Origin of the sequence: Streptomyces sp. 184 (assembly GCF_045781775.1) — a bacterium.
In the GTDB taxonomy this organism is placed as follows: Bacteria; Actinomycetota; Actinomycetes; order Streptomycetales; family Streptomycetaceae; genus Streptomyces.
Genome location: NZ_CP123230.1, coordinates 4,704,693 through 4,761,867, shown reverse-complemented (window position 1 = coordinate 4,761,867; position 57,175 = coordinate 4,704,693). Strand labels below are relative to the sequence as shown.

Sequence of the window (57,175 nt, the reverse complement as noted above, 5' to 3'; positions counted from 1 at the left end):
CCTGCGCCGCCGCGCCGAGGGCCACCAACTCCTGCGCCCGCGGCACCTGCACCGCGCGCCCCGACAGCCGCCGCACCGTCTCGCGCCAGGCCGACCCCTGCGACCCGCCGCCGATGAGCAGCAGCGGCGCGTCCGGGTCGGCGTCGGGCCCGGAGACCTCCGCCAGCGCCGTCAGCAGCGCGTGCACCGCGCCGTCGTACGCGGCCTGAAGCACCTGCCCCGGGGTGGTGTCGTGGCGCAGCCCGTGGATCAGGCCGGTGGCGTGCGGCAGGTCGGGGGTGCGCTCACCGTCGAGGAAGGGCAGCACGACGGCCGTGCCCCCGGGCCTTACCTCCTCGCGGTAGCGGCCGAGGAGCGCGGCGATCCGGTCCACGGCCTGCGTGCAGTTGAGGGTGCAGGCCAGCGGCAGCCAGTCGCCGCGCGCGTCGGCGAAGCCGGCGACGGTGCCGGTGGGGTCGGCGGGGCGGTGCCCGGAGACGGTGTAGACGGTGCCGGAGGTGCCGAGGCTGAGCACCGGCTGCCCGGGTGCGATGCCCAGGCCGAGGGCCGCGGCCATGTTGTCGCCGGTGCCGGGGGCGACGAGCGCGCCGCGGGGTACGGGCAGGTCGTCGCCGCGTACGGTGCCGGCCGTCTCACCGGGCCGCAGCACGCGCGGCAGGCGCTCGGGCGAGAGGCCGACGTGCTCCAGCGTCGCGGTGTCGTACGCCTCCGTCGCGGCGTCCCACCAGCCGGTGCCGGAGGCGTCGCCGCGGTCGGTGACGGCCTCGCCGGTGAGCCGCTCGGTGAGGTAGTCGTGCGGCAGCCGGACGGCCGCCGTGGCGGCGGCGGAGTCCGGCTCCTGCTCGGCGAGCCAGGCCCACTTGGTGACCGTGAAGGAGGCGGCCGGCACGCTGCCGGTGCGCTCCGCCCAGCCCTTCGGCCCGCCCAGCTCGGCGAGCAGCCGGTCGCGCTGCGCCGCGGAGCGCACGTCGTTCCAGAGCAGTGCGGGGCGTACCGGACGCCCGCCGGCGTCCAGCGTCACCAGCCCGTGCTGCTGCGCGCCGACGGCGACCGCCGCCGCCTCGCGCGCCGGCTCGCCGCAGGCGGTGAGGGCGGCGCCGAGCGCCTCCCACCACTGCTCCGGATCGCTCTCCCGCCGGCCACCGGTGCTGACGGCGTGCGCGGCCTGGCCGTGCGCCACCACCTGACCGGTGTCGCTGTCCACGACCAGCGCCTTGGTGGATTGCGTCGAACTGTCGACGCCGATGACGAGTGGCCCCATGCTGTGTCCTCCGCGACTCGTGGGCCGGCTCTTCCCACCGACCCGGTCGGCATCCTATTTTGTAAAGCGGCCTTACGAAATAGATCCGCCGAAGGAGCCGCCATGTCGTACACGCCTACCCCCGAGGACAAGTTCAGCTTCGGCCTGTGGACCGTCGGCTGGCAGGGCCGCGACCCCTTCGGGGAGGCGACCCGCGCACCGCTCGACCCCGTCGAGAGCGTGCGCCGGCTGGCCGACCTGGGGGCGTACGGCGTCACCTTCCACGACGACGACCTCATCCCCTTCGGCGCCTCGGAGACCGAGCGGGAGTCGCACGTCAAGCGCTTCCGCCAGGCGCTCGACGCGACCGGCATGGCCGTCCCGATGGCGACCACCAACCTCTTCACCCACCCCGTCTTCAAGGACGGCGGCTTCACCGCCAACGACCGCGACGTGCGCCGCTACGCGCTGCGCAAGACCATCCGCAACATCGACCTGGCGGTGGAGCTGGGCGCGCGGATCTACGTCGCCTGGGGCGGGCGTGAGGGCGCGGAGTCCGGTGGCGCCAAGGACGTGCGCGCCGCGCTCGACCGGATGAAGGAGGCGTTCGACCTCCTCGGCGAGTACATCACCGGCCAGGGCTACGACCTGCGGTTCGCCATCGAACCCAAGCCCAACGAGCCGCGCGGCGACATCCTGCTGCCCACCGTCGGCCACGCGCTGGCCTTCATCGAGAGGCTGGAGCGCCCCGAGCTGTACGGCGTCAACCCCGAGGTCGGCCACGAGCAGATGGCCGGGCTCAACTACCCGCACGCCATCGCCCAGGCGATGTGGGCCGACAAGCTCTTCCACCTGGACCTCAACGGCCAGAACGGCATCAAGTACGACCAGGACCTGCGCTTCGGAGCGGGCGACCTGCGCGCCGCGTTCTGGCTGGTGGACCTGCTGGAGACCGGCGGCTACACCGGCCCGCGGCACTTCGACTTCAAGCCGCCGCGCACCGAGGACACCGAAGGGGTGTGGGCGTCGGCCGCGGGCTGCATGCGCAACTACCTGATCCTCAAGGAGCGCGCCGCGGCCTTCCGCGCCGACCCCGCGGTGCAGGAGGCGCTGCGCGCCTCACGGCTGGACCAGTTGGCGCAGCCCACCGCGGACGACTCCGGTCTCGCCGGGCTGCTCGCCGACCGCGGCGCGTACGAGGACTTCGACCCGGAGGCGGCGGCGCAGCGCGGCATGGCCTTCGAGCACCTGGACCAGTTGGCGATGGACCACCTGCTGGGCGTCTGAGGCGTAGGGGCCGGGCGCCAGGGGCGTACGGGGCCGGGCGCCCGAGTCTCCACCTGCCGGGCGCCCCGGCCTCACCCGCCGGGCGCCCGGGCCTCACCCGCCGGCCGCCCGAGTCCCACCTGCCGGGCATCCGATGCCCCACCCGCCGGGCGCCGGGGCCTCACCCGCCGGCCGCCCGAGGCGCCCGCGTCCCTGCGGAAGGACGGGCCGCGTCCCTCCCCGTCCGTCCTCGTACGTTCCCGTTCATCCCCTCACGCCCGCCCAAGGGTAGGCGGCCCCTCCGACAACGCCGGCCCACGCCCGTACGGCGCCGGTCGCAGCACCCGGGCGGCGCGCCCACCGCGTGCGGGACCCCGCAGGTCCCGTACGCGGCCACGCCGGCCCTCTGACCGGCGGCGGAGTGTCGCAACCCTGTCACGACCCCGGCGGAGCCATCCCTTCCGCCGCTCCTCCGGGTGAAGCTGGGGCCATGAGCTACCCGCCGCCCGCAGACACCCCGCCGCCGGACCACACACCCCCGGTCGGCAGCACCCAGCACTGGCCCGCGCCGCCCCCGCCGCCGCCCCCGGGCCGGAACAGGAACAAGCTGGTCCTGGTGGTGGCCGCGGCGGTCCTGGTGCTGGCCGGCGGTGTCGGCGTCACGTACGCGCTCGTCAGCGGCGGCGACGACGAGGATCCGCCGTGCGCCTGCACGCCGCCGCCGAGCAAGAGCCCGTCCGCCGGCCCCGACGACCCCAAGCTCCCCGAGGACATCCCGACCGAGCTGCTGCCCAGCGGCCTGGACCCCGAGGACCTGCCCAGCGGGCTCGACCCCGAGGACATTCCGACCGAGCTGCTGCCCAGCGGCCTCGACCTGGACGACCTGCCCAGCGGGCTCGACCCGGAGGACATCCCGACCGAGCTGCTGCCGGAGGGCGTCTCCTAGGCCGCCGCGCTCGGCGCCGGTGCGTCCCGCCGTAGGATCGATCACCATGACGACCCGGGCGGAGACCGTACGGCGTGCCGAGCGGCACGAGTTGACGTTTCGCGGGCGCCGCCGGCGCTTCCTGCTGCTCCGCCCCGAGCCCGGCACCGCCACCGGTCCCGCCCCGCTCGTCGTCGACCTGCACCCCAGCGCCCTCGGCCCCGCCGCCCAACTGCGCGGCAGCGGCCTCGGCGAGCTGACCGCCCGCGGGTACGCCGTGGCGGCGCCGCAGGGGGCGCTGCCGTACCTGGGCGGCTGGGCCTGGTCGCTGCCCGGCGTGCCGCTCGCGGGCGAGGACCGGATACGCGACGAGGCCGCCGACATCGACGACGTGGCCTTCCTCGGCGCGCTGCTCGACACCCTCGGCGGCATGCTCGGCCTCGACCCCGCCCGCCGCCACCTCGCCGGCTTCTCCGGCGGCGCCCGGCTGGCGAGCCACGCCGCCGTCGCCTTCGGCGACCGCCTCGCGTCGGTGGCCTGCGTCGGCGGCGTCCGCCGGCCGGGCGGCCCGGACGACACCGCGCCGCCGCTGCTCGCCGTGCACGGGCTGCGCGACGGCACCAACCCCTACCGTGGCGCCGCCGGCCCCCGCTGGGACGAGGCCGTGCCCGCCGCCGTCGCCCGCTGGGCCGCCGCCGCGGGCTGCGCGGCGGAGCCCGTACGGACCGAACCGGCGCCGGGCGTCACGGAGTTCCGGCACCGCGACGCCGCCGGGCGGGAGCCCGTGCGCCTGGTCACCGTCGCCCCCCTGGGCCACGCCTGGCCGGGCACCTCCGACCCGCTGCTCGGCGGTCACCTGAGCGGGACGGGCAGCGACGCGTACGACGCCTCGGCGGCCGTGCGCCGCTTCTTCGAGGAGTTCGGCGGCGGCCCGGCCGCCCCCTGAGCCGAGCGCCGGCCGCAGACGCGCCCCGAGCCAAGCGGCGGTCGCCCGGAGCCGAGCCCCGGACCCGCAGCACCCTGAGCCGAGCCGAGCCGCGGCCGCAGGCGCGCGCGTACGCCCTACAGCTCCCCGACCTCCGCCGCCGCCGGGTCCAGGACCCGTGCCAGGAACGTCCGCGTCCGCCGATGCTGCGGGTTGCCGATCACCTGCTCCGGCACCCCCTGCTCCACGATGGTGCCCTCGTCCATGAACACCACCCGGTCCGCCACCTCCCGGGCGAAGCTCATCTCGTGCGTGACCACCAGCATCGTCATGCCGTCGTCCGCGAGGTGCCGCATCACCGCCAGCACGTCGCCGACCAGCTCCGGGTCGAGCGCCGAGGTGGGCTCGTCGAAGAGCATCAGCTCCGGCTCCATCGACAGCGCCCGCGCGATCGCCACCCGCTGCTGCTGCCCGCCGGACAACTGCGCCGGGTACGCCTTCTCCTTGTCCGTGAGCCCCACCCGCACCAGGTTGGCCCGCGCGACCTTCTCCGCCTCCGAGCGGCTGCGCCCGAGCACCCGCCGCTGGGCGATCGTCAGGTTGTCCAGCGCCGTCAGGTGCGGGAAGAGGTTGAAGGACTGGAAGACCATGCCGATCCGGCGGCGCACCCGGTCGATGTCGACGTCGGGGTGGGTGACCTCCGCGCCGGCCACGGAGATCCGCCCCGCGCTCGGCTCCTCCAGCATGTTCACGCAGCGCAGCAGCGTCGACTTGCCGGAGCCCGAGGGGCCGATGACGCAGACCACCTCGCCGCGCGCGACGGTCAGGTCGATGCCGGAGAGCACCTCCAGGTCGCCGAAGGACTTGTGGAGCCCCTCGATGCCGATGGCGGGGGCTTCCGCGGCGTCCGAGGCGGCCTTGTCCGTCGTGGTCACTTGGCCTTCGCCGCCTTCGCCTCTAGCCGCCGGACGAGGTGTCCGAGGGGGATGGTGATGATGAGGTAGCACAGCCCCGCGACGAGGATCGGCGTCAGGCTCAGGTTGTCGTTGAGCGCGTCGCGCCCGAACTTCGTCAGCTCCTGCTCGTCCACCGCCAGCCCCAGCACGTAGACGAGGGACGAGTCCTTGGTGAGCAGGATCAGCTCGTTCGTCAGCGGCGGCAGCACGATCCGGAACGCCTGCGGGATCACGATCGTGACCATCGCCCGCATCTGCGACATGCCCAGCGACCTGGCCGCCTCCAACTGCCCCTTCGGCACCGCCTGGATGCCCGCGCGGATGGTCTCCGCCATGTACGCGGCACCGACCAGGCCGAGCGCGAGCATCGTGGTGAAGAGCAGGTTGATGTTCACCTGGAAGGCCAGCGGCACGCCGTAGCCGAGGGCGATGAACACCAGCAGCGCGGGCACGCCGCGGAAGAACTCGATGTACGCCGTCGCCAGCCACCGGTTCGGCGGCACCGACGACAGCTTCATCAGGGCCAGCAGCAGCCCGAGCGCCAGCCCGAAGACGAAGCCGAGCGCGGTGTACGTGACCGTGTTGACCAGCGCGGTGGTGATGACGTCGGGGAACTGGTCCTGCGCGACGTCGAGGTTGAAGAACGCGTCCTTGACCTCGCCCCAGTCGGCCAGCAGACCGACCGCGACGGCGGCGGCGACGAGTACCCCGTACTGCGCGCCGCGCGCCAGCTTCATCCGCTGCCGCCGCGTCAGGGACCTGCCGCCGCGCGTTTTGTCGGGCTCTTTCACTGGGGCGCCTCGCCGAACCACTTCTTGTAGATCTTGTCGTACGTGCCGTCGTCCTTCGCCTTGGCGAGAACGTCGTTGATCTTCTTCAGCAGTTCCTTGTTGTCCTTGCCGACGCCGATGCCGTACTGCTCGCCGGTGTCGAACTCGGTGGAGACCTCGAAGTCCGGGCGGTCCTTGACCCAGTCGTAGAGCACGCCGTTGTCGTTGATCGCGGCCGGGATCTGCCCGCCCTCCAGCGCCTGCAACTGGAGCCCGAGGTCCTCGTAGTCCTTGACCTCGACGCCCTCGGCGTTGTCCTGCGCGTACATCTGGCCCGTGGTGTCCATCTGCACGCCGAGCCGCTCGCCCTTCAGCGCCTCCAGCGAGTCGAAGCCGGAGCCCTTCTTCGTCGCCAGCGCCTGGGTGGCGTCGAAGTACGGGTCGGAGAAGGCGAACTTCTTCTCGCGCTCCGGCGTGATGGTCATGCCGGCGGCGGACAGGTCGCACTTGTTGGAGGCGAACACCGCGCCGGACTCGATGCCCTCGAAGGGCGTGTCGATGACCTCCTGCTCGACGTCCAGTTCCTTCGCGACGAGATCGATCAGCTCGATGTCGAAGCCGACGATGTCACCGCTCTTCTTGTCCTTGTACTCGAAGGGCTCGTACGGCAGTCCGGTGCAGTTGAGCAGCTTCCCGTCCTCGACGAGCGACACCTCGCCGCTCTGCCCGGACTTCTCGGTGCTGCTGCACCCGGCGAGGAGCACGGCCGCCGCGCCAATGGCTATGAGCGGCAGCGGGGGGCGGTACGACACGGTGCCTCCTGGGCAGGGCGGCGCTGGTTGTGCGCTGCTGGATTCCGCATCCTGCCACCGGTCTACGCGCGTGTCGCCGCCCCGGTCATTGCGAGCATGTAACGGAGGCGGGCACATGATCCGTAACGCCGTCTATGGGAGGGGTTGTTCGGGGGGCGGACCGGTGTAACGGCCGCTCGGACGCATGCGCAGGGGGCGCTCGGCGTACTCCTCAAGCGCGTGCGCGACCCAGCCGGCCGTGCGTGCCACCGCAAACACCGTTTCGCCGGCCTCCGGCGGCATACCGGCCGACACCGACAGCACGGCCAGCGCCAGGTCGACGTTCGGCCGTACGGACGCGTGCCGGGCGGTGATCTCGGCGACCTCCCTGGCGGCGGCCAGGGCCGCCGCGGCCCGCGGGATGCCGTCCAGCAGCGCGAACAGGGCCTCGGCGCGCGGGTCCTCGCCCGGATAGAGCCGGTGCCCCAGGCCCGGGACGCGGCGCCCTGCGCGCAGGTGGTCGGAGACCACCGCGGCGGCGCTCCCGCGCGCCAGCACCTCGGCGAGCATCCGGTGCGCGAGGCCGCTCGCGGCGCCGTGCAGCGGGCCGTCGAGGGCGCCGAGGCCGGTGGTGACCACGGCGTACGGGTGCGCGTGGGCGGAGGCGGCGACGCGGGTGGCGAGGGTGGACGCGGCCAGGTCGTGGTCGATGAGCAGGGTGAGCGCGGTGTCCAGGCAGCGTACGGAGTCGGCGTCGGCCGGCAGCGCCGTCAGCCGCGCCCACAGCCGGCGGGCCACGGGGGCGGACGGGCCGTGCGCGGGGCCGGCGAGGGGGAGCGCGGTGGCCATGGTGGCGACCAGGCCGCGGGCCGTGGCGCGGACGGCGTCGTCGGCGAGGTCGAAGCGCAGCGGGTCGGCCGCGGCGGCGGCGACCGCGGCGGCGCGCAGCCGGTCGACGGGGCCCGCGTGGGCGGGGAGTGCGGCGACGGCGGCGGTGGCGGCGGTCAGCAGCTCGGGCGGGGCGGTGAACCGGATGCCGGGGGTGAGCCGGCCGGTCCACAGCCAGTCGGCGACCTCCTCGTAGCCGTACGCCGCGGCCAGCGCGGCGGCGTCGACGCCGCGGAAGAAGTACCGGTCGCGCTCGATGAGCGTGATGCCCGTGCGGACCAGGGCGCCCGCCGGGCTCTCGCCGTCCTCCGCGGCGGCGGCGTGCGGACGGCGGTGGCGGCGGGCGAGCGCGTCGACCTCCCGGGCGTCGAACCGGCTGCCGCGGCCCCCGGGCGACTTGCGGCTGCTCAGCAGGCCCCGGCTGACGTAGGCGTAGACGGTCTCGGGCTTCACGCCCAGCCGCTCGGCGGCCTCGCGGGTGCTCAGCTCGTCCATCGGCTCCCACCGTTCACGTTGATCCAATCAAGATTGACACCCATTGAATCAAGGGTGGACAGTCGAATCAATATCGGAGAGAGGAAGACCGGCATGGCCACACCCCGGGCTGACGCCCCGGCCCCCGCCCCGCGGGGGCTCAGCGGCGTCGTCGTCACCGAGACCCGGCTGGGCGACGTACGCGGACGCGAGGGCTTCTACCACTACCGCCAGTACTCCGCGGTGGACCTCGCCCGCGAGCGCACTTTCGAGGACGTCTGGCACCTGATGTTCGAGGGCGAGCTGCCGGACACCGCGCAGCGCGCCGCGTTCACCGCGCGCACCGCCGCGCTGCGCCACCTGCCGGCCGACCTGCGCGACGCGCTGCCGGGCATCGCCCGCTCGTGCGTGCTCGCCGGCCCGCTCGCCGGGCTGCGCACCGCGCTCTCCCAGGCAGGCGCGGCGGCCGGCTTCCGGCCGCTGTACGACCTGACGCCGGCGCAGCGCCGCGAGAACGCGCTCGCCGCGTGCGCGATGGTGCCCACGCTGCTGACCGCGCTGCACCGCATCGGCCAGGGGCAGGAACCCGTAGAGCCGCGCGACGACCTGCCGTACGCCGCCAACTACCTGTACATGCTCACCGGCGAGGAGCCCGACCCCGCCCGCGCGCGGGCGATCGAGGCGTACCTGATCTCCACCGTCGACCACGGCTTCAACGCCTCCACCTTCACCGCCCGCACCATCGCCTCCACCGGGGCGGACCTGGCCGCGTGCCTGGTCGGCGCGGTGGGCGCGCTCTCCGGGCCGCTGCACGGCGGCGCGCCGAGCCGGGCGCTGGACGCGCTCGACGCCATCGGCACGCCGGACCGCATCGACCCGTGGATCCGCGAACGGGTGCTGGCGGGCGAGCGGATCATGGGCTTCGGGCACGCGGTCTACCGCACGGAGGATCCGCGCTCTCGGCTGCTGCGCGGGTACGCGGAGTCGTTCGGCGGGCCGCTGGCGGAGTTCGCGGTGCAGGTCGAGCGGCGGGTGGTGGAGATACTCGCGGAGCTGAAGCCGGGGCGGGAGCTGCACACGAACGTGGAGTTCTACGCGGGCGTGGTGATGGAGCAGTGCGGGCTGCCGCGGGAGATGTTCACGCCGACGTTCGCGGCGGCGCGGGTGGTGGGCTGGAGCGCGAACGTGCTGGAGCAGGCGGAGGACAGCAAGATCATCCGCCCCGCGGCCCGCTACGTGGGCCCGCCCCCGCCACAGCCGATCCCGTCGGCGGCCTGAGCAGGGCGGGCCCCGGGGCGGCCAACGCCCCGGGGCCCGTGCGCCTTGTGCAGATCGCCGCACGCCGCAGGCGGCGGTGTGGTCCGCCTGCGGCCCGTCGCGGGGGCACCCCGGGTCAGGTCTCCTCCAAGACCGTGGCCAGGGCCGCCGCCGGGTCCGGGGCCGGGGGGCCCGCCGGGGTCCAGGCGGTGCCCTCCTTGCGGTACGGCCACCAGCGGCCGTCGCGGCCGTAGCGGAGCTGGGCGCCCGTGCCCACCGCCGTCCAGCGGCTGCCCGCCGCGCGCAGGTCGGGGCGGGTGTCCGGGTCCCAGGCGGCGGCCAACTGGTCCTTCGCGCGGGCCAGGGCCGCCGGGTCCGGGGTCCAATCGTCCTCCAGCACCGCGAGGCCCGCGGCACCGCCGTGCCGCCAGGCCCGTACCGCACGCGCCATCCCGCCCCGGTCGCGCCCGCTGCCGCCGGCCAGCCGTACGGCGATACGCGCCCCCGCACCGTCCGGCGCGGCCGTCGCCGCCATCCGTACCGCGTCCTCCGGCTCCGTCAGCTCCCGCGGCAGCGGCGTCCGCGCGTGGCCCGGCGACAGCGCGTCGGCGAGCAGCCGGCGGGCCCGTACCGCCGTGTCCGCGACCAGGAACTCCAGTGCCGCCACGTCCACCCCCGGCGCCGGTTCCGTGCCGCCGGTGAGCACCGGGGGCGTGCCCGGCTCCGCGACCGGCTCCGGCGCGGGCGGCAGCGGCGGCAGCGACCCCGCCGCCGCGTACGCCTCGTCCGCCCGCACCCCGGCCGCCCCCGCGAGGCCCGCGTCCCCCGCCGTGCCCGCGTCCGCCGCGGAGCCCCGCGCCGCGCTCCGTTCCTGGAGGTCCGCCAGCAGCCTCGCCTCGCCCCGCCCCCGCATCAGCAGCAGCACGAACGGGTCCGCGTCCAGCAGCCGCGCCACCAGGTAACTCAGCGCCGCCGTGTGCTCGCAGTGGTCCCACTCCCCGCAGCCGCACTCCGGCTGGAGGTCCCCGATCCCCGGCAGCAGCGACACCCCGGCCGCCGCCGCGTCCTCGTCCAGCTCCGGCGGCATGTCCCGGTCCAGCAGGGCCGCGATGTGGCCGGCACGGTCGGCGATGGTGTCCAGCAGCCGCTCCCAGTCGGCGTCGTCGAGCTGCTGCACGAGCACGTCCGTGCGGTACGGCGTACGGTCCGCGCCCAGCACCCGCGCCGTGATCCGCCCCGGCCGCACCGCGACCGCGCCCACGGCGCCCGCACGGGCGTGCTTGCGCCCGCGCCGCAGCAGCGTTGCGTCCAGCACCGTGTCCTCCAGCGCCTTCTGCCAGGCCAGCCCCCACCAGGTGCGGGCGAACCCGCGGCCCTGGCTCGGCGGCAGCGCCTCGAAGGTCAGCTCCTCGGCTTCCGTCATCACTCGCCCCCTCGCGGCCCGGCCAGCCGGACCAGCTCCGCCAGTTGCCCGTCGGACAGTTCCGTGATCGCCGCCTCGCCGCCGCCGCCGAGGACGGAGTCCGCGAGGCCCTGCTTGTGCTGGAGCATCCGCGCGATGCGGTCCTCGATCGTGCCCTCGGCGATGAGCCGGTGCACCTGCACGGGCTGGGTCTGCCCGATGCGGTACGCGCGGTCGGTGGCCTGCGCCTCGACGGCGGGGTTCCACCAGCGGTCGTAGTGCACGACGTGGCCGGCGCGGGTGAGGTTGAGGCCGGTGCCGGCGGCCTTCAGCGAGAGCAGGAAGACCGGCGGGGCCTCGTCCGGGGGGCAGTCCTGGAAGCGCCGTACCATCTCCTCCCGCTCCGGCACCGGCGTGCCGCCGTGGAGCAGTTGGGCGGGGACGCCACGCGCCGCGAGATGCGTCTTGAGCAGGCGGGCCATCTGCACGTACTGCGTGAAGACCAGCACGCTCCCGCCCTCGGCGAGGATCACGTCCAGCAGCTCGTCAAGGAGTTCGAGCTTCCCCGAGCGGCCGGGGATGCGCGGGGCGTCCTCCTTCAGATACTGCGCCGGGTGGTTGCAGATCTGCTTCAGCGCGGTCATCAGCTTCAGGATCAGTCCGCGTCTGACCATGGCGTCCGCCTCGGCGATCTCCGCAAGCGTCTCGCGCACCACCGCCTCGTACAGCCCGGCCTGTTCGGCCGTCAGCGCCACCGCCCGGTCGGTCTCGGTCTTGCGCGGCAGCTCCGGCGCGATGCCCGGGTCGGACTTCTTGCGGCGCAGCAGGAAGGGGCGTACGAGCCGGGCCAGCCGCTCGGCGGCGTCGGCGTCCACCCCCGATTCGGCCGCGTCCGCGTAGCGCGTACGGAACCGGCGCAGCGGGCCGAGCAGGCCGGGGGTGGTCCAGTCGAGGATCGCCCACAGCTCGGAGAGGTTGTTCTCCACCGGCGTGCCGGTCAGCGCGACCCGCGCGCGGGACGGGATGGTGCGCAGCGCCTTCGCGGTCGCCGAGAAAGGGTTCTTGACGTGCTGCGCCTCGTCGGCGACGACGAGGGACCAGCCGGCCCCGGCCAGTTGCCCGGCGTCCAGCCGCATCGTCCCGTACGTCGTGAGCACGAACTCGCCGTCCGCGAGCGCCGCCAGCGACCGGCCGGCGCCGTGGAAGCGCCGCACCGGCGTGCCGGGGGCGAAGCGCTCGATCTCCCGCTGCCAGTTGCCCAGCAGCGAGGCCGGGCAGACCACGAGCGTGGGCCCGCCGGTCTCGTCGTGCTCCTGCCGGTCGAGGTGCAGGGAGATGAGCGTGATGGTCTTGCCCAGGCCCATGTCGTCGGCGAGGCAGCCGCCGAGGCCGAGCGAGGTCATGCGGCGCAGCCAGCCGAGCCCGCGCAACTGGTAGTCGCGCAGGGTGGCGGCGAGGGCCGCGGGCGGGACGGTCGGCTCGCTCTGCCGCTCCGGGTCGGCGATGCGCTCGCGCAGGGTGTCGAGCCAGCCGCTCGCGGCGACCTCGACGCGCCCGCCGGGCACGGCCGGGTCGTCGATCTCGCCGGTGAGCGCGGCGCCGAGGGCGTCGACGGGGGTCAGGTCGGCATTTTTGCGGTCCAGCGCACGGCGTACGGACTCGGGGTCGACCAGCACCCACCGGTCGCGCAGCCGCACGACCGGGCGGGCCGCCTCGGCGAGCCGGTCCAGCTCGGCGCGGGTCAGCTCCACGTCGCCGACCGCGTAGCGCCAGCCGAACGCGACGAGCGCGTCGGCGGACAGGTAGGAGGGGCCGGCGTGCCGCCCCTCCGGGTCGTCGGCGGGGCCGACGACGGCGCGGGCGGTGAGGTGGCGGGTCAGGTCGCGGGGCCAGTGGATCTCGACGCCGGCCGCGGCCAGGTCGCGGGCGCCGGGGCCGAGGAGCGCGGCGAGGTCGTCGTCGCCCAGGTCGACGGCGTCGGGGACGGCGGCCGACAGCAGCGGGGTGAGCGCGTCCCAGGCGTGGGCGGCGCGACGCAGGGTGAGCAGGGCCTGCATGCGGGCGCCGGGGCCGAAGTGGGCGGCGGTGCCGGCCCAGACGTCGGCGGCATCGGCCAGGAGGGTGGGATCGGCGGTGCCGTGCAGTTGGACGACGGCGCGGAAGGCGGGGCGGGCGCCGGTGGTGTCCATCTCGACGCGCAGCGAGACCCGTACGCCCGCGTCGTGCCCGGCGGCGACGTCGTCGGCCCAGGCGCGCTGCTCGGGGACGTGCCGCGGCTCGGGCGCGGCGAAGGCCCGGCCGCCGGCCGCGAGCACGGCGGCGGGGGAGCGGGGCAGGCCGTCGGCGACGGCGTCGAGGAAGGCGCGCAGCAGCCGCTCGGGGTCGGGCAGGAGCACGGGGCGGCCGTCGTCCGGGCCATCGGCGCGGGCGGTGTCCGGATCGTACGAGCCGGGGCGGCCCTCCGGCGCGTACGCACCGGCTCCCGCCGTTCCGTACGCGCCTCCCGCCGGCGGCAGGGGTGCCGCGTGCGCCTCCGGCGGCATCGACGCCGCCAGCTCCCGCAGGTGCCGCACGTCGTCCTCGGGCAGCGGCCCGCAGCGCCAGGCGTCGTACGCGCCCTCGCTCAGCCCCGGCAGCAGCTTGCCGCGGGCGGCGAGCCGCAGCGCCAGCAGCGCGGCGGCGCCCCAGAACACGGCCGCCGGGTGCACGCCGTGCGCGCCGGCGGCGTGCGCCGCCCGCGCGCGGGTGAGCACGGGCACCGCGTCCGCGGCGGGCAGCAGCAGCGCCGGCACCTCGCGGGTGCCGCCGGGGACGGCGATGGTCAGCTCGGCGCGGGTGCCGCGGGCGTGGCCGGGCGGGCCGGCGGCGGATTCGTCCTGGTCGGCGGCCGGGAGCCAGAAGGCCATCCGGCCCGTGCGGGCGGGGTCGGCGGGGAGGAAAAAGGCGGCGCAGCGGGCGAGCGGGGGAAGGGCGGTCACGTACGGACGCACTCCTCAAGTTTGACTACTGGGCGGTCGAGAGTACCCCAGGCTTCGCGAATCCGGACGCCTTGCCAGCGTGATCAACTTCACTTTTACGCTGGCGGCGGTGCACGGGGTGTATCTGGCACTACCTTGTGCCGGGTGGATTGCACCCGGGCGTTCCGGGTGCTGACGTCACCGCGCCGAGCTGTCCGGTCCCGTAGCGTCGAGGTCCTCGAACCGAGAGACCGGAGGCGCCATGCCGCAGGCCACTGCCACGCCGACCCCCAAGGGGTCGCCGCCCACCAGGAGTTCGGAGTTCACCCCCCTGCTGCGAGAGGTGAAGGCCGCCGGACTGCTGCGGCGGCGGCGCGGCTGGTACGGGCTCAGCATCGCGATCACCCTTTTGGCGCTGGCCGCCACGGGCGTCGCGATCCACGTGGTCGGCAACTCGTGGTGGACCCTGTTCCTCGCGGTGCCCGCAGCCGTCTTCACCACCCGGACGGCCTTCATCGGCCACGACTCCGGCCACGCGCAGATCGCCGGCACCCGGCGGAGCAACCGCGCCCTCGGGCTCTTCCACGGCAACCTGCTGATCGGCATGAGCTACCACTGGTGGACGGACAAGCACAACCGCCACCACGCCAACCCCAACCACGTCGACAAGGACCCGGACGTCGGCGTCGGCGCCCTGGTGTGGACCCAGCGCCAGGCCGCGCAGCGCGAGGGCTTCTCCCGCTGGCTCACCCGCCACCAGGCGGCCCTGTTCTTCCCGATGCTGCTCCTGGAGGGCATCGCGCTGAAGGTGTCGAGCTGGCAGGACCTGCGCCTCCAGGAGCCGCGCGAGCGCCGCCTCGAAGCCGTCCTCCTCAGCGCCCACGTGATCGGCTACGCGGCCCTGCTGCTGACCGCCATGTCACCCGGCAAGGCGGTCGTCTTCGCGCTGGTGCAGCACGCGGTCTTCGGCCTGCACCTGGGGATGTGCTTCGCGCCCAACCACAAGGGCATGGAGATGCCCGAGTCGGGCGACGACGACTGGGGCCACCTGCGCCGCCAGGTGCTCACCTCCCGCAACGTGCGCGGCGGCGCCGTCACCGACTGGCTCATGGGCGGGCTGAACTACCAGATCGAGCACCACCTCTTCCCCAACATGCCCCGGCCGAACCTGCGCCGCGTCCAGCCGCTGGTGCGCGCGCACTGCGCGTCGCTCGGGCTGCCGTACGCGCAGACCAGCGCGGTGGAGTCGTACCGGCTGGCGCTGGAGCACATGCACGAGGTCGGCGAGCCGCTGCGGACCCCGCCTGTCCCGTAACGGGCTCCCGTCCCGTAATGGGCCCCTCATCCACATGTATGACGCCCTCCGGCTCCGGTCATGGGATAAAGGAACCGGGGGAGCGGCGCGGCCGTTCCCCAGTCGAGGGCGGTGTGCCGCCGCTGTGGGAGGCAGGAAGATGTCGAATCGAGGGAAGGTCGCGGCCGGCGGGGTGGCGGTCGGCTTGCTGCTGTGGTGGTTGACCTCGTTCTGGATCGCCGTGCTGGTGATCGTCGGTGTGCCGGTGGCCGCTTACCTGGCCCTCGACCCCGGCCAGCGCCGCAGGCTCAAGAGGGTGTCACGCAAGGAGCTCGGCCGCTGACCGTGCGCCCCTCTCGCGGAGGCACGCGACCGCGAGGCATATGCCATAACAAATTTGCCAGAGTTGTGCCTCTTTAGGCTTGGCCTGATCGGCCGAGAGCATGACTCTGTCAAATTCAGTCAGGTTTGGCATGCGCCCCGGTCGTGCGCCCCCAACCGGACTAGCGTCCCTGAGACATGGGACACCTCGACCACGCAGCCTACGGGTGGCTGACACCCGTCCTCTCGTACGCGATGGCGTGCATCGGCGCCGCGCTCGGGCTGCGCTGCACGGTCCAGGCGCTGGCGGCCCCCACCGCCCGCTCCCGGCGCAACTGGCTGCTGACCGCCGCCTCCGCCATCGGGACCGGCATCTGGACGATGCACTTCATCGCCATGCTCGGCTTCAGCGTCAGCGGCACCGAGATCCGCTACGACATCCCCCGCACCGTCCTCAGCCTCGTGGTCGCCATGTCGGTCGCCGGTGCCGGGGCCTTCGCCGTCGGCCACGGCCGCGCCCGCGGCGCCGCCCTGCTGGCCGGCGGCCTCGCCACCGGCCTGGGCGTGGCCGCCATGCACTACATCGGGATGTCCGCCCTGCGCCTGCACGGCTCGGTCGGCTACGACCTCCCGGCCGCGGCGCTCTCCGTCCTCATCGCGGTGGCCACCGCCACCGCCGCGCTGTGGGCCGCGCTCAACATCCGCTCACCGCTTGCCGTGGGGCTCGCCTCCCTCGTCATGGGGGCGGCGGTCACGAGCATGCACTACACCGGGATGGCCGCCGTGTCCGTGACCGTCGCACCCTCGCCCGAGGCCCTGACCGGGGCCACCGCCACGCAGTTCGTCTTCCCGCTGGCCCTCGGCCTCGGCTCGTACCTCTTCCTCACCTCGGCGTTCGTCGCGCTCACCCCGACCGCCGCCGAACGCGCCGCCACCGTCTCCGCCCAGCGCCTGACCCGGGCGCCAGGCGCGGCCTAGGGCCGCCCCGCGCCCGCACACCGGCCGGACGGACCCCGCGGGAGTGGGCCGGCCCCCGCAAACCCGATATGAGGTGGCCATGCGAACCCCGGACAGCACCCCGCCGAGCGGCCCGTCCGGTACCCCGTCAGAGCGGCCCGCGGGGCGCCCGGACGGTGGTGCCGCGCCGCCGGTGCCCGCGCCGGCGCGCGGGCGGCGGGCGCACGCGGGGCCGCGCGCCGAGAAGGCCGGGCCGGGGCCGGGCGGCCGGGAGCGCGCGTACCTGCCGGACGGGGAGAGCACCGGGGGTTCCGCAGGATCGGAGGCTTCCGGGGGTTTAGAGGGGCCCGGTGCGCAGAAGACGCCGTCCGCGAACGGGCACCGCGGGCGGCGCCGGCGGCTCGGGCCCCGTACCGTACGCGCCCGGGTCATCTGCCTGCTGGCCGTGCCGGTCGTCTCGCTGATCGCGCTGTGGGGCTACGCGACCGTCGGCACCGCACAGGACGTCTCCCGGCTGCGCCAGCTCGAAGAGATCGAGACCCGGGTGCGCCAGCCGCTCGCCGCCGCCGTCGCGGCGCTCCAGGACGAACGGCGCGCCGCGGCGGGCTATCTCGCCGGACCCGGCGACGAGCGCCGCGGCGCCTACGGGGCGGCGACGATCCGCAGCGACCGGGCCGTCGACCGGCTGCGGCTCGAAGGCGGGCACACCGTCGCCGACGGCGCCGACCTGCCCGGGGACGTCGCCCGGCGGCTCCACGACTTCGTCACGGAGACGGAGTCGCTGGGCCGGCTGCGTGCCGAGGTGGAGGCGCGTACGACGGGCTGGTCCCGGACGTACACGCAGTACACCGCGGCCGTCGACCGCGCCTTCGGCGTCTCCGGCGCGCTGACCGGCATCCAGGACGCCGGAGCGGCGTCCGAGGCCCGCGTGGTCCTGGACCTCGCCCGGGCCGGCGAGATGCTCGCCCGCGAGGACGCGCTCCTGGCCGCCGGGCAGGTGCGCGGCTCGCTCAGCGCCGCCCACCACCGCGCCTTCGCCGCCGCCGGCTCCGCCCGCGCCGCGCTGGAGCAGGGCTCGGCCGCCGACCTCGGCGGCGACGAGGCCAAGGTGTGGCGGCGGGCCCGCGAGAGCGAGGCGTACCGCACCCTCGGGGCGCTGGAGGAGGCCGTGACCGCCGCGGACTCCGGCGCCGACGCCGTCGCCGCCGCCCCGGCCGGAAAGTGGGCGGGCCCGTACGCGGACGTGGCCGGCGCCTTCCGCGACGTCGGCCGGGAGCACGCCGCGGCCGGCCGCACCGACCCCGTCCCCGACGGGGTGCTCACCCCCTCGGGCGCCGCCGCGGTCCTCGGCCTGGCCGCCGTGGCCGCGTCCCTGCTCATCTCGGTGCGGATAGGCCGCGGCCTGATCGTCGAACTCGTCGGGCTGCGCAACTCCGCGCTCGAACTCGCCCGCCGCAAGCTGCCGTACGCGATGCGCAGGCTGCGCGCGGGGCAGGAGATCGACATCGCCGGCGAAGCGCCCCGGGGCGATCCCGGCGACGACGAGATGGCGCAGGTCGGCGACGCGCTGACCACGGTGCACCGGGCGGCGCTGCGCGCCGCCGTCGAGCGGGCCGAGCTGGCGAACGGCATCTCCGGGGTGTTCGTCAACCTCGCCCGGCGCAGCCAGGTCCTCGTCCACCGCCAACTCGCCCTGCTGGACAGCATGGAGCGGCGCGCCGAGGACCCCGAGGAACTGGACGACCTCTTCCGGCTCGACCACCTCACCACCCGCATGCGGCGGCACGCCGAGAGCCTGATCATCCTCTCCGGCGCGGCTCCCGGCCGCGCGTGGCGGATGCCGGTGCCTCTCCAGAGCGTGGTGCGGGCCGCGGTCTCCGAGGTGGAGGACTATGCGCGCGTGGAGGTGCGGGCACTGTCGGACGCGGCCGTGGTGGGCGCGGCCGTGGCCGACCTGACGCATCTGCTGGCGGAACTGGTGGAGAACGCCGCGCAGTTCTCGCCCCCGCACACCAAGGTGCGGGTCTACGGGGAGCAGGTCGGCAACGGCTTCGCCATCGAGGTCGAGGACCGCGGACTGGGCATGGGCAAGGAGGCGCTGGCCGCGGCGAACCGGCGGATCCGGCAGTCGGAGGCGCTGGACCTCTTCGACAGCGACCGGCTGGGGCTGTTCGTCGTCAGCCGGCTCGCGGCGCGGCACGGGATCCAGGTCAGCCTGCGGGAGTCGGCGTACGGGGGGACGACGGTGGTGGTGCTGCTGCCGACGGCGCTGCTTCAGGCGGCGGTCGAGGGGGGACCGGAGCCGGTGGCCGGGGGGTCGGACGGGTTGCCGTCGCGGCCGTTCCCGCCGGTGCCGGGCGGGTCCGGGGCGGCGGGACTGCCGGGGCTGCCGGGGTCACCCGCGATGCCGTCGCGGAACGGGGCGGGCGGGAGCGGCGGGGCGGGCGGCGCGGACGACGGCCGGCGTGTCGGGGACGACGGCTGGCGCGTCGTGGAGAACGGTGGGCCCGTCACGGAGAACGGGCTGCCGGAGCGGCGGGCCGGGCGGGCGCTGCCGGGGCCGCGGAGCGCGGGGCCGGCGCGCGGGGGGCCGGCCGTGGGTCCGGCGGACGACCGGCCGGTGCTGGCCTCGCGGGAGGACGCCGTCCTGCTGCGGGCCCGGCTGGGCGTGGGTCTGGCGGGTGCTACGGCGGACGGGGCGGCCGGCGGGGCGGCCGACGGCGTGCCCGGGGGCGGCGCGGGGGCGGCCCCGGGCACGGAGACGGCGGACGGGGCCGCCGCGGGCGGGGCCGCGGCGTTCGCCGGGCGCGCCGGGCAGGAGGCGGCTGCCGTCCAGTCGCCGGGGGACGTCACGGAGCTGCCCAGGCGCGTACGACAGGCCAGCATGGCGCCGCAGTTGCGCCTGGAGCCGGACCCGGACGGCTGCGGCACGGACGCCGGGGACGGCGCGGACGGCGCGGCTGGGACCGGCGAGGCGGATGCCGGAGCGGACGGGGAGCCCGGCGCCGCGGGTGCCCGCGCACCGCGGGAGCGCACGCCGGAAGAGGCGCGCGCACGCATGGCCGCCTACCGCAGCGGCTGGTTACGCGGCGGCGGCCTCCCCGCGGGCCGCCCGTACGACGGCGAACCGGACGGCGAGCGCCGGGAGTCGGACGAGACCGCGCACACCCCGAGGGAAGGAGATCGCCCATGATCGAGCCCGACACCGTGAAAACGTACAGATCCGGGGGACTCGACTGGCTGCTGGACGACCTGGTCCGGCGCGTCGCCGACGTGCGTCACGCCGTGGTGCTCTCCGGCGACGGCCTGGCGGTCGGCAACTCCAGAACCCTCTCCCGCGAGGACGCCGAGCACCTGGCGGCGGTCGCGTCCGGGTTCCACAGCCTCGCCAAGGGCGCCGGGCGGCACTTCCGCGCCGGCGGCGTGCGGCAGACGGTGGTCGAGATGGACGACGGCTTCCTCTTCGTCGCCGCGGCCGGGGACGGTTCCTGTCTTGCCGTACTCAGCGCCGCGACGGCGGACATGGGTCTCGTCGCGTACGAGATGGCCCGCCTGGTCACACGGGTGGGCGAGCATCTATACACCGCACCGAGAACGGCCGCAGCGAAGCCGCGGAATCCGGGCTGAGCACGGCGGTGACACGTTATGACTGAAGATATGAGTGGCACCCCTCCGCACCACGGCAGTCACTGGTATGACGCCGAGGCCGGTCCCCTGGTCCGCCCGTACGCGATGACCGGAGGCCGGACCCGGCCGGTGACCACCACCGTGCGGTTCGACCTCATCGCGCTGATCGACCTGGAGGAAGAGGCGTTCGAGGCCGCGGGGAAGGAGACCGAGACGTTCGGTCCCGAGCACCTGGCGCTCGTCGACCTCTGCCGGGTCGAGACCCAGTCCGTCGCCGAGCTGGCGGCGGAGACCGATCTGCCGGTAGGTGTGGTACGGGTGCTCCTCGGCGACCTGGTCGAACTCGGCTGCGTACGGGTCAGCAGGCCCGTACCGCCCGCGCAACTTCCAGACGAGAAGATCCTGAGAGAAGTGATCGATGGACTCCGCGCCCTCTGACCGCAGGGTCGACGACGCGCTGGCGCTGAAGATCCTCATCGCCGGTGGCTTCGGGGTGGGCAAGACCACCCTGGTCGGCTCCGTCAGCGAGATCCGTCCGCTGCGCACCGAGGAGCAGTTGAGCGAGGTCGGCACGGCCGTCGACGACACGGGCGGCGTGGACGAGAAGAACACGACCACCGTGGCGATGGACTTCGGCAGGATCACGATCCGCGCCGGGCTCGCGGTCTACCTGTTCGGCACGCCCGGTCAGGACCGCTTCTGGTTCCTCTGGGACGAGCTGGCCACCGGCGCGCTGGGCGCGGTCGTGCTGGCCGACACCCGCAGGCTTCAGGACTGCTTCCCGGCGGTGGACTACTTCGAGCACCGCAGCATCCCGTTCATCGTCGCGGTGAACTGCTTTCCCGAGTCGCGCAGTTACGGCGCCCACGAGGTCGCCCGCGCTCTGGACCTCGATCAGGGCACGCCCGTCGTGCTGTGCGACGCCCGCGACCGCGACTCCGGCAAGGAGGTGCTGATCAGGCTGGTCGAGTACGCCGGGCGGGTGCACACCGCCCGGCTGCTCGACACGGTCGGCACGGAGCCGGTGGGATGAGCTGTGCCCGGCGCGCCGGGCGGTGTCAGTCGGCGACGCGGGCTTCGGAGGCCACCTTGTCGATGCGGACGCGGACGAGGAGTTCGCCGGGGACGGCGTTGCGCGCGCCGTACTCCTCGGCGAGCTGCCCGCCCATGTAGCGGGTGGCGATGGTCGTAGCCCAGCGGCGCATCTCGTCCAGGTCCTCGCTGAGCCGGGCGCTGCCGGAGAGCAGGGCGAACGAGTACGGCGGGCGCTCGTCGTCGACGCAGAGGGCGGCGCGGCCGTCGCGCGTGAGGTTGCGGCCCTTGACGGTGTGCACGCCGGTGTTGAAGACGAAGTCGTCGCCGTCGAGCACGAACCAGATCGGGGCCACGTGGGGGCTGCCGTCGGCGCGGACGGTGGCCAGCTTGCCGGTGCGGGTGCCTGCGGAGACGAAGGTGCGCCACTCTTCGTCGGTCATCTTCTCGCCCATGGGAGCACGTTATCCACAGGGGGAGGCGGGGCGGGGAGCGACGCGCTACAGTCGTCACTGAGAGTAACCGCGAAGGGGCTTTTCGAGCGACGACGGGGGAAATGTCATGGCGGTACGGATTTATGCGGGTGCGGGTGCGGGTGCGGGTGCGGGTGCGCGGACGGTCGGCGGGGCGGGGGAGCGGGCGGAGCCGCTGCCGTTCGGCCGGGCGGCGGCGGAGCTGGGGCTGCTGCCGCGTGACCTGGAGCTGGCGGTGCAGCTCGGGCTGGTGCTGACGGAGCCGCCGCGGCGGGCCGGCGAGCGGCGCCGGGTGGCGCGCGCCGAGGTGGCGCGGCTGCGGGCGCAGGACGGCGCCGGGGGCGCCGGGGCAGGAGCGGAGCCGGCTGCGCTGCGTGAGCGGCTGCGGCTGGTCGGGACGGTGGCGGGCGCGGAGGAGCTGGGCATCTCGCCCGTCCGGTTCACGCGGCTGGCGCGGGCGGGGTGCTTCGCGCCCGCGCGGTTCTACGTGAACCGGTACCGGGTCGTGGTCTGGCTGTATCTCGCCGCGGAGGTGGCGGAGTTCGGGGAGCGGGAGCCGGGGCTGCTGCGCGGAGTGCTGCCGCCGGCGATGCGCGGGGAGCTGGCCGACGGCGCGGACGGCCGGGCCCGCGGCTGGCGGCAGCGGCGGGTGGAGCAGCTTCTCGCGGAGCGGGTGGATCCGTGGGAGCGGGCGGGCGCGTACGCGGCGGTGCTGAGCGACGCGGAGCTGGCGGAGGAGGTGCCCGACGCCGGGGAGCGGGCGTGCGTCGTCGAGCGGCGGGCGGAGCTGGTCGCCCCGGTGCGCGGGGGCAGCGAGGCGGCCCGCCGGGTGGCGGAGGGCGTGCTGCTGGCGGAGTCCGACGCGGAGGCGCTGGGCTTCCGGCTCGGCCTGGCGGTGGAGCTGAACGCGGCACGGGTCGAGCGGACGCTGCTGCCCGCGAGCCCGCTCCCGGCCCCCGCCGCGCCACCTGGCGGTGCACCCCCGGGAGGCGCGCCGCCGGCGCGCCCCGCGGGGTCGGCGCGACCACGGCGCGGCAGCCTCAACTGGCTGCGCGCCGGCCGCAGACGCCGCACGGGCCTGCCACGCTGACGCGGGGCGGCCCCGGGCGGGCTTGTGGGACTGCCTAGCTGAAGGAGGGCGCGGTCGGAGGCCGGCAGGTCGTCGGTGCGCGGCCGGGGCCTGCGGCGTCGGGGGCGCGGCGGCCGGCCGGCGGGGTGGCCGGCCGGCGGGGTGGCAGACCCGCCGACGCTGACCGCTGACCGCCGGCCCCTGGCCCGCCGACTGCGGACCGCTCGGCCGCTGACCCGCGGTGCGCCGACTGCCGTCTGCCGAGTGCCGTTCGTTGACCCGCTGCCCGCTGCCCGCTGCCCGCTGCCCGCTGCCCGCCGACCCGCTTGGCGGTGCGTGGGGCGGGTCAGCCCTTCGGCCCGCTCAGCGGGCCGACGTCGGTGACGCGCAGGATGGCGCGGCCCTCGGCGTCGGAGGCGGTCAGGTCCACTTCCGCGGAGATGCCCCAGTCGTGGTCGCCCTCCGGGTCGGCGAAGGTCTGGCGGACGCGCCACAGCGCGTGCTGCGGGTCCTCCTCGATCCGCAGCAGCCGCGGCCCGCGGGCGTCCGGCCCGGTGCCGATGTCCTCGTACTCCTCCCAGTACGCGTCCAGTGCCTCGCCCCAGCGCTCCGCGTCCCAGCCGGACTCCTCGTCCAGCGCGCCCAGCTCGTCCGCGTCGTCGAGCGCCGCCAGCTCCACCCGGCGGAAGAGCGCGTTGCGTACGAGGACCCGGAAGGCGCGCGCGTTGGCCGTCACCGGGCGCACCTGGTCGGCGTGCTCCATGGCCTCCTCGGCGGACTCCTCCGCCGGGTTGGCCAGTTGCTCCCACTCGTCCAGCAGGCTGGAGTCGACCTGGCGGACCATCTCGCCGAGCCAGGCGACGATGTCCTCGAAGTCCTCGGACTTCCGCTCGTCCGGCACGGTGTGGTCCAGCGCCTTGTAGGAGCTGGCGAGGTAGCGCAGCACGATGCCCTCGGTGCGGGCCAGTTCGTAGAAGGAGACGAACTCGCCGAAGGTCATGGCCCGTTCGTACATGTCACGGATGACCGACTTGGGGGAGAGGGGGTGGTCGCCGACCCACGGGTGGCTCTTGCGGTAGAGGCCGTAGGCGTGGGAGAGCAGCTCCTCCAGCGGCTTGGGGTAGCCGATGTCCATCAGCCGCTCCATCCGCTCCTCGTACTCGACGCGGTCCGCCTTCATCTCCGCGACCGCCTCGCCGCGCGCCTTGTTCTGCTGGGCGGCGAGGATCTGCCGGGGGTCGTCGAGGGTGGACTCCACCACGGAGACCATGTCGAGGGCGTAGGAGGGGGACTCGGGGTCGAGGAGGTCGAAGGCGGCGAGCGCGAAGGTCGACAGCGGCTGCTGGAGCGCGAAGTCCTGCTGGAGGTCGACGGTCAGGCGCACGATGCGGCCCTGCGGGTCCGGCTCGTCGAGCTGCTCGACCACGCCGCCGTCGAGGAGGGAGCGGTAGATCGCGATGGCGCGGCGGATGTGCCGGAGCTGCTTCCGGCGCGGCTCGTGGTTGTCCTCCAGCAGCCGGCGCATGGCGGTGAAGGCGTTGCCCGGGCGGGCGATGACCGACAGCAGCATGGCGTGGGTGACCCGGAAGCGGGAGGTGAGCGGTTCGGGGTCGGCGGCGATGAGCTTCTCGAAGGTGTTCTGCGACCAGTTGACGAAGCCCTCCGGCGGCTTCTTGCGCACCACCTTGCGGCGCTTCTTCGGATCGTCGCCGGCCTTGGCGAGCGCCTTCTCGTTCTCCACGACGTGCTCCGGCGCCTGCGCCACCACCAGCCCGGAGGTGTCGAAGCCGGCCCGCCCGGCGCGCCCGGCGATCTGGTGGAACTCGCGGGCCCGCAGGGTGCGCACCCGGCTGCCGTCGTACTTGGTGAGCGCGGTGAACAGCACCGTGCGGATGGGCACGTTGACGCCGACGCCGAGGGTGTCGGTGCCGCAGATGACCTTCAGCAGCCCGGCCTGCGCCAGCTTCTCCACCAGCCGCCGGTACTTGGGCAGCATGCCGGCGTGGTGGACGCCGATGCCGTGCCGGACGTAGCGGGAGAGCTGCTTGCCGAACCGGGTGGTGAAGCGGAAGTTCCCGATGAGGGCGGCGATCTCGTCCTTCTCGGCGCGGCTGCACATGTTGATGCTCATCAGCGCCTGCGCCCGCTCCACCGCCTGCGCCTGGGTGAAGTGCACGATGTACACCGGCGCCTGCCGGTTCTCCAGCAGCTCCGTCAGCGTCTCCGTCAGCGGGGTGGTGCGGTACTCGTACGACAGCGGGACGGGCCGGGTCGCCGAGCGGACCACCGCGGTGGACCGCCCGGTGCGCCGGGCCAGGTCCTCCTCGAAGCGGGCGACGTCGCCGAGCGTCGCGGACATCAGCACGAACTGCGCCTGCGGCAGCTCCAGCAGCGGGATCTGCCAGGCCCAGCCGCGGTCCGGCTCGGCGTAGAAGTGGAACTCGTCCATCACCACCTGGCCGATGTCGGCGTCCCGGCCGTCGCGCAGCGCGATGGACGCCAGCACCTCGGCGGTGCAGCAGATGACGGGCGCGTCGGCGTTGACGGAGGCGTCGCCGGTGAGCATGCCGACGTTCTCCGTGCCGAAGATCTTGCACAGGTCGAAGAACTTCTCCGACACCAGCGCCTTGATCGGCGCGGTGTAGAACGAGACCTCGTCCCGGGCCAGGGCGGCGAAGTGCGCACCGGCCGCGACCAGCGACTTCCCGGAGCCGGTGGGGGTGGAAAGGATCACGTTCGAGCCGGAGACGACCTCGATCAGAGCTTCTTCCTGCGCCGGGTAGAGGGAGATGCCCCGCTCCTCGGTCCAGGAGGAGAACGCCTCGAAGAGGTCGTCGGGGTCGGCGGTGGGCGGCATCTGATCGATAAGGGTCACCCGTCCATACTGCCTGCCGCCGTCGCCGAAGTGTGAACCCCCGGCATGTGTGAAGATCACCCACGCTAGGCTGTGCCGCCGACGGGCGGCGTGGGTGGGGCCAACGGCCGTTCACCGCAGGGGCGTACGAGGGACGGGGGGACGTTCATGATGGGTCCAGCGCACTCGCTTTCGGGGGCGGCGGCGTGGCTGGGGGTGGGCGCGGCGGCCACCGCGGCGGGCCACGAGATGCCCTGGCCCGTGCTCGTCGCCGGTGCCCTCATCTGCGCGGGCGCCGCCCTGGCGCCCGATCTGGACCACAAGTCCGCGACCATCTCCCGCGCCTTCGGCCCGCTGTCCCGCATGCTCTGCGGCGTCATCGACAAGCTCTCCGCCGCCGTCTACAGGGCGACGAAGAAGCGCGGCGACCCGCGCCGCTCCGGCGGCCACCGCACCCTGACGCACACCTGGCTGTGGGCGGTGCTGATCGGCGCCGGCTTCTCCGCGCTCGCGGTGCTCGGCGGCCGGTGGGCGGTCCTCGGCATCCTCTTCGTCCACATGGTGCTGGCCGTCGAGGGCCTGCTGTGGCGGGCCGCCCGGGTCTCCAGCGACGTGCTCGTATGGCTGCTCGGCGCCGCCAGCGCCTGGATCCTCGCCGGCATCCTCGACGAGCCGGGCAACGGCTCCGGCTGGCTGTTCACCGAGCCGGGCCAGGAGTACCTGTGGCTGGGCCTGCCGATCGTCCTCGGTTCCCTCGTGCACGACGTCGGCGACGCGCTGACCGTCTCCGGCTGCCCCATCCTGTGGCCGATCCCGGTGGGGCGGAAGCGCTGGTACCCGCTCGGGCCGCCGCGCTTCATGCGCTTCCGGGCCGGCAGTTGGATCGAGCTGAAGATACTGATGCCGGTCTTCATGCTGGCCGGCACCGCCGGCGGACTCACCGCGATGGGGGTCATCGGCTGAGCGCTGTCCGGCCGCCCGGGCGAACAAGCTGCGCGCTCTGCAAATGTGCGCGGCACGCAGTATTTCTGTGGCGTGGCGTCATGCCAAGCGGTCCGGAGTCTCCCGTCGGTCTCAGGGAGAAGGGGAAGGCGGCCACGAGGACGGCGCTGAGCGAAGTGGCTCTCGAACTCGTCGTCGAACGTGGTTTCGGGCAGGTGCGGGTGGAGGAGATCGCGGCGGAAACCGGGGTCTCTCCGCGTACCTCCAGCAACTACTTCTCCAGCAAGGAGGAGGCGGTCGTCTCCCTGCTCACCGCGCGGGTGCAGGCGTTCCGCGGGGAGATCGCCGCGCACGCGTCCGACGAGCCCCTGTGGGACGTCATCAGCGAGTCGGTCGTCGCCCTCGTGCCACCGGAGGACGGGCTGGACCGGTGGCGCCAGTGGGTGCTGCTCATCAGGAGCACCCCCTCCCTGGAGGCCGAATACCTCCGGGCCGACGCCGCGCTGGAGCGTGAGCTGGTCACGGAGATCGCCGCCCGCACCGGCACGGACCCGCGCAGTGACCTCTTTCCCCGGCTGGCCGCCTGCGCGGCCGTCGGGGCGGTCCGTGCCGCGCTCCAGTTCTGGCTGGCCGGCGACGGGAGCGCGTCGTACCGCTCGCTGATCCAGCGAGCGAGGACATACCCGATGGACGCCATCGCGGACGCCCACCGGTCGGTGGAGACGGGCCACAGCCGCGGCAAGCGCGTCGTACGGATAGCCGGCGCCTGATCGGCGCGGAGCCCCCGGCGCGCAGCGGGGCGCGCCGGCGGAGCCGTCAGCCGTGCCAGGACCGCCACAGCGCGGCGTACGCGCCGTCCGCCGCCACCAGTTCGTCGTGGCTGCCCAGCTCGCTGATGCGGCCTTCCTCGACCACCGCGATCACGTCCGCGTCGTGCGCGGTGTGCAGCCGGTGGGCGATGGCCACGACCGTGCGCCCGTCCAGCACCTTGGCCAGCGAGCGTTCCAGGTGCCGCGCCGCCCGCGGGTCGAGCAGCGACGTCGCCTCGTCCAGCACCAGCGTGTGCGGGTCGGCGAGCACCAGCCGGGCCAGCGCGATCTGCTGCGCCTGCGCCGGGGTGAGCGCCGCGCCGCCCGAACCGACCTCCGTGTCCAGGCCGTCGTCCAGCGCCTGCGCCCACTCGCCCGCGTCTACCGCGCCCAGCGCCGCCCACAGCTCCGCGTCGCCCGCCTCGGTGCGCGCGAGGCGCAGGTTGTCGCGCAGCGAGCCGACGAACACGTGGTGCTCCTGGTTGACCAGCGCCACGTGCTCGCGCACCCGCTCCGCCGGCATCCGCGCCAGCTCCGCGCCGCCGAGCCGGATCTCGCCGCGCCGCGGCGAGTAGATCCCGGCCAGCAGCCGCCCCAGCGTCGACTTCCCCGCGCCCGAGGGACCGACCAGCGCCAGCCGGCTGCCCGGCCGGACCCGCAGCGAGACGCCGTGCAGCACGTCGGCCCCCTCGCGGTAGCCGAAGCGGACCTCGTCGGCGTGTACGTCCCGGCCGCCCGGCCGCACGGCCGCGTCGCCGGGCTCCTCCTCGATGTCCCGTACGCCCACCAGCCGGGCCAGCGACACCTGGGCCACCTGGAGCTCGTCGTACCAGCGCAGGATCATGCCCACCGGCTCGGTGAGCATCTGCGCCAGCAGCGCGCCCGTGGTCAGCTCGCCGACGCTCATCCAGCCCTGGAAGACGAACGCGCCGCCGATCAGCAGCACCGAGCCGAGGACGACGATGTGGGTGGCGTTGAAGACGGGGAAGAACATGCAGCGCAGGTAGAGCGTGTAACGCTCCCACGCCACCCACTCCTTGACCCGCCGGTCCGACAGCGAGACACGGCGCGCGCCCAGCCGGTGCGCCTCCACCGTCCGCCCGGCGTCCACCGTCTCGGCGAGCGCCGCGGCCACGGCGGCGTACCCCGCGGCCTCCGAGCGGTACGCGCTCGGCGCCCGCTTGAAGTACCAGCGGCACCCCGCCAGCAGCACCGGCGCCGCCAGCACCACCGCCACGGCCAGCGGCGGCGCCATCACCACCATGCCGCCCAGCACGAGACCGACCCACACCACCGCGATCGTCAACTGCGGCACGGCCTCGCGCATCGCGTTGGCCAGCCGGTCGATGTCGGTGGTGATACGGGACAGCAGATCGCCGGTCCCGGCCCGCTCCAGCACGCCCGGGGGCAGGCCCACGGACCGTACGAGGAAGTCCTCGCGCAGGTCCGCGAGCATCCGCTCGCCGAGCATCGCGCCGCGCAGCCGCACCAGCCGGATGAAGACCGCCTGGAGCGCCAGCGCGACCGAGAACAGCACCACCGCGCGCGTCAGATGAAGGTCCCGGGCCCCCGCCGACAGGTCCTCGACCAGGCCGCCGAGGAGGTACGGGCCGGCCATCGAGGCGATGACGGCGACCGCGTTCACCGCGATCAGCAGCAGGAACGCGGTCCGGTGCCGGCGCAGCAGCTCGGCCACGTAGCCGCGCACGGTCGCCGGCGCGCCCACCGGCAGGGTGGTCGCGGTGCGCGGTGCGGCCGGGTCGTACTCCGGCGGTCGCACGCCGATCATGCGGTCTCCTCCATCATCTGCGGTACGCCGCCCTCGTCGCGTACGGCTCCGGCTCCGGCACTCCTGCCATCGCCGTCCCGTACGCCGCCGGCCGCCTGCTCGTCGTCCGTCTCCCGGGTGACCACGGCGCGGTACGCGACGTCGCCGTGCAGCAGCTCGCGGTGCGGGCCCTCGGCCAGCACCGCCCCGTCCTGCACGAACACCACCGTGTCCGCCCGGTCCAGCAGCAGCGGACTGGAGGTGAACACCACCGTCGTACGGCCCGCGCGGATCTCCCGCAGGCTCTCGGCGATACGCGCCTCGGTGTGCGAGTCGACCGCCGAGGTCGGCTCGTCGAGCACCAGCACCTCCGGGTCGGTCACCAGCGACCGGGCCAGCGCCAGGCGCTGGCGCTGGCCGCCGGAGAGCGACCGGCCGCGCTCGGTGATCGGGGCGCCCATCGGCGCCCCGTCGCCGTCCGGCAGCCCGGCCGCCGCCTGCGCCAGCGCGGTCAGCACGTCGCCGCACTGGGCGGCGGCGAGCGCCGCGGCGGGCTTCACCGACCCGGACGCCGGTACGTCCAGCAGGTCGGCCAGCGTCCCGGACAGCAGCATCGGATCCTTGTCCTGCACCAGCACCGCCGCCCGCGCCCCGGCCAGCGGCACGTCGTCCAGCTCCACGCCGCCCAGCCGCACCGACGGCAGCTCGCCCGGCTCCGCCGGGTGCCCGCCGAGCCGGTCGGCGAGCCGCCCCGCGGCGTCCGGGTCGCCGCAGACCACGGCGGTCAGCCGCCCGGCGCCGGCGCGCAGCCCGGTCGCGGGGTCGTGCAACTCCCCGGCGAGCGCGCCGTGGTCGGTGCCGGTGCCGCCGGTGGTGGTACGGGCCAGCCCGAGCACGCGGGCGGCGCGCTTGGCGGACGGCCGGGAGAAGGAGTACGCCATCGCCACCTCGGCGAAGTGGTGCATCGGGAAGAGCAGGAACGTCACGGCCCCGTAGACGGTGACCAGTTCGCCGACGGTGATGGTCCCGCTGCGCGCGAGACCCACCCCGTGCCCGACGACGATCACCAGCAGCACCCCCGGCAGCGCCACCTGCACGGCGTGGATCAGCGCCCACATCCGCGCGCTGCGCACCGCCGCGGTCCGCACCTCCTGCGACGCCTCCCGGTAGCGGTCCAGGAACAGCTCCTCGCCGCCGATGCCGCGCAGCACCCGCAGCCCCGCCACGGTGTCCGCGGCCAGCTCGGTCGCCCGGCCGGCCTTGGCCCGCTGGTCGTCGGCGCGGCGGTGGCGTACGGCAGCAGGGGCAGCGGCGCCAGCGCCAGGACCGGCAGCGCGAGCGCGACGACGACGCCCAGCTCCGGCGCGTAGACGACCAGGCCCGCGGCGACGGCGAGCGCGGTGACCAGCGCGGCGGTGAACCGCGAGAACGACTCGACGAACCAGCCGATCTTCTCCACGTCGCCCGTGCTCACCGCGACGACCTCGCCGGCCGCCACCCGCCGGGTCAGCACCGAGCCCAGCTCGGCGGCCTTGCGGGCCAGCAACTGCTGCACCCGCGAGGCGGCGGTGATCCAGTTGGTGACCGCCGCGCGGTGCAGCATGCTGTCGCCGAGCGCGATGAGCGCGCCGAAGACGATCAGCAGCGTGCCGGCGACCGCCAGCCGCCCGCCGTCGCGGTCCACGACCGCCTGCACGGCCATGCCCACGGGCAGCGGCATCGCGCCGATGGGCAGCATCCACACCAGACCCCACAGCAGCGCGGAGACCTGGCCGCCGAGCTGCATGCGGCCGAGCCAGACGAGGAAGTGGCGGCCGGAGCGGACGTCGGGTTCCCCGGGGTCCGTATGCGGCAGGTCGCGGAGCTGCATGGCATCCCAAAGGGTCGTCTCGGGTGTGGGTGAGCCGTGCAAGGCTGGCGGTTTACGGGCGGGTTTTCAACCGGTTTTCCCCCGCGGCGTGCCATTGCGGCCACGGCCCGCGGGGCCGCCCGGCACACCGCGAGGGGCGGCGTGTGACCATGGGTCCATGCGTGCGTACGGGACGAGCGGGCGGCTGCCGCGCCGGACGGCCGCCGCGGTGGTGGGACTGCTTCTGCTGGCCGGCTGCGGCGGTTCCGGCGGCGGCAGCGACGGCAGCGGCAGCGACGGCGGCGACAGGGGCGGTGCGGGCGCGGAGCCCGCCACCCCGCCGGGCCGTATCCCCGGCGTCGGCGCCCGGTTGAACGGGAAGGTGCCCGAGGACTCCCGCCAGGCCGTCGCCGTCTACGGCAAGGGCCCCGACTCCGCCGACGCCACCGTCGTGCTCTACGAGAAGCACGGCAAGAACTGGCAGCGCCGGGAGAGCTGGCCCGCGCACAACGGCAAGAAGGGCTGGACCCCCGACCACCGCGAGGGCGACAAGCGCAGCCCCGTCGGGGTGTTCACGCTCTCGGACGCCGGCGGCGTGCTCGCCGACCCGGGCGCGAAGCTGCCGTACCTCCAGAGCCCCGCCTTCGCCGCACCCCACTACTGGCCGAAGACGCACTGGAACGACTTCGACCTCGTCATCGCCATCGACTACAACCGCGTGAAGGGCACGTCGCCGCTCGACCCCACCCGCCCGCGCGGGCAGGACAAAGGCGGCTCGATCTGGTTCCACATGGACCACGGCAGCGGCACGTCCGGCTGCGTCAGCATCTCCAAGGCCGGGATGACGGAGCTGCTGCGCACGCTGGATCCGCGGAAGGACCCGGTCGCCGTGATGGGCGACCGGGCCTCCCTGGCCGGCTAGGGGCGCGGGCGCGCGGCGGCGCGCCGCGCCGGCCGGCCGGCGCTCACGCCTCGTCGGGCTTCTCCGAGTCCACGCCGGAGCGCTCGTCCTTCCACCCGCCGCGGGTGAAGTCCGGGATCTGCTGGGGCCGGCCGCCCGCCTTGATCGACTGGTGGCTGAGCGGCACGGGCGCGGTCCAGACGGCGGCGTCGTAGACGTCGAAGTCCGGGACCAGGCCCAGGCGCATGCACTGCATCAGCCGGAAGATCATGATGTAGTCCATGCCGCCGTGGCCGCCGGGCGGGTTGGAGTGCTCCTTCCACAGCCAGTGGTCGTACTCCGCGAACTCCCCGAAGTCGTGCCACTGGTCGTCCGTGTGCATCGGCTCCAGGTAGATGCGCGGCTCGTAGTCCTCGAAGACGCCCCTGGTGCCGCCCAGGGAGTTGATCCGGCTGTACGGGTGCGGGGTCGAGACGTCGTGCTCCAGCCGGATCACCCGGCCCCTGGCGGTCTGCACCATGCTGAAGGTGCGGTCGCTGCCGATGTACGTCTCCTTCCAGCTCGGGTCGCCGGCAGGCACGCGCTCCTCGCGGTACTCGGCCAGGCCCAGCGCCGGGGTGCCGAAGCTGGCGATGTGCGTGACGCGGTCACCGCGGTTGACGTCCATGTAGTTGGCCGCCGGGCCGAAGCCGTGGTTCGGGTAGAGGTCGCCGAGCAGGCGGGTGTGCCACAGCCGGCGCCAGGGGCCCTCGTAGTAGTCGGGGTCGAACATCAGCCCGCGCAGGTCGTGGTTGTACGCGCCGGCGGCGTGCAGCAGGTCGCCGAAGAGCCCGGCGTGCGCCATGCGCAGCACCCGCATCTCGTTGCGGCCGTACGCGCAGTTCTCCAACTGCATGCAGTGCCGGCGGGTGCGCTCGGAGAGGTCGACCAGCTCCCACAGCTCGTCCACGCGCATCGCGACGGGGCACTCGACGCCGACGTGCTTGCCGTTCTTCATGGCCGACTTGGCCATCTCGAAGTGCCAGTCCCAGGGGGTGGCGACGTAGACGAAGTCGATGTCGTTGCGGGCGCAGAGCTGCTCGAAGTCGTGGTCGCCCTTGGTGTACGTGGCGGGCGCCGGCTGCCCGGCCTCGGTGACCTTCTTCGCGGCCCGCTCGACCTTGTCCCTGACCGGGTCGCAGAGCGCGGTCACCTGCACGCCGGGCTGGGCGAGGAACAGGTCGATCATGCTGCCGCCGCGGTTGCCGAGGCCCACGATCCCGACCCGTACGGTGCCGTGGCTCCCGAACGGCACGCCGATCATCGTCCTGCCGCGCCGCGGCGGTGCGGCCGGTGCGGCTTCCGCCGTGGCGCCGGACCCTGCCGCCCCGGTGTCTGCCGCCTGGGCCTGGGAGGCGCCGAAGGCGCCCAGGCCGAGCCCTGCTCCGGCGATCCCCGCCGAGCGCAGGACCGAGCGGCGGGAGTAGCCGTCGTCAAAATCGCCGGGTTTCGGGGTGGCGTTCTCCTCGCGCATGCGTCCTCCGGGTGGTGTGCTGACGGTTCGCCGCCACCCTCGCGGGGCCTGGGCGCGCCGACAAGAGGTCTGCACCACTGAGGCGTTGGACTTACCGCCCGGGCCGGATGGACTTATCCGCGGCGCCCCGGCACGCCCGCCGGCCTGGTGGCACGCTCCAGCTCCAGCAGCACGGAGCGGTACGAGCGCCCGGTCGCCCGGTCCATGCCGATCTCGCACATCCGGTTCGCCGACAGGTGCGCGTCGTAGTCGCGGGCGGTGACCTCCGCGGCCTCGCGTGCGGTCGCGGAGGCGGTCAGCTCCTTGTGCAGCATGCCGCGGTCGCCGGCGAAGGCGCAGCAGCCCGCGTCGTCCGGCACGACGACCTCCTCCGCGACGGCCTCGGCCAGCGCGGTGAGCCGGCCGGTGTTGCCCAGATGGCGCATGGAGCAGGTGGGGTGGACCACGGCGGAGGGCGTCCGGCGCTCGATCGTCAGGTGGGGGAGCAGTTCGTCGGCGGCCCAGTCGAGCGAGTCCAGCACGGTGAGCTGCGCGTGCAGCTTGCGGCTCGCCTCCGTCAGATACGGCACCACCTCGTGCGCGAGGCCCAGCGTGCAGGACGAGGCGTCGACGACGACCGGCAGCCGCGCGCCGTCGGTCCACCGCCAGGCGGCCTCGACGATCCGGTTGGCCATCAGCCGGGCGCCGTCGTCGTAGCCCTTGGAGTGCCAGATGGTGGAGCAGCAGGTGCCGATGACGTCGTCCGGGATCCACACCGGCCGCCCGGCGCGGGCCGCGACGGCGACGACGGCCTCCGCCAGACCCGGGCCGTGCGCGTCGCCGGGGCCGCCGAAGATGCGGTTGACGCACGCCGGGAAGTAGACGGCGGCGGCGCCCTCGCGGCGGGTGCCGGGCAGCTTCCGCGCGGCCGGCCCGGGGATCTCCGGCAGCCACTCGGGTACGAGGTCGGGGCGCACCGCCCGGCGCGCCAGCCGGGTCGCGGCGCCCGGCACCCGGTCGCCGAGCCGGTGCGCCACGGCGACGGCCAGCCTCGCGGCGCGCTCGACCCGGCGGAAGCGGCGGGCGGTGCCGGCGGCGGCGCGCTCCTCGCGGGCGGAGTGCCGCGCGTGCCGGAAGTCCTTCATCATCTGCCCGGTGTCGATGCCGACGGGGCAGTCCAGGCTGCACGTCGAGTCGCCGGCGCAGGTGTCGACGGCGTCGTACCCGTACGCCTGGAGCAGGCCGCGGGTGACCGGCGCGTCCGGCAGCTGGCGCAGCATCTCCCGGCGCAGCACGATGCGCTGGCGCGGGGTGGTGGTCAGGTCGCGGCTGGGGCAGGTGGGCTCGCAGAAGCCGCACTCGATGCACGGGTCGGCGATGTCCTCGATCCGCGGGATGGTCTTCAGCCCGCGCAGGTGCGCCCTGGGGTCGCGGTCGAGCAGCACGCGCGGGGCGAGGATGCCGCGCGGGTCGACCAGTTCCTTGATCCGCCACATCAGCTCCGTGGCCCGCTCGCCCCACTCCAGGGCCAGGAACGGGGCGATGTTGCGGCCGGTGGCGTGCTCGGCCTTCAGCGAGCCGTCGAAGCGCTCGACGGTCAGCCGGCAGAAGTCGTCCATGAAGGCCGCGTAGCGCTCGACGTCGGCGGGCTCGGCGGCGTCGAAGGCGAGCAGGAAGTGCAGGTTGCCGTGGGCGGCGTGGCCGGCGACGGCGGCGTCGAAGCCGTGCTCCGCCTGGAGTCCGAGCAGCGCCTCGCAGGCTTCGGCGAGCCGGGTGGGCGGCACGGCGAAGTCCTCGGTGATGAGCGTCGTACCCGCCGGGCGGGAGCCGCCGACGGCGGTGACGAACGCCTTGCGCGCCTTCCAGTAGCCGCCGATACGGCCCGGGTCGCGGGTGAAGGCGTTGCCGCCGGCGGCGACCGACTCGACCGGCGCCACGAGGTCGAGACCCGCGAGCACCCCGGCCGCCGCCGCCTCGTACGCCTCCCGCGCCGCCTCGTCCGGCGCCCGGAACTCCACCAGCAGCGCCGCCGTCTCCTTCGGCAGCTCCGCCCAGTCGGCGGGCACCCCGGCGACGCTGACCGAGGCGCGCAGCGTGTTGCCGTCCATCAGCTCCACGGCCAGCGCCCCGGCGGCGTTGAACGCCGGCACGGCGGCGGCGGCCGCCTGGAGGGTGGGGAAGAACAGCAGGGCGGTGGAGGTGTGCCGGTCCAGCGGCAGGGTGTCGAAGACGGTGTCGGCGATGAAGCCGAGCGTGCCCTCGGAGCCCACCATCAGCCCGCGCATGATCTCCACGGGGGTGGCGCCGTCGAGGAAGGCGTCCAGCCGGTAGCCGTTGGTGTTCTTGATCTCGTACTTGGCGCGGATCCGGGCCGTCAGCTCCGCGTCCGCCTCGATCTCCGCCTTGAGCGCGAGCAGCCCGCGGCACAGCTCCGGCTCGGCCGCGGCCAGCCGCTGGTCGGCGTCGGGCGCGGCGGTGTCCACGACGGTGCCGGAGGGCAGCACGAAGGTCAGGGACGCGAGCGTGCGGTACGAGTTGCGGGTGGTGCCGGCCGTCATGCCCGAGGCGTTGTTGGCGACGACGCCGCCGAGGGTGCAGGCGATGGCGCTGGCCGGGTCGGGGCCGAGGACGCGGCCGTGCCGGGCGAGGGTGGCGTTGGCCCGTACGACGGTGGTGCCCGGGCCGACGCGGGCGCGCGCCGCGCCGTCGTCGAGCACCTCGACGCCCGCCCAGTGCCTGCGCACGTCGACGAGGATGTCCTCGCCCTGGGCCTGGCCGTTCAGCGAGGTGCCGGCCGCCCGGAAGACGAGCTGGCGTCCGCGCTCGTGGGCGAACCGGAAGAGGGCCGAGACGTCCGCCACCGTCTCGGCGACCGCCACGGCCCGCGGCACGAACCGGTACGGGCTGGCGTCCGAGGCGTAGCGCACCAGGTCCGAGGCGCCCGTCAGCACCTTCTCCGCGCCCAGCAGCGCCGTCAGCTCGCCGCGCAGCGGCTCCGGCGTGCCCCCGGCGAGGTCGTCGGCGACCCGGTCCGGCGCGGGCGCCGCCCCGCGGCCGGGGCGCAGGGCCGAGGGCTTGGGCTGGAGCAGCGGCATGGAACGGACTCCTCAGCAGGCGTGGCCGTGCGTGTCGACCAGGGGGGCGATCAGCCCCAGCAGTTTTTCACGCTGCTTTTCGGTCAACGGCTCCAGCACGTCCGCGGCTGCTGCCAGGCGCGCCCGGTGCACCTCGGCGAGCGCCGCGTGGCCCGCCTCGGTGGTCTCGATGCGGATCACCCGCCGGTTGGCCGGGTCGGGCACGCGCCGGACCAGGCCGCTCGCCTCCAGCGCGTCCACGTGGGTGGTGACCGCGCGGGGCACGACGCCGAGGTGCTCGGCGAGGTCGGCCATCCGGGGCGGGTCCTCGTGGCGCTCCAGGGTGCGCAGCAGCCGGGACTGGGCGGGTGTGATGCCCAGCGGCTTGAAGTGCTGCTTCTGCGCGTAGTGGATCCGGCGGGTGAGCAGCAGGAGCTGTTCCGCCAACTGGCCGGTCACGTCTGCGGGGGGCGGGGGCGACTGGGACACGCCACGAGCGTATCAGGAGGTTATTCATTGTGCATATAGGTAACAATGAGCTACCCTCCCATAAGTCGTACGCGTCCCTAGGAGGCCCATGCCGCACGACCCGCTCGACGGGTGGACACCCCCGCCCTCCGATCCGGAGCAGCCTGCCCAGGTGCGCCGGATCGTCGCCCTCTTCCGCCCGTACCGCGGCCGCCTCGCCGTGGTAGGGCTGCTGGTGGCCGCGTCCTCGCTGGTCTCGGTCGCCTCGCCGTTCCTGCTCCGCGAAGTCGTCGACACCGCCCTGCCGCAGGGCCGCACCGGCCTGCTCAGCCTGCTCGCGCTCGGCATGGTCGGCGTCGCCGTGCTCGGCGGCGTCTTCGGCGTCCTCCAGACCCTCATCTCCACCACCGTCGGCCAGCGCGTCATGCACGATCTGCGCACCGCCGTCTACGCCCAGCTCCAGCGCATGCCGCTGGCGTTCTTCACCCGCACCCGCACCGGCGAGGTGCAGTCCCGCATCGCCAACGACATCGGCGGCATGCAGGCCACCGTCACCACCACCGCCACCTCGCTGGTCTCCAACCTCACCAGCGTCATCGCCACCGTCGTCGCCATGCTCGCGCTCGACTGGCGGCTGACCGTCGTCTCGCTGCTGCTGCTGCCGCTCTTCGTCTGGATCGCCCGCCGCGTGGGCCGCGAGCGCAAGAAGATCACCTCGCAGCGGCAGAAGCAGATGGCCGCCATGGCCGCCGGCGTGACCGAGTCGCTGTCGGTCAGCGGCATCATGCTCGGCCGCACCATGGGCCGCTCCGACAGCCTCACCCGCGGCTTCGCCGACGAGTCCGAGAGCCTGGTGGACCTGGAGGTACGGGCCAACATGGCGGGCCGCTGGCGGATGGCCGTCATCGGCGTCGTGATGGCCGCCATGCCGGCCGTCATCTACTGGACCGCGGGCCTGGCCTCCACCACCGCAGGGCAGGGCGTGTCCATCGGTACCGTCGTCGCCTTCGTCTCCCTCCAGCAGGGGCTCTTCCGGCCCACCGTCAGCCTGCTCGCCACCGGCGTGCAGATGCAGACCTCGCTGGCCCTCTTCCAGCGCATCTTCGAATACCTCGACCTGCCCGTCGACATCGCCGAGCCCGAGCGCCCGGTGCGGCTCGCGAAGCCCCGCGGCGACGTGCGCTTCGAGAACGTCCACTTCGCGTACGAGCCCGGGCAGCCGGCGCTGCGCGAGGTCGCGCTCACCGTGCCCGCGGGCAGCAGCCTCGCCATCGTCGGGCCCACCGGCGCCGGCAAGTCCACGCTCGGCTACCTGGTGCCGCGGCTGTACGACGTCACCGGCGGCCGGGTCACCATCGACGGCACCGACGTGCGCGACCTCGACTTCGACTCGCTCGCCCGCGCGGTCGGCGTCGTCGCCCAGGAGACGTACCTCTTCCACGCCTCCGTCGGCGACAACCTGCGCTTCGCCCGCCCGGACGCCACCGACGCCGAGATCGAGGCCGCCGCCCGCGCCGCGCAGATCCACGACCACATCGCCGCCCTGCCCGACGGCTACGACACCCTCGTCGGCGAGCGCGGCTACCGCTTCTCCGGCGGCGAGAAGCAGCGCCTGGCCCTCGCCCGCACGATCCTGCGCGACCCGCCGGTGCTCATCCTCGACGAGGCCACCAGCGCCCTGGACACCCGCACCGAGCGCGCGGTGCAGGAGGCGGTCGACGCGCTCGCCGAGGGCCGTACGACGATCACCATCGCGCACCGGCTGTCCACGATCCGCGACGCCGACCAGATCGCGGTCCTGCACGACGGCGGGATCGCCGAACTCGGCACGCACGAGGAGCTGATGGCCGCCGGCGGCCGGTACGCGGCGCTGGTACGCCGGGACCTCGACGCCGACGCCGACGCCCGCATCGATGCCGATACCGACGCCGCTCCGGCCCCGGGCGAGACCGCCAAGGGCGCGTCGGTGCCGGTCTGACATGCCGTACGGGGCGGTCGCCCGGCGCCGGCCCCGTGCCCGTACTACGGTGGCGGCATGGGTGTGCTCACGGCCGTGCGCGGCGACATCACCGAACAGCGGGTCGACGCGGTGGTCAACGCCGCCAACTCCTCGCTGCTGGGCGGCGGGGGCGTCGACGGCGCCATCCACCGCAGGGGCGGCAAGAGCATCGTCAAGGAGTGCCGCGAACTGCGCGCCTCCACCTACCCTGACGGCCTGCCCGCCGGCCGCGCGGTGGCCACCACCGCCGGGCTGCTGCCCGCCCGCTGGGTGATCCACACGGTCGGCCCGGTGTGGTCGCCCGCCGAGGATTTCTCGGCCCAACTGGCCTCCTGCTACCGCGAGTCGCTGGCCGTCGCCCGCGAGCTGGGTGCCCGCACGGTCGCGTTCCCCGCCGTGTCCACCGGCGCGTACGGCTGGCCGTTGGACGACGGGGCCCGGATCGCGGTGGCCGCCGTCCAGGAGGCCGTCGACAAGCGGGACTTCGACGAGGTGCGGTTCGTCCTCTTCGACACGGCGGCCCACGAGGCGTTCACGCGGCAACTCGGCTGACGGACTCAGCCCTCCCGCTGCTCCCGCAGCAGCCGCCGGACCTCCTCCAGGGTCTCCCTGCCGACGGCCTGGGCGACGACCTCGGCCACGCCCCGGCCCGTCCGCCAGCAGGCTGACGGCCGCCGGCGCGCGCTGCGCCGGCATCGCGCAGACGCCCCCGGGCGACGGGAGACGACCGTCGCGCGGGGGCGCGGGATGCGGATCGGCGGGTGTGCGTGCGAGGCGGTGCGGTCGTGCGGTGTGCGGTCGTACGGGTGCGCGTCGGTCGGCGGGGTTAGCGGACGCCGCCGATGATCGCGTCGATCCGCGACTTCACGGACGTCACGTCGCCGTAGATCGCGGGGGAGACGGCGCAGGTGCCGGCCGTGCCGCGGCTCGTGGCGCCGACGAGCCGCCAGTCGCCCGGTCCGCCGACGACCGCCGGGCCGCCGGAGTCGCCGTAGCACGCGCCCCGGCCGCCGCCGCCGTTGACGCACAGCTCGTACGCGCCCTGGATGCCGCCGCAGGAGGAGTCGGCGAGGACCGTGGTGTCGAGCTGCCGCAGCCCCACCGGCGGGGCGCCGCAGCCGCGGGTCGGACAGGTCTGGCCCCAGCCGATCAGCCGGGTCGCCGAGCCGGGCGGCGCGGAGGCGGCGATCGGGACGGGCGTCTTCGTGGACGGGGTGGCGAGCCGCAGGAGGGTCATGTCGGCCGCGAGCTGGCGGCGTTCGACGACCCGGCGGACCTCGCCGCCCGAGGTGCGGTTCGTGGTGCCGATCCGCACCTGGTACGGCGTGCCGCAGTGCGCGGCGGTGACGACCCAGCTCGGGTCGACCAGGCTGCCGCCGCAGGTGTGGCTGCCGGAGGAGCTTTGCAGGGACGCCATGAAGGAGTACGTCTCGGAGGCCGGCTGGCCGCCGACGATCTGCGTCGTCGGCGGGGGTGTGGGCTCGGTGCCCCCGGCGGCCACGGCCGCGCCCGACATCGACAGAACGGCCGCGACGGCGGTCGTTAACCCGCCGAGCCGCATTATGGTGCGGATACGTCTGTTCATTCGCGTTTTCCTCCCATGGGGACTTCGGTGCGTTCATGCCGAAGGGGATCGCCAGATCGTAAACAGGGATCCCGTGACACGTAAACAGTGCACCGGGGTTCCGCAGGAATTCACGCGCCCCGAAACAGCCGCGCTGAGCTGGCAGTTCGTCTTTCGGAAACAATCGGAATCGCGGTTCCGGGTAGAAATCGCTTACATAACGCGGCGTTATGGCCATCGAATAATGGAAGGGTGCGACGGCCGTGGGGATTGCGCCCTTCAGGCGTGCGGCACGGGGTCCGGAAGCCAGCCGCGGCGCTGCGCCAGGATTCCCGCCTGGAAGCGGGTGCGGGCGCCGAGTTCGTCCAGCAGCTCCGCCACCCGCCGGGTGACCGTGCGCGGGCTGACCCCCAACTGCCGGGCGATCGCCTCGTCCTTCACCCCCGCCGCGAGCAGCGTCAGCAGCCCCAGGTCCGAGCACGACGGCCGGTCCGGCACCGGCTGCGGCAGCAGCGGCGCGGCCTGCTGCCACAGCAGCTCGAAGAGGCTGACGAGCGCGTCGAGCAGCGCGCACGGGTGGATCACCAGCGCGCTGTCCACCTGGTCGTCGAGCGCGATCGGCAGCAGCGCGACCGAGCGGTCCGCGACCGCCAGCTTCATCGGCACCTGCGGATGGACCCGCGAAAGCTCGCCGTTGGCCGCCGCCCGCCGCGCCGCCGCCAGGGCGCCGGGGTACTCCAGCGACTCCGGGGCGTAGATGCCGCGCACCGCCACCTGCTCGTGCAGCCGCGCCGTCACGCCCTCCTCCGAGGGCGTCGCGTCGGCGGCGTACGGCGGCCGGTCGAAGACCAGCAGCTCCCGCTCGCACCCGCGGACGAGCTGGGCGAAGCGCTCCGCGATGGCCTGCCGGCCGATGAGGATCTCCAGCAGCTCGTCGGGCTGCCGGCCCGCGCTCAGCGTCGCCGCCAACGTCCGTGCGTTGCGCTGGAGTTCGCCCAGCTCCCGGCGGCGGCGCGCCACGAGCAGGTCGACGGCGGTGTCCGGGCGGGTGGCCAGCAGCCGCACCGGGCGTCCGGGCAGCCGGCTGACGAGGCCCACCTCCTCCAGCTCCGTCACGCTGCGCCGGGTGGCGCGCTCGGAGCGGCCCAGCTCCCCGGAGAGCTGGGCGACGGTACGGCCGGGCGCCGCCAGCAGCGCGCGGTAGACGGACTCTGCGTACGGCGGTATCCCCAGGGCCTCAAGCATCCCGCCATCGTGGCTACTTGTAGACGTGGCGACAAGACGCCACGAAGATTCGTTCCGCGGCGCAGGTCGCCCGGGGTAAGACCTGGATCATGTCCTCCCGACGGCTCCATCCGCACTACCGCGCTGCCGTGACAGCCCTCCTCCTCGGCGGGCTGACCCTCCCGGCCCTGTCGGCCACGCCGGCCGCGGCCGGCCCCCTGCCCCTCGCCGCGCCGCCCGCGGGCGCCGCCGGTGCCCCCGCCTCCGCCACGGTCACCCTCATCACCGGCGACGAGGTCACCCTCGACGACCCGGCCGCCGCCCCGGCGGACGGCCCGCCCGCCGTCTCCGTCACACCGCGGCCCGGCTCCGAGGGGACCCGCTCCTTCACCACCCTGCGCGACGGCGACGACGTCTACGTCGTCCCCGACGACGCCGCCGGGCTCGTGCCCGAGGTGCTCGACCTCGAACTCTTCAACGTCACCGGCCTGGTCGAGATGGGCTACGACGACGCCTCCACCGGCGCGCTGCCGCTGATCGTGCAGGGCCCCCGCCCGCTGGCCGCCACCGGTGCGGCGGCCCGCGCCGACGCCCTGCGGCTGCCGAGCATCGACGCCGTCGCCGTCGACCTGCCCAAGAAGACCGCCGACGACTTCGCCGCGACGCTCGCCCGCCCGGCCGGTCCCGCCGCCGCCGGGGTACGCCGGGTGTGGCTGGACCGCAGCCTTCAGGCCGCCGAACTCGACGGCAACCTCGGCCAGATCGGCGCCCCCGAGGTGTGGGACGCCGGGCTCGGCGGCACCGGCGTGGACGTCGCCGTGCTCGACTCCGGCATCGACGCCGACCACCCCGACCTGCGCGGCAAGGTCGCCGGCGCCGCCGACTTCACCGGCGAGGGCACGACCGAGGACCGCAACGGCCACGGCACCCACGTCGCCTCGCTCGTCGCGGGCAGCGGCGCCGCGTCCGGCGGCGCCCGCAAGGGCGTCGCCTACGACGCCCGGCTGCTGTCCGGCCGGGTGCTGGACGGGGAGGGCCAGGGCCGGGCGTCGTGGGTCATCGCCGGCATGCAGTGGGCCACCGAGCAGGGCGCCGACGTCGTCAACCTCAGCCTCGGCGGCACCGCGCCCGAGTACCCCGAGAACGACCCCGTCGTCCGCGCGCTCGACACCCTGGCCGCCGACACCGGCACCCTCTTCGTCGTCGCCGCGGGCAACTCCGGCCCGTACTCCGGCACCATCGGCACCCCCGGCGTCGCGGAGAGCGCGCTGACCGTGGGGGCCGCGGGCCCCGCGGGCAACACGCCCCGGTTCTCCAGCGTCGGGCCGACGAACGGCACGTTCCGCGCCAAACCCGACCTGATCGCCCCCGGCATCGACATCACCGGCGCCCGCGCGGGCGGCGGCACCGCCGACCCGTACACGCAGATGAGCGGCACCTCGCAGGCCACCCCGCACGTCGCCGGCGCCGCCGCGCTGCTGCTCCAGAAGCACCCCGACTGGGACTGGCGGCGGCTGAAGACCGCGCTTGTGACCACCGCGGACGGCGATGCCGCCGAACCCCGGCCGCACTCGGCCGGCGCCGGCGTCCTCGACCTGCCCGGCGCCGCCGGCGAGACGCTGCAACTCAGCCGCGGCAACGTCGACTTCGGCTACCTGCGCTACCCCGACGGCGACCGCCCGGCGTCCGTCGAGCTGACCCTGACCAACCACGGCACCGAGCCGCGCACCCCGTCCCTCACCGACCTCGCCACCGAGCGCGCCGGCGCGCCCCTCGCGGACGGCGCCGTCACCGTCGCCCCCGCCGCGGTGACCGTCGCGCCCGGCGCCACCGAGCGGGTGACGGTCACGCTGACGCCCGAGGGCGTCGCGCCCGGCGTGTACTCCGGCGCCGTCGTCCTCACCGAGAGCGGGCACGACACCGTCACCCTGCCGCTCAGCTTCTACCTCGAACCGCCCCGCCACGACGTGGACCTGACGGTCCTCGACCGGCGCGGCGAGCCCTGGGCGGGCGGCAGCTTCTGGCTGCTCAACACGGCGGAGACGTACCCGGAGACCGGCGGCGGCTTCCGCACCGTCCACCTCGACGAGAACGGCCGCGCCACCGCCCGCATGCTGCCGGGGCCGCTGACGATGATGGCCAAGGTCGAGACGCCCGCCGCGGACGGCGAGCCCGCCACCGTCGCCTTCGCCGGCTCGCCCGAGGTCGTGGTCGACGCCGACATGTCGTACACCATCGACGCCCGCAAGGCGCTGCCGCTGCGCCCCGCGACCGTCGAGGGCGCCGACACGAGGGTGCGGCACGCCTCCGTCCACTACGCCCGCCGCGACGCCGCCGGCACCGGCGGCATGGACGAGGGGATCTACGCCACGGGCGAGGAGATCGAGCAGGGCCGGGTCTTCCTCCAGCCGACCGCGCCGGTACGGCACGGCACCGCGGCGTTCGCGACCCGCTGGCGCCTGGAGGCCGACGGCAGGCCGCACGGCCGGCAGGCCGACGTCTACGAGCTGCTGCTCGGCCGCGGCAAGACGATCCCCGATCCGCCGCGCTACCGCGTCACCCGCGCCGAGGCACGCAAGCTGGCGCGCGTCGAGGCCGACTACCGCTCGCTGCTCGGCCGCGAGGACACGTACACCGAGACCCGCGAGGCGCGCAGCGCGGGCATCGACACGGCCATCGTCTTCGAGTACCCGCTCGCGGTGCCGCAGCGCCGCGTCGAAATGGTCACCGCGCGCCCGGACACCGCGTGGCGCCACTGCGTGGTCGGCCCCGAGGCGGCCCGGGCGCGCCTGTGTGCGCCCACGCTGCCGTACGAGCCGGGGGAGAGCGCCGATCCGGTCTGGTTCGGCGCCCCGGCCCCGGCGGTCATCGCCGGTCTGCACTACGGCGACCAGCTCGACCTGCCGATGTCGCTGAGCGACGGCGAACACCAGGGCTCGGTGTGGAACGCGCCGGTCACCGGGAACGAGAGCCTGCGGCTCTTCCGCGACGGCACCGAGATCCCGGCCCGCCCCGGCACCAGCTACTTCCCCGTCACGCCCGAGCCCGCCACGTACCGGCTGGAGCACACCTCCCGCCCCGACCGGGACGCGCTGCCGATCGGCCGCGAGACGCGCACGAGCTGGACCTTCCCCGCGCGCGGCCCGTCGGACCCGGCGGTGGGGCAGGAGCGGGTGCGGCTGCTGGGCGTCGACTACGCGCCCCGCACCGACCGCGACGGCGGCGTGCCCGCGCACCGGCCGCTCACGGTCGGGCTGCGGCTGACCTCCACCGCGGGCCCGGAGGACGCCATCAGGACCGAGCGCGGCAGCGTGCGGTTCTGGGCGTCCACCGACGGCGGCAAGCGCTGGCACGCGGCGCTGGTGGTCCCCGGGCGCGGAGGTGAGCTGACCGCGCTGGTGCCGGGGGTGTGGCCGCGCCCGGGCCAGGAGGTGTCCGTACGGGTACGGGGTACGGCGGCGGAGGGCCGGGCGATCGAGCAGACGATCCTCGACGCCTACCGCGCCGGCTGAGGCGCCGCGCCGGCCCCGGTGGTCCGCCGGGGCCGGCGCACGTACGTACCCCTCCGATCCGGCGATGGCAGGCCGTCTGCCGCCCACCAAAATTGAGCGAACGATCGTGCTATCTTCTGTCCATGAAGCCAGTCGTCACCGCGTTCCTCGGCAAGGTCCTCAACGCCACCGCCGCCGCCCTCCCGGGCCTCGCGGGCCGCGGCGCCCTCGTCCTCTACCGCTACCCGCGCGCCGACCGCTCCTTCGCGGACGCCGAACGCCGGCTGCTCGCGGGCGCGTTCACCGGCAGCCTCACGGTGGCCGGCAAGAACGTGGTCACGTACTGCTGGGGCGACGGCGAGCGGCCCGTGCTGCTCGTGCACGGCTGGCGCTCGCGCGCCGCGCACTTCGCGCCGTACATCGCCGCGCTGCGCGCCGCCGGCTACACGCCCGTCGCCTTCGACGCCCCCGCCCACGGCGCCTCCGAGGGGCGCCGCACGACCGTGCTGGACTACCGCGAGATCATCGCGCGGCTGTACGAGGAGCACGGCAGGTTCGAGGCCGTCGTCGCGCACTCCCTCGGCGGCTCCGCCGCCTTCCTCGCGCTGCGCGGCGCCGCCGAGGCGGACCGGCTGGTGGTCATCTCCGGCGTCGCCGACTTCGACCACGTCGTCGACGTGTTCTGCGCCGGTCTCGGCCTCGGGCCCCGGGTGAAGACCGCGCTGCGGCGGCGCATCGAGATCGACATGTTCCCCGGCGAGCACGACCTGTGGCGGCGCTTCGACGTCACGTACCGGCCGGCCGAGGTCACGCTGCCGATCCTGCTCGTCCACGACGAGAAGGACCGCATGGTCGCCGCCGCGCAGGCGGACAAGACCGCGGCGGCCTACGCCGGCCAGGTCCGCCGGCACCGCACCAGCGGCCTCGGCCACCGGCGCATCCTGGCGGACCCGGACGTGGTGCGCACCGCGCTGGACTTCGTCTCAGCGAGGGAGCGCGTCGGGGACTGAGTCCGGCTCCGCGGCCACCGCGCGCAGCCGCGCCACGACCGCGTCCGCGGCCAGGTCGTACGCGTCCTGCGAGCCGTGCAGCAGCGACAGCAGGTTGGCGTGCTCCAGCAGCGCGATCAGCTCGAACGCGAGCCGGCCGGGGCCGGTGTCCGGCCGCAGCTCGCCGGCGGCCCGGGCCTCCTCGACCGTCCGCTCCACGTACGCCGCCCACTCGCGGTGCGCCGCCGCGACCGCGTCGTGCACGGGGCCGCTGCGGGAGGCGAACTCCGCCGCCGCGCCGTAGAAGAAGCAGCCGCCGGGGAAGACGCGCTCGCGCGAGTAGCGCAGCCAGTGGGAGCAGAGCGACAGCAGCTTGCCGACCCCCGGCGGCTGCTCCTGCGCGGGTACGACCACGGTCTTGGCGAACACCGCGCCCGCCGCCCGTACCGTCGCGAGCTGCAACTCCTCCTTGGAGCCGAAGAGCGCGAAGACCCCGCTCTTGCTCAGCCCCAGCTCGCCCGCGATCCGGCCCAGCGACAACCCCTCCAGGCCCTCCACCGAGGCGATGTCCATCGTCCGCCGCAGCACGAGCCGGCGCGTCTGGTTGCCGCGCTCGACCCGCCCGTCCACCCGCGTACCGGCCACCCTGCTCGCCTCCTTTGCGTGTCCGCCAGTCTACTGACCAGCGCCGTCCCCGCCCCCGCCGGAGACCGGCGGCTCGGGGCGCCCGGGCCGGCGCCGTTGTCGGCGGCGGGCGGCACACTGGTCGGTATGGGTGACACGCGGACCGCGATCGAGGAGCTGACGGGGCTGTGGTTCTCCACCTGCGCCGGGGACGGGCCGATACGCACGCGCGCGGACGCACTTCGCGCGGGCGGATGCCGCGGGGGGCGCGCGTCATCGCCGCAGGCGCCGTCTTAGCCGGGCTGCTGCTGGTCAGCGGGGTGTGGGCGGTGCTGGGGGACGACGAGCGAAGCCCGGGGGTGCCGGTGCCGGGCGCCGACCTGGTGCACTTCGAGTCCGGCCACGGCTACGCGCCGGTGCGTACGGTGCTGCGCTCGCGCGCGGACGTCGCCGCCTTCGCGGAGCGGTTCCCGGCGGACGGGCTGGCCGGGCGGGACTTCGGGGCCGAGGCGCTGGTCGCCTTCGCCTGGAGCACCGGCTGCACGAGCGCGGGCTCGGCCGACCTGCGCACCTCCCGGGAGCAGGGCCTGTTCGCGGTGGCCGCCGACACCACGTCGTACCGGAAGTGTGCGCGGCCCTGGGACGCCCTCGCCGTCTTCGCGGTGCCGCGGGAATGGGCGCCGCGGGACGTCGAGCTGCGGGGAGCGGCGCCGGATCCGCCCGGGCCCGGATCCACCGGACCGGCGGACCGGCCGTGACGGTGCGTCGGACGGGCGGACGGGCGGAGGGATCAGAAGAACTCGTCCAGCAGGGTGTAGAACTCCATCCGTGCCGGGTCGGCGGGGACGCCGCCCCCGCCGGCCGCGCCGTACGCGCGCAGGAACAGTTCCGCCGCCGCCGGTCCGTGCTGCGGGTTCAGCTCCTTGTCCTCCAGGCTGCGGACGGCCAGGGCGAGGTCCAGGTGCCGGTCGGCGACGCCGAGGCGGCCCAGGTCGATGACGCCCGAGACCTCCAGCGTCTCCGGGTCGACCAGCACGTTCGGCGCGCACAGGTCGCCGTGGCAGACGACGGGATCCTCGACCGCGGGGCGGGTGCGCTCCAGCTCGGCGAAGAGGCCGGCGGCGCTCTGCCCGGCCCGGTCGTCGTCGAAGTCCTCCTCGTCGACGAGCCCGGCGGCGACCGCCGCGCCCGCCAGCGGCACCGTCACCGACAGGTCCCGGACGAACGGGCAGCCGTCCGCGGGCAGTTCGTGCAGCCGGCGGGCGAAGCGGGCCATCGCCTCCACGGCTCCGGCCCGCAGCTCCACCGGCCACGGCTCGGCGAGCGACCACCCCGGCCGCGCCTCGGTCACCAGCCACGTCATCCCGTCCGCCGCCCCGGCGTCGACCACCTCGGGCGCGGGCAGCCCCTGCGCGCGCAGCCAGCGGGCGCACGCCGCCTCGTGCCGCAGATCGGCCCCGGGCTCGGGATGCCCGTCCGCCGCCGCGGTCTTCACGAACAGCTCGCCGGGCCCGCTGAGCCGCCACACGCCCGCCCCCGACATGCCGTCGGTCACCGGCCGCCAGTCGTACGCTCCGTAGCGCGCCCGCAGTCCGGCTGTCAGCGCTCCTCCTCGAAGACGCAGAACTCGTTGCCCTCGGGGTCGGCCATGACGTGCCAGGAGATCTCGTCGTCGCGCCGGCGGACCAGCGAAGCGCCCAGCGCCTCCAGCTCCGCCGGGACACCCCAGACGTCGAGGTGCATCCGGTTCTTGACAGTCTTCTCCTCCGCGACGGGGTTGATCCAGATGAGCGGGCCGCGCCCGGCCGGGTCGTGGATGGGCACCGGCCACGCGGCCGGCCGCGGCTCGCCGCGGTCCTCCCGGCGCGCGTAGCCCAGGGCGGTGCACCACCAGTCGGCGAGCGCCTGGTGGTCCCGGGCGTCCAGCGCAAGATCCTTGAAGCGTGCGGACATACGGGCGATCCTAACCCCGCCCGCCTGCCCTCCGGGGCCCGCCGGGCGCGGGCCCCGGGCGCCGTCAGCGGTAGAGCAGGTAGCGCCGGCGGCGGCGGGTGAAGGCGGCCAGTTCGTCCTTCCAGGCGCCCACGACCTCGGTCACGTCGAGGCCCTCGTCGATCATCGTGCGCATCCGGGTCGAGCCCGACAGCTTGTCGATCCAGAACGGCCGCTGCGGGTCCCAACTGTCCTGCCGCCAGGCGAACTCCGGGTAGCGCGCGGCCTCGACGATCATCGCCACCGCCGCCGTCACCGGCTCGTAGCGCCGCCGGTCGGCGACGTGCACCTGCACGCCCGCGCACGTCTCGCCCACGTGCTTGCCGAACGTCGGGACGAAGTACGCCTCGCGGAACTCCACCCCCGCCAGCCCGCGCGCGTTGAGCCGGTCGCTGTAGCGGTAGTCCAGGTACGGCGCGCCGATCCACTCGAACGGGCGCGTGGTGCCGCGGCCCTCGGAGAGGTTGGTGCCCTCGAAGAAGCAGGTGCCCGCGTACGCCAGCGCCGTGTCGGCCGTCGGCATGTTCGGGGACGGCGGCACCCAGGGCAGGTCGCCGTCCTGCGCGTACGACTCGGGATCCCAGCCCCGTACCCGTACGACCTCCAGCTCCGCCCGGCCGCCGGCGCCCTCGTCGGGCAGCAGCTCGCCGTTGAAGTAGCGGGCCAGTTCGCCGACCGTCATGCCGTGCTGCTGCACGATGGGCTTCAGGCCCACGCCCGAGGTGAAGCCGGGGGTCATCATCGCGCCGTCGGCGCGGCGGCCGATCGGGTTGGGCCGGTCGAGGACGACGAAGGCGGCGCCGGTGTCGCGGGCGGCGACCATCGCGTGGTACATCGTCCAGATGTAGGTGTAGAAGCGCGCGCCGACGTCCTGGATGTCGAAGACGATCGTGTCCGCGCCGGCCTTGGTGAACAGCTCGGCCATCTTCGCGGCGTTCGCGCCGTACGCGTCGTAGACCGTCAGGCCCGTGCGCGGGTCGATGGTCTCCGGCTCGGCCTCCCCGGCCTGCGCGCTGCCGCGGAAGCCGTGTTCCGGGCCGAAGACGCCGGCGATGTCGAGGGTGCCGGAGGCGTGCATGGAGTCGACGACGTGGCGGGTGTCGCGCAGGACGCCGGTCGGGTTGCTGACGATGCCCAGGCGGCGGCCGCGCAGCGTGGACCAGTCCTGCGCGGCGGCGGCGTCGGCGCCGGTCAGCACCCGGCCGGGCCGGCCGCCGGTGCGGGCGTGCGCGGTGCCCGGCGCGGCGCCGGCGAGGAGGGGGACGGCGACGCCGGCGGCGGTGCCGGTCAGGAGCGTACGGCGGGACGGTGCGGAAGGTCTCGGCATGGCGCAGAAGCTAACCGACGCCGGGGGAGGGGAACAGGGGCGCGGCCGGTTGCCAGTGGTGTACAACTCTGGTGGTGCGAGGCAACCGAAGGGGTGTCAGGCCGTGACGAGCACGACCTCCAGCGTCCGCGGCCCGTGCACGCCCTCCACCCGGTCCAGTTCGATGTCGCTGGTCGCCGAGGGGCCCGAGATCCACGTCAGCGGCCGGGCCGGGTCCAGCCGCTCCATCGCCTGCGGCAGCGAGTCGACGACCTGCTCCGGGACCCGTACCACGCACACGTGGTGGTCCGGGATCAGCGTGATCCGCCGCCGGCCCTGCCCGGGCCCGGCGTCCAGCACGATCGTGCCGGTCTCCGCGACGGCCAGCGCGCATCCGGTCAGCACGCCGTCGACCGCGTCCAGGTCCCGGGCCGTGCTCGCGGCCCGGTCGGGGACGAGGGTGGCGCCGACCGCGGCGGTCCACGCGGGCGGCAGCCCGTCCGGTACGAGCAGGGTCCGCGTGCCGCGCCCGGCGAAGAGCCGGCCCAGCAGCTCCGGCAGCCCGGCCGCGTCCGTACGGTGCACGAGGGCGCGGTAGTCGGCGAGGTTCTCCGCGAGCAGGTCCGCGGATTCGGCGGGGGAGCGGTCGCCGTGGACGCGCAGGTAGTCGCGCGGCACCGCCGGCTCCGGTGCGCCCGCGGCGTCGCGGGTGGCGGCCCGTACCCGCGCGAGGATCGTCTCCCGGCTGCTCACGGCGTACTCCTCACGGTCTGCCCCTCACGGTCTGCCCCCGCGCGAGCGGACCCGCCCGGGCCCTCTCACGCGCCGGCTCCGCGGGTGCGCTTCCACCATGCGCGGAACGACTCCTTCGGCACCGGCGGCAGGTCGCGCGTCGCCGACCACGCCTTCCCCGGGCCCGGCAGCCGGCGCGGGTGCAGCCGCCGGGTGCCGGTCGTGGCGCGCAGCGCGGCGCCGTAGGCGCGCGGGTGGTCCATCGTCCAGCGCGCCGCGCGCATCGCCGCCCGCTCCGCGGCGTGTCCCTTCGCCGGCCTGATCACGGCCTTCGTGCCGCGCACCGTGTACGTGCCGCCCTCCGCGACCCGCGTGCGCAGGTGCACCAGCACCTCGGGGATGTCGATCGCGACCGGACACACCTCGTAGCAGGCCCCGCACAGCGTCGAGGCGTACGGCAGGGAGGCGTCCAGCGCGCTCGCCGTGCCGCGGAGCTGGGGGGTGAGGATGGCGCCGATCGGGCCGGGGTAGGCGGAGCCGTACGCGTGCCCGCCGGCGCGCTCGTAGACCGGGCAGACGTTGAGACACGCCGAGCATCTGATGCACCGCAGCGCCTGGCGTCCCACCTGGTCGGACAGCGTGTCGGTGCGTCCGTTGTCCAGCAGGACGAGGTGGAAGTCGCGGGGGCCGTCGCCCTCGGCGGGGCCGGTCCAGGTGCTGGTGTACGGGTTCATCCGCTCGGCGGTGGAGGAGCGCGGCAGCAGTTGGAGGAAGACTTCCAGGTCCCGCCAGGTCGGCACCACCTTCTCGATGCCGACGACGGAGATCAGCGTCTCCGGCAGCGTCAGGCACATCCGGCCGTTGCCCTCGGACTCCAGCACCACCAGCGTGCCGGACTCGGCGACCATGAAGTTCGCGCCGGAGATCCCGACCCTGGCGCCGAGGAACTTCTCCCTCAGGTGCAGCCGCGCCGCCTCGGCCAGTTCGGCGGGCCGGTCGCCGAGCCCGGCGGGCGCGGGGCGGCCCCAGTCGCCCATCCGGTCGCGGAAGATGTCGCGGATCTCGCCGCGGTTCTTGTGGATGGCGGGGACCAGGATGTGCGACGGCAGATCGTCGCCGAGCTGCACGATCAGCTCGGCGAGGTCCGTCTCGTACGCCCGGATCCCGGCCGCCGCCAGCGCCTCGTTGAGCCCGATCTCCTGCGTGGCCATTGACTTGACCTTGACGACCTCGTCGGCGCCGGTCTCCCGGACCAGCCGGGTGACGATCGCGTTGGCCTCCGCGGCGTCCACGGCCCAGTGCACGTGACCGCCCGCGGCGGTCACCGCCGCCTCCAACTGCTCCAGATAGCGGTCCAGGTGGCGCAGCGTGTCGTCCTTGACGGCGGCGCCCGCGGCGCGCAGCCGGTCCCAGTCGGGGAGTTCGGCGACGGCCGCCGCGCGCTTGGCGCGGATGGTGTGCGTCGCGTGGGTGAGGTTGCCGCGCAGGGTGGCGTCGGCGGTGGCCGCGGCGGCGGCCTTCGGGAACGTCGCCGGGCGGGGCATGCCCAGGAACGTACGCCCTTCGTGGGCCTCGGTCACCAGACGTCCCCTTCCGTGCTCGCCAGGATCTCCGCGATGTGCACCGGCCGGACCGGCGAGCCGCGGCGCGCGAGCGTGCCGCCGATGTGCATCAGGCAGGAGTTGTCCGCCGCGCAGACCGCCTGTGCGCCCGACTCCTCCACGTGCCGCGCCTTGTCGGCGCCCGTCGCCGCCGAGACCGCCGGGTTCTTCAGCGCGAACGTGCCGCCGAACCCGCAGCACTCCTCCGCGCCGTCCAGCTCGCGCAGCGTCAGCCCCTTCACCCGGGCCAGCAGTTGCCGCGGCCGGTCGCCGAGGCCCAGCACCCGCAGGCCGTGACAGGTCGGATGATAGGTGACCGTGTGCGGGTAGTACGCGCCGACGTCGGTGACGTCGAGGACGTCGGTGAGGAACTCGGTCAGCTCGTACGTGCGCGGGGCGACGGCGGCCGCGGCGGGCTCGTCGAGGCGGCGGTAGTTGTCGCGGATCATCGCCGCGCACGAGCCGGACGGCGCCACCACGTACTCGTAGCCCTCGAAGACGTGCGCGAAGCGGCGCGCGAGCGGCTTGGTCTCGCGCCGGTAGCCGGTGTTGAACTGGGCCTGTCCGCAGCACGACTGCGCGAGCGGGAAGTCGACCGTCACCCCCAGCCGCTCCAGCAGGGCCACGACGGCCCGCCCGGTGCGCGGGTAGAGCGTGTCGTTGACACACGTCACGAAGAGCGCAACGCGCATTCTGCTTCCTCCCACGCCGATCCGCCGCCGCCGGGTTCATACTCCCTCAGCGACTGCGTTCTGTGAAGCAGAGATCGGAGGTCTGAAAGGGTTCCGTCGATCGCACCGGCCGCCCGCGCCTGGACGAGGACGTTGCCGAGCGCCGCCGCCTCCACCGGTCCGGCCACCACCGGCAGCCCGCAGGCCTCCGCCGTCAGCCGGCACAGCAGCCCGTTGCGGGCGCCGCCGCCGACGACGTGCACCACGCGCACCGTACGGCCCGAGAGGCGCTGCGCGTCGGCCACCGCGCGGCGGTGCGCCAGGGCGAGGGAGTCCAGCACGCAGCGCACGGTCTCCGCCGCGGACCGCGGCACCGGCCGCCCCGCCCGGCGGCACGCCGCCGCGATCCGCTGCGGCATCCGGCCGGGGGCGAGGAACGCCGGGTCGCCGGCGTCCACGTACGAGCGCAGCGGGGGCGCCGCCGCGGCCCCGGCCAGCAGCGCGTCCAGCTCGTAGCTGTGCCCCTCGGACTCCCAGGTGCGCAGGCACTCCTGGAGCAGCCACAGGCCCATGATGTTGCGGAGGTAGCGCACGGTGCCGTCCACGCCCAGCTCGTTGGTGAAGTTGGCGGCGCGGCTCTCCTCGGTGAGCACCGGAGCCGGCAGCTCGACGCCGGCCAGCGACCAGGTGCCGGTGGCGATGTACGCGAAGTCCGCGTCCCGCGCCGGCACGCCGACGACCGCCGAGGCGGTGTCGTGCGAGCCGACCGCGGTCACCGGCACCGGACCGGTCAGGCCCGTCTCCTCCAGCACCGCGGGCAGCAGCTCGCCCGCCGGGTCGCCGGGGTGGCGCAGCGGCGGGAAGAGCCCGAGGTCGACGCCCGCGGCCTCGGCGACGCGGCGGGAGAAGGCGCCCGTGCGCGGGTCGACGAGCGCGGTGGTGGAGGCGTTGGTCAGCTCGGTGCCGGCCTCGCCGGTCAGCCAGTACGCGACGAGGTCGGGGACGAGCAGCAGTTGCCGGGCCGCTGCCAGCGCCGGGGTGCCGCGGGCGGCGAGGAGCTGGTAGACGGTGTTGAACGGCAGGTGCTGAAGGCCCGTCGCCCGGTACAGCTCGTCCGCAGGCAGCACCGCGGCCAGCTTCGCCGCCATGCCCTCGGTGCGCGTGTCGCGGTAGTGCACCGGGTTGCCGATCAGCGCGCCGGAGGCGTCGAGCAGCCCGTAGTCGACCGCCCAGGAGTCGACGCCGACGCCGGCGAGCCGGCCCCCCGACCGCCGGCCCGCGGCGCGCAGCCCGTCCAGCACGCCGGCGTACAGCGCGAGCACGTCCCAGTGGAGCGTGCCGGCCAGCCGCACGGGCCGGTTGGGGAAGCGGTGCACCTCCTCGATGTGCAGCTCCCCGCCGCCGGCGCGGCCGAGCATCACGCGCCCGCTGGCGGCGCCGAGGTCGACGGCCGCGAACGGCAGCGAGTCCCCGCCGCCGCCCGTTCCGCCCTCCGTTCCGCCCGCTGCCGACGGCCCGTACGACCCGCTCACCGCAGGAACGCGGCGGCCACACCCGCGTCCACGGGGATGTGCAGCCCGGTCGTGTGGCTCAGCTCGCCGGCCGTCAGCGCGAACACCGCGTTCGCCACGTGCTCCGGCAGCACCTCCCGCTTCAGCAGCGTGCGCTGGGCGTAGAACTCGCCGAGCTTCTCCTCCGGCACCCCGTACACCGCGGCCCGCTTGGCGCCCCAGCCGCCGGCGAAGATGCCCGAGCCGCGCACGACGCCGTCGGGGTTGATGCCGTTGACCCGTACGCCCAGCTCGCCCAGCTCGGCGGCCAGCAGCCGCACCTGGTGCGCCTGGTCGGCCTTGGCGGCCCCGTACGCGATGTTGTTGGGCCCGGCGAACACACCGTTCTTCGAGGCGATGTAGACGATGTCGCCGCCCATGCCCTGCGCGGACAGCACCCGCGCGGCCTCGCGGGAGACGAGGAAGGAGCCGCGCGCCATGATGGCGTGCTGGGTGTCCCAGTCCGCCGCCGTGGTCTCCGCCAGCGGCTTGGAGACCGAGATCCCGGCGTTGTTGACGACGAGGTCGACGCCGCCGAAGGCGAGGACCGCGGCCCGGAAGGCCGCCGCGATCTGCTCCTCCTCGGTGACGTCCACCGCCACCGCCACCGCCCGGTCGGGGCCGCCCAGTTCGGCGGCGACCGCCTCGGCGCCCGAGGCGTCCCGGTCGGCGGCGACGACGCACGCGCCCTCCGCGGCCAGCCGCCGGGCGATGGCCCGCCCGATGCCGGAGCCCGCGCCGGTGACCAGCGCCACCCGGGTCGCCAGCGGCTTCGGCGGCGGCATCCGGCGCAGCTTGGCCTCCTCCAGCTCCCAGTACTCGATGCGGAACTTCTCCGCCTCGTCGATCGGGGCGTAGGAGGAGACGGCCTCGGCGCCGCGCATCACGTTGATCGCGTTGACGTAGAACTCGCCCGCCACCCGCGCGGTCTGCTTGTCCTTGCCGAAGCTGAACATTCCGACGCCGGGCACGAGGACGATCGCCGGGTCGGCACCGCGCATGGGCGGCGAGTCGGGGGCGGCGTGCCGCTCGTAGTAGGCGCGGTAGTCCTCGCGGTACGCGGCGTGCAGCTCCCCGAGACGGGCGACCGCCTCCTCGGGCGGCGCGCCCGGCGGCAGGTCCAGCACCAGCGGGCGGACCTTGGTGCGCAGGAAGTGGTCGGGGCATGAGGTGCCGAGGGCGGCCAGCCGCGGGTGGGCCTCGCGGGCCAGGAAGTCCAGCACCGCGTCGGAGTCGGTGAAGTGGCCGACCTGCGGCCGGTCGGTGGAGGCGAGCCCGCGGATCAGCGGCGCCAGCGCGGCGGCCCGCTCCCGGCGTTCGCCGGCGGGCAGCGGGCCGTAGCCCTCGACGAGCGGGCCGAACGGCTCCGGCCGCCCGTGTTCGGCGAGGAACCGCTCGGCGGTGCGGATGATCTCCAGCGAGTTGCGCTCGCACTCCTCCGAGTCCGCGCCCCACGCCGTGATGCCGTGGCCGCCGAGCACCACCCCGATCGCCCCCGGGTGCGCCTCGTGCACGGCGGCGATGTCCAGGCCCAGTTGGAAGCCGGGCCGCCGCCACGGCACCCACACCACCCGTTCGCCGAAGCACCGCCGGGTCAGCTTTTCGCCGTCCGCGGCGCAGGCCAGGGCGATGCCGGAGTCGGGGTGGAGGTGGTCGACGTGCGGGGCGCGGACCAGGCCGTGCATGGCGGTGTCGATGGAGGGCGACGTGCCCTCTCCCCCCGGGAGCCATCCCCGTCCGTGCAGGCAGTAGTCGAACGCGGCCACCATCTCGTCCTCGCGGTCCACGCCCGGGTACGTCCCGGCCAGCGCCCGCAGCCGGTCCAGCCGCAGCACCGCCAGACCCGCGGCCGTGAGCGTGCCGAGGTCGCCGCCGGAGCCCTTGACCCACATCAGCTCCACGTCGCCCCCGGTCACCGGGTCCGTCGCCGCGCCCTTCGCGGAGGCGTTGCCGCCGGCGAAGTTGGTGTTGCGCGGGTCCGCGCCCAGCCGGTGCGCCCGCTCCAGCAGGGCGCCCACCGGGTCGTACGCGCCGTCCGGCACCCCGCTCACGCGCCCCACCCGGCCTGCGTGCCGCCGACCCGCTCCGCGACGATCCGCTCGGCCCACCCCGAGCGCCGGTAGGCGGCCATCGGGTCCGGGTCGAGCCCCATCTCCTCGCGCACCTCGGCCAGCAGCGGCCGCACGTCGGTGTTGTAGGCGTCCATCAGCACGGCGTTGGCGCCCAGCACGTCGCCCTCGCGCTGCGCCGCGGCCAGCGCCTCGCGGTCGACCAGCAGCGCCTTGGCCGTGGCCTCCTGGACGTTCATCACCGAGCGGATGATCGCGGGGATCTTCGGCTCGATGTTGTGGCACTGGTCGAGCATGAACGCCACGTCGCGGCCGAACCCCCCGCCGCGTACGACCTCGTACATGAGGCGGAAGAGCTGGAACGGGTCGGCCGCGCCGACCATCAGGTCGTCGTCGGCGTAGAAGCGGGAGTTGAAGTCGAAGCCGCCGAGCTTCCCCTCCCGCAGCAGCACCGCGACGATGAACTCGATGTTGGTGCCCGGCGCGTGGTGCCCGGTGTCCACCACCACCTGCGCCCGGTCGCCCAGGCGCAGGCAGTGCGCGTACGCCGTGCCCCAGTCCGGCACGTCCATGTGGTAGAAC

Annotated in this window: 45 protein-coding genes and 1 pseudogene (2 of these 46 only partly in view); 20 read left to right on the top strand and 26 right to left on the bottom strand. The window is 74.8% G+C overall.

What is annotated here, in order from left to right:
* A protein-coding gene (gene xylB, locus QBL21_RS19990; RefSeq protein WP_407563592.1) for a xylulokinase crosses the window boundary here: on the bottom strand, positions 1-1,261 show its 5' portion. 161 nt of this gene lie to the left of the window's left edge; only the first 1,261 of its 1,422 coding nucleotides appear in the window; it begins with the start codon at positions 1,259-1,261; its stop codon lies beyond the left edge, outside the window.
* Between the two features lie 102 nt (positions 1,262-1,363).
* Here xylB and xylA point away from each other — a divergent pair, with 102 nt between their 5' ends.
* The 3 genes from xylA (at position 1,364) to QBL21_RS19975 (ending at position 4,377) form a co-directional block, all read left to right on the top strand.
* Positions 1,364-2,527, top strand: coding sequence for a xylose isomerase (gene xylA, locus QBL21_RS19985; protein WP_407563591.1), 1,164 nt, complete (start codon positions 1,364-1,366; stop codon positions 2,525-2,527).
* Positions 2,528-2,996: 469 nt separating this feature from the next.
* Positions 2,997-3,452 carry a hypothetical protein gene (locus QBL21_RS19980; RefSeq protein WP_407563590.1) on the top strand — a complete coding sequence of 152 codons (456 nt, stop codon included), beginning with the start codon at positions 2,997-2,999 and terminating at the stop codon, positions 3,450-3,452.
* Positions 3,453-3,498: 46 nt separating this feature from the next.
* On the top strand, positions 3,499-4,377 hold the full coding sequence (locus QBL21_RS19975) for an alpha/beta hydrolase family esterase (RefSeq protein WP_407563589.1): 879 nt from the start codon (positions 3,499-3,501) through the stop codon (positions 4,375-4,377).
* A gap of 116 nt (positions 4,378-4,493) precedes the next feature.
* Here QBL21_RS19975 and QBL21_RS19970 read toward each other — a convergent pair whose 3' ends face one another.
* From QBL21_RS19970 to QBL21_RS19955, 4 genes are all read right to left on the bottom strand, one after another.
* A complete protein-coding gene (locus QBL21_RS19970; RefSeq protein ID WP_407563588.1) occupies positions 4,494-5,291 on the bottom strand; it encodes an amino acid ABC transporter ATP-binding protein in 798 nt (265 codons plus the stop codon).
* The gene (locus tag QBL21_RS19965; RefSeq protein ID WP_407566483.1) at positions 5,288-6,049 is read right to left on the bottom strand and encodes an amino acid ABC transporter permease; all 762 of its coding nucleotides are present in this window, start codon (positions 6,047-6,049) and stop codon (positions 5,288-5,290) included. Before QBL21_RS19965 ends, QBL21_RS19970 begins: the two co-directional genes overlap by 4 nt.
* Before the next feature lie 50 nt (positions 6,050-6,099).
* Entirely contained in the window at positions 6,100-6,894 is a 795-nt protein-coding gene (locus tag QBL21_RS19960; protein WP_407563587.1) for a basic amino acid ABC transporter substrate-binding protein, read from the bottom strand.
* Between the two features lie 132 nt (positions 6,895-7,026).
* Entirely contained in the window at positions 7,027-8,256 is a 1,230-nt protein-coding gene (locus QBL21_RS19955; protein WP_407563586.1) for a citrate synthase, read from the bottom strand.
* Between the two features lie 93 nt (positions 8,257-8,349).
* On the opposite strand from QBL21_RS19955, the gene QBL21_RS19950 reads away from it, so the two are divergent.
* Positions 8,350-9,513, top strand: a complete 1,164-nt coding sequence (locus QBL21_RS19950; protein ID WP_407563585.1) for a citrate synthase — start codon at positions 8,350-8,352, stop codon at positions 9,511-9,513.
* Positions 9,514-9,628: 115 nt separating this feature from the next.
* On the opposite strand, the gene QBL21_RS19945 is transcribed toward QBL21_RS19950, so the two are convergent.
* On the bottom strand, positions 9,629-10,918 hold the full coding sequence (locus QBL21_RS19945; protein WP_407563584.1) for an SWF or SNF family helicase: 1,290 nt from the start codon (positions 10,916-10,918) through the stop codon (positions 9,629-9,631).
* Positions 10,915-13,872 carry a DEAD/DEAH box helicase gene (locus tag QBL21_RS19940; RefSeq protein ID WP_407563583.1) on the bottom strand — a complete coding sequence of 986 codons (2,958 nt, stop codon included), beginning with the start codon at positions 13,870-13,872 and terminating at the stop codon, positions 10,915-10,917. The genes QBL21_RS19945 and QBL21_RS19940 overlap by 4 nt, the downstream gene beginning before the upstream one ends.
* A gap of 241 nt (positions 13,873-14,113) precedes the next feature.
* On the opposite strand from QBL21_RS19940, the gene QBL21_RS19935 reads away from it, so the two are divergent.
* The 7 genes from QBL21_RS19935 (at position 14,114) to QBL21_RS19905 (ending at position 21,083) form a co-directional block, all read left to right on the top strand.
* On the top strand, positions 14,114-15,166 hold the full coding sequence (locus QBL21_RS19935) for a fatty acid desaturase family protein (RefSeq protein WP_407563582.1): 1,053 nt from the start codon (positions 14,114-14,116) through the stop codon (positions 15,164-15,166).
* Between the two features lie 139 nt (positions 15,167-15,305).
* Complete coding sequence (locus tag QBL21_RS19930) at positions 15,306-15,488, top strand: hypothetical protein (protein ID WP_407563581.1); 183 nt, start codon at positions 15,306-15,308, stop codon at positions 15,486-15,488.
* Positions 15,489-15,664: 176 nt separating this feature from the next.
* Complete coding sequence (locus tag QBL21_RS19925) at positions 15,665-16,444, top strand: MHYT domain-containing protein (RefSeq protein ID WP_407563580.1); 780 nt, start codon at positions 15,665-15,667, stop codon at positions 16,442-16,444.
* 424 nt (positions 16,445-16,868) lie between these two features.
* Entirely contained in the window at positions 16,869-19,616 is a 2,748-nt protein-coding gene (locus QBL21_RS19920) for a nitrate- and nitrite sensing domain-containing protein (protein WP_407563579.1), read from the top strand.
* On the top strand, positions 19,613-20,050 hold the full coding sequence (locus tag QBL21_RS19915; protein WP_407563578.1) for a roadblock/LC7 domain-containing protein: 438 nt from the start codon (positions 19,613-19,615) through the stop codon (positions 20,048-20,050). Before QBL21_RS19920 ends, QBL21_RS19915 begins: the two co-directional genes overlap by 4 nt.
* An 18-nt stretch (positions 20,051-20,068) precedes the next feature.
* Positions 20,069-20,488 (top strand): DUF742 domain-containing protein, encoded by a 420-nt coding sequence (locus tag QBL21_RS19910; protein WP_407563577.1) that lies wholly within the window; start codon positions 20,069-20,071, stop codon positions 20,486-20,488.
* Positions 20,469-21,083: a GTP-binding protein gene (locus QBL21_RS19905; protein ID WP_407563576.1), complete on the top strand. Its 615-nt coding sequence runs from the start codon at positions 20,469-20,471 to the stop codon at positions 21,081-21,083. The genes QBL21_RS19910 and QBL21_RS19905 overlap by 20 nt, the downstream gene beginning before the upstream one ends.
* 25 nt (positions 21,084-21,108) lie before the next feature.
* Here the strand turns inward: QBL21_RS19905 and QBL21_RS19900 are convergent, their stop codons facing one another.
* Positions 21,109-21,537: a PPOX class F420-dependent oxidoreductase gene (locus QBL21_RS19900; protein WP_407563575.1), complete on the bottom strand. Its 429-nt coding sequence runs from the start codon at positions 21,535-21,537 to the stop codon at positions 21,109-21,111.
* A gap of 106 nt (positions 21,538-21,643) precedes the next feature.
* Between QBL21_RS19900 and QBL21_RS19895 the strand changes: the two genes are divergently transcribed.
* Positions 21,644-22,645 (top strand): DUF6397 family protein, encoded by a 1,002-nt coding sequence (locus QBL21_RS19895; RefSeq protein WP_407563574.1) that lies wholly within the window; start codon positions 21,644-21,646, stop codon positions 22,643-22,645.
* A gap of 325 nt (positions 22,646-22,970) precedes the next feature.
* Here QBL21_RS19895 and QBL21_RS19890 read toward each other — a convergent pair whose 3' ends face one another.
* Positions 22,971-25,499, bottom strand: coding sequence for a DEAD/DEAH box helicase (locus QBL21_RS19890; protein ID WP_407563573.1), 2,529 nt, complete (start codon positions 25,497-25,499; stop codon positions 22,971-22,973).
* Between the two features lie 147 nt (positions 25,500-25,646).
* Here QBL21_RS19890 and QBL21_RS19885 point away from each other — a divergent pair, with 147 nt between their 5' ends.
* Complete coding sequence (locus tag QBL21_RS19885; protein WP_407563572.1) at positions 25,647-26,441, top strand: metal-dependent hydrolase; 795 nt, start codon at positions 25,647-25,649, stop codon at positions 26,439-26,441.
* A gap of 155 nt (positions 26,442-26,596) precedes the next feature.
* Positions 26,597-27,190, top strand: a complete 594-nt coding sequence (locus QBL21_RS19880; protein ID WP_407563571.1) for a TetR family transcriptional regulator — start codon at positions 26,597-26,599, stop codon at positions 27,188-27,190.
* Between the two features lie 46 nt (positions 27,191-27,236).
* On the opposite strand, the gene QBL21_RS19875 is transcribed toward QBL21_RS19880, so the two are convergent.
* Together QBL21_RS19875 and QBL21_RS19870 are read right to left on the bottom strand one after the other, a co-directional pair.
* Positions 27,237-29,018, bottom strand: a complete 1,782-nt coding sequence (locus QBL21_RS19875; protein WP_407563570.1) for an ABC transporter ATP-binding protein — start codon at positions 29,016-29,018, stop codon at positions 27,237-27,239.
* Positions 29,015-30,867: pseudogene (locus QBL21_RS19870) on the bottom strand (ABC transporter transmembrane domain-containing protein). Before QBL21_RS19870 ends, QBL21_RS19875 begins: the two are co-directional and overlap by 4 nt.
* Before the next feature lie 157 nt (positions 30,868-31,024).
* On the opposite strand from QBL21_RS19870, the gene QBL21_RS19865 reads away from it, so the two are divergent.
* Positions 31,025-31,768 (top strand): L,D-transpeptidase family protein, encoded by a 744-nt coding sequence (locus QBL21_RS19865; protein WP_407563569.1) that lies wholly within the window; start codon positions 31,025-31,027, stop codon positions 31,766-31,768.
* A gap of 43 nt (positions 31,769-31,811) precedes the next feature.
* Here QBL21_RS19865 and QBL21_RS19860 read toward each other — a convergent pair whose 3' ends face one another.
* The 3 genes from QBL21_RS19860 to QBL21_RS19850 all read right to left on the bottom strand — a co-directional run bounded on the left by QBL21_RS19860 (position 31,812) and on the right by QBL21_RS19850 (position 36,802).
* Complete coding sequence (locus QBL21_RS19860) at positions 31,812-33,260, bottom strand: Gfo/Idh/MocA family protein (protein WP_407563568.1); 1,449 nt, start codon at positions 33,258-33,260, stop codon at positions 31,812-31,814.
* Between the two features lie 113 nt (positions 33,261-33,373).
* Positions 33,374-36,334: an FAD-binding and (Fe-S)-binding domain-containing protein gene (locus QBL21_RS19855; protein WP_407563567.1), complete on the bottom strand. Its 2,961-nt coding sequence runs from the start codon at positions 36,332-36,334 to the stop codon at positions 33,374-33,376.
* Between the two features lie 12 nt (positions 36,335-36,346).
* A complete protein-coding gene (locus QBL21_RS19850) occupies positions 36,347-36,802 on the bottom strand; it encodes a MarR family winged helix-turn-helix transcriptional regulator (protein ID WP_407563566.1) in 456 nt (151 codons plus the stop codon).
* A gap of 88 nt (positions 36,803-36,890) precedes the next feature.
* Between QBL21_RS19850 and QBL21_RS19845 the strand changes: the two genes are divergently transcribed.
* Together QBL21_RS19845 and QBL21_RS19840 are read left to right on the top strand one after the other, a co-directional pair.
* The gene (locus QBL21_RS19845) at positions 36,891-38,759 is read left to right on the top strand and encodes an ABC transporter ATP-binding protein (RefSeq protein ID WP_407563565.1); all 1,869 of its coding nucleotides are present in this window, start codon (positions 36,891-36,893) and stop codon (positions 38,757-38,759) included.
* Positions 38,760-38,816: 57 nt separating this feature from the next.
* Positions 38,817-39,332 (top strand): O-acetyl-ADP-ribose deacetylase, encoded by a 516-nt coding sequence (locus tag QBL21_RS19840; protein WP_407563564.1) that lies wholly within the window; start codon positions 38,817-38,819, stop codon positions 39,330-39,332.
* A gap of 274 nt (positions 39,333-39,606) precedes the next feature.
* Here the strand turns inward: QBL21_RS19840 and QBL21_RS19835 are convergent, their stop codons facing one another.
* On the bottom strand, positions 39,607-40,365 hold the full coding sequence (locus QBL21_RS19835) for a S1 family peptidase (protein ID WP_407563563.1): 759 nt from the start codon (positions 40,363-40,365) through the stop codon (positions 39,607-39,609).
* 258 nt (positions 40,366-40,623) lie between these two features.
* The gene (locus tag QBL21_RS19830; RefSeq protein WP_407563562.1) at positions 40,624-41,589 is read right to left on the bottom strand and encodes a helix-turn-helix domain-containing protein; all 966 of its coding nucleotides are present in this window, start codon (positions 41,587-41,589) and stop codon (positions 40,624-40,626) included.
* Between the two features lie 128 nt (positions 41,590-41,717).
* Here QBL21_RS19830 and QBL21_RS19825 point away from each other — a divergent pair, with 128 nt between their 5' ends.
* Positions 41,718-45,080, top strand: coding sequence for a S8 family serine peptidase (locus QBL21_RS19825; protein ID WP_407563561.1), 3,363 nt, complete (start codon positions 41,718-41,720; stop codon positions 45,078-45,080).
* A 122-nt stretch (positions 45,081-45,202) separates the two neighbouring features.
* Positions 45,203-46,069, top strand: coding sequence for an alpha/beta hydrolase (locus tag QBL21_RS19820; RefSeq protein ID WP_407563560.1), 867 nt, complete (start codon positions 45,203-45,205; stop codon positions 46,067-46,069).
* Here QBL21_RS19820 and QBL21_RS19815 read toward each other — a convergent pair.
* Entirely contained in the window at positions 46,043-46,693 is a 651-nt protein-coding gene (locus QBL21_RS19815) for a TetR family transcriptional regulator C-terminal domain-containing protein (protein ID WP_407563559.1), read from the bottom strand. The two genes, QBL21_RS19820 and QBL21_RS19815, sit on opposite strands and share 27 nt — an antisense overlap.
* A 167-nt stretch (positions 46,694-46,860) precedes the next feature.
* On the opposite strand from QBL21_RS19815, the gene QBL21_RS19810 reads away from it, so the two are divergent.
* Positions 46,861-47,430, top strand: coding sequence for a hypothetical protein (locus QBL21_RS19810; RefSeq protein WP_407563558.1), 570 nt, complete (start codon positions 46,861-46,863; stop codon positions 47,428-47,430).
* 32 nt (positions 47,431-47,462) lie between these two features.
* Here the strand turns inward: QBL21_RS19810 and QBL21_RS19805 are convergent, their stop codons facing one another.
* The 9 genes from QBL21_RS19805 to rhaI all read right to left on the bottom strand — a co-directional run.
* On the bottom strand, positions 47,463-48,275 hold the full coding sequence (locus QBL21_RS19805) for an APH(3') family aminoglycoside O-phosphotransferase (RefSeq protein ID WP_407566482.1): 813 nt from the start codon (positions 48,273-48,275) through the stop codon (positions 47,463-47,465).
* On the bottom strand, positions 48,272-48,625 hold the full coding sequence (locus QBL21_RS19800) for a VOC family protein (protein WP_407563557.1): 354 nt from the start codon (positions 48,623-48,625) through the stop codon (positions 48,272-48,274). Before QBL21_RS19800 ends, QBL21_RS19805 begins: the two co-directional genes overlap by 4 nt.
* Before the next feature lie 64 nt (positions 48,626-48,689).
* Positions 48,690-49,991 (bottom strand): exo-beta-N-acetylmuramidase NamZ domain-containing protein, encoded by a 1,302-nt coding sequence (locus QBL21_RS19795; protein ID WP_407563556.1) that lies wholly within the window; start codon positions 49,989-49,991, stop codon positions 48,690-48,692.
* Positions 49,992-50,087: 96 nt separating this feature from the next.
* Positions 50,088-50,723 (bottom strand): lactate utilization protein C, encoded by a 636-nt coding sequence (locus QBL21_RS19790; RefSeq protein ID WP_407563555.1) that lies wholly within the window; start codon positions 50,721-50,723, stop codon positions 50,088-50,090.
* Between the two features lie 65 nt (positions 50,724-50,788).
* Positions 50,789-52,246: a lactate utilization protein B gene (locus QBL21_RS19785; RefSeq protein ID WP_407566481.1), complete on the bottom strand. Its 1,458-nt coding sequence runs from the start codon at positions 52,244-52,246 to the stop codon at positions 50,789-50,791.
* Between the two features lie 32 nt (positions 52,247-52,278).
* A complete protein-coding gene (locus tag QBL21_RS19780) occupies positions 52,279-52,995 on the bottom strand; it encodes a (Fe-S)-binding protein (protein WP_407563554.1) in 717 nt (238 codons plus the stop codon).
* Positions 52,974-54,506: a rhamnulokinase family protein gene (locus tag QBL21_RS19775; RefSeq protein WP_407563553.1), complete on the bottom strand. Its 1,533-nt coding sequence runs from the start codon at positions 54,504-54,506 to the stop codon at positions 52,974-52,976. Before QBL21_RS19775 ends, QBL21_RS19780 begins: the two co-directional genes overlap by 22 nt.
* Positions 54,503-56,584 (bottom strand): bifunctional aldolase/short-chain dehydrogenase, encoded by a 2,082-nt coding sequence (locus QBL21_RS19770; RefSeq protein ID WP_407563552.1) that lies wholly within the window; start codon positions 56,582-56,584, stop codon positions 54,503-54,505. Before QBL21_RS19770 ends, QBL21_RS19775 begins: the two co-directional genes overlap by 4 nt.
* Positions 56,572-57,175, bottom strand: the 3' portion of a protein-coding gene (gene rhaI, locus QBL21_RS19765) for an L-rhamnose isomerase (RefSeq protein ID WP_407563551.1). 554 nt of this gene lie beyond the right edge of the window; 604 of the gene's 1,158 nt are visible here — the last part of the coding sequence; its start codon lies off the right edge, out of view — the gene reads right to left on this strand; the stop codon is at positions 56,572-56,574. The genes QBL21_RS19770 and rhaI overlap by 13 nt, the downstream gene beginning before the upstream one ends.

Bases quoted from the DNA above. Each gene is read 5' to 3' on its own strand.
- QBL21_RS19855 (WP_407563567.1), bottom strand. From the start codon at position 36,334: ATGCCGCTGCTCCAGCCCAAGCCCTCGGCCCTGCGCCCCGGCCGCGGG.
- QBL21_RS19935 (WP_407563582.1), top strand. From the start codon at position 14,114: ATGCCGCAGGCCACTGCCACGCCGACCCCCAAGGGGTCGCCGCCCACC.
- QBL21_RS19885 (WP_407563572.1), top strand. From the start codon at position 25,647: ATGATGGGTCCAGCGCACTCGCTTTCGGGGGCGGCGGCGTGGCTGGGG.
- QBL21_RS19845 (WP_407563565.1), top strand. From the start codon at position 36,891: ATGCCGCACGACCCGCTCGACGGGTGGACACCCCCGCCCTCCGATCCG.
- QBL21_RS19910 (WP_407563577.1), top strand. From the start codon at position 20,069: ATGACTGAAGATATGAGTGGCACCCCTCCGCACCACGGCAGTCACTGG.
- QBL21_RS19895 (WP_407563574.1), top strand. From the start codon at position 21,644: ATGGCGGTACGGATTTATGCGGGTGCGGGTGCGGGTGCGGGTGCGGGT.
- QBL21_RS19795 (WP_407563556.1), bottom strand. From the start codon at position 49,991: ATGCCGAGACCTTCCGCACCGTCCCGCCGTACGCTCCTGACCGGCACC.
- QBL21_RS19780 (WP_407563554.1), bottom strand. From the start codon at position 52,995: ATGCGCGTTGCGCTCTTCGTGACGTGTGTCAACGACACGCTCTACCCG.
- QBL21_RS19930 (WP_407563581.1), top strand. From the start codon at position 15,306: ATGTCGAATCGAGGGAAGGTCGCGGCCGGCGGGGTGGCGGTCGGCTTG.
- QBL21_RS19900 (WP_407563575.1), bottom strand. From the start codon at position 21,537: ATGGGCGAGAAGATGACCGACGAAGAGTGGCGCACCTTCGTCTCCGCA.
- QBL21_RS19865 (WP_407563569.1), top strand. From the start codon at position 31,025: ATGCGTGCGTACGGGACGAGCGGGCGGCTGCCGCGCCGGACGGCCGCC.
- QBL21_RS19800 (WP_407563557.1), bottom strand. From the start codon at position 48,625: ATGTCCGCACGCTTCAAGGATCTTGCGCTGGACGCCCGGGACCACCAG.
- QBL21_RS19860 (WP_407563568.1), bottom strand. From the start codon at position 33,260: ATGCGCGAGGAGAACGCCACCCCGAAACCCGGCGATTTTGACGACGGC.
- QBL21_RS19820 (WP_407563560.1), top strand. From the start codon at position 45,203: ATGAAGCCAGTCGTCACCGCGTTCCTCGGCAAGGTCCTCAACGCCACC.
- QBL21_RS19905 (WP_407563576.1), top strand. From the start codon at position 20,469: ATGGACTCCGCGCCCTCTGACCGCAGGGTCGACGACGCGCTGGCGCTG.
- QBL21_RS19785 (WP_407566481.1), bottom strand. From the start codon at position 52,246: ATGCCCCGCCCGGCGACGTTCCCGAAGGCCGCCGCCGCGGCCACCGCC.
- xylA (WP_407563591.1), top strand. From the start codon at position 1,364: ATGTCGTACACGCCTACCCCCGAGGACAAGTTCAGCTTCGGCCTGTGG.
- QBL21_RS19925 (WP_407563580.1), top strand. From the start codon at position 15,665: ATGGGACACCTCGACCACGCAGCCTACGGGTGGCTGACACCCGTCCTC.
- QBL21_RS19915 (WP_407563578.1), top strand. From the start codon at position 19,613: ATGATCGAGCCCGACACCGTGAAAACGTACAGATCCGGGGGACTCGAC.
- QBL21_RS19950 (WP_407563585.1), top strand. From the start codon at position 8,350: ATGGCCACACCCCGGGCTGACGCCCCGGCCCCCGCCCCGCGGGGGCTC.
- QBL21_RS19835 (WP_407563563.1), bottom strand. From the start codon at position 40,365: ATGAACAGACGTATCCGCACCATAATGCGGCTCGGCGGGTTAACGACC.
- QBL21_RS19830 (WP_407563562.1), bottom strand. From the start codon at position 41,589: ATGCTTGAGGCCCTGGGGATACCGCCGTACGCAGAGTCCGTCTACCGC.
- QBL21_RS19840 (WP_407563564.1), top strand. From the start codon at position 38,817: ATGGGTGTGCTCACGGCCGTGCGCGGCGACATCACCGAACAGCGGGTC.
- QBL21_RS19965 (WP_407566483.1), bottom strand. From the start codon at position 6,049: ATGAAGCTGGCGCGCGGCGCGCAGTACGGGGTACTCGTCGCCGCCGCC.
- QBL21_RS19875 (WP_407563570.1), bottom strand. From the start codon at position 29,018: ATGATCGGCGTGCGACCGCCGGAGTACGACCCGGCCGCACCGCGCACC.
- QBL21_RS19980 (WP_407563590.1), top strand. From the start codon at position 2,997: ATGAGCTACCCGCCGCCCGCAGACACCCCGCCGCCGGACCACACACCC.
- QBL21_RS19955 (WP_407563586.1), bottom strand. From the start codon at position 8,256: ATGGACGAGCTGAGCACCCGCGAGGCCGCCGAGCGGCTGGGCGTGAAG.
- QBL21_RS19975 (WP_407563589.1), top strand. From the start codon at position 3,499: ATGACGACCCGGGCGGAGACCGTACGGCGTGCCGAGCGGCACGAGTTG.